The 54787-nt window shown below is 58.3% G+C and carries 60 protein-coding genes (2 of these 60 only partly in view); 26 read left to right on the top strand and 34 right to left on the bottom strand.

Translation table 11 applies throughout. The features are described from left to right. The 3 genes from ACR3EG_RS07930 to ACR3EG_RS07920 all read right to left on the bottom strand — a co-directional run. On the bottom strand, positions 1-1993 hold the 5' portion of the coding sequence (locus ACR3EG_RS07930; RefSeq protein ID WP_480494728.1) for a sarcosine oxidase subunit alpha family protein. 1037 nt of this gene lie to the left of the window's left edge; the window shows 1993 of its 3030 coding nt (coding positions 1-1993); its start codon is at positions 1991-1993; the stop codon falls past the left edge of the window. 43 nt (positions 1994-2036) lie between these two features. Further along, on the bottom strand, positions 2037-2366 hold the full coding sequence (locus ACR3EG_RS07925) for a sarcosine oxidase subunit delta (RefSeq protein ID WP_480494726.1): 330 nt from the start codon (positions 2364-2366) through the stop codon (positions 2037-2039). A 280-nt stretch (positions 2367-2646) separates the two neighbouring features. Beyond that, positions 2647-3891, bottom strand: coding sequence for a sarcosine oxidase subunit beta family protein (locus tag ACR3EG_RS07920; protein ID WP_480494724.1), 1245 nt, complete (start codon positions 3889-3891; stop codon positions 2647-2649). Between the two features lie 196 nt (positions 3892-4087). On the opposite strand from ACR3EG_RS07920, the gene ccmI reads away from it, so the two are divergent. Genes ccmI through ACR3EG_RS07905 form a run of 3 tightly spaced genes read left to right on the top strand, consistent with a single transcriptional unit; the run spans position 4088 to position 6019 of the window. Next, complete coding sequence (gene ccmI / locus ACR3EG_RS07915; RefSeq protein WP_480494722.1) at positions 4088-5308, top strand: c-type cytochrome biogenesis protein CcmI; 1221 nt, start codon at positions 4088-4090, stop codon at positions 5306-5308. Beyond that, entirely contained in the window at positions 5305-5769 is a 465-nt protein-coding gene (gene ruvX, locus ACR3EG_RS07910; RefSeq protein ID WP_170354583.1) for a Holliday junction resolvase RuvX, read from the top strand. The genes ccmI and ruvX overlap by 4 nt, the downstream gene beginning before the upstream one ends. A 16-nt stretch (positions 5770-5785) precedes the next feature. Then, positions 5786-6019 (top strand): DUF1289 domain-containing protein, encoded by a 234-nt coding sequence (locus ACR3EG_RS07905; protein ID WP_170354584.1) that lies wholly within the window; start codon positions 5786-5788, stop codon positions 6017-6019. 243 nt (positions 6020-6262) lie between these two features. Here the strand turns inward: ACR3EG_RS07905 and ACR3EG_RS07900 are convergent, their stop codons facing one another. The 5 genes from ACR3EG_RS07900 to ACR3EG_RS07880 all read right to left on the bottom strand — a co-directional run bounded on the left by ACR3EG_RS07900 (position 6263) and on the right by ACR3EG_RS07880 (position 10380). Then, a complete protein-coding gene (locus ACR3EG_RS07900; protein WP_480494720.1) occupies positions 6263-6991 on the bottom strand; it encodes a SpoIIAA family protein in 729 nt (242 codons plus the stop codon). A gap of 35 nt (positions 6992-7026) precedes the next feature. Next, positions 7027-7809: a hypothetical protein gene (locus ACR3EG_RS07895; RefSeq protein ID WP_480494718.1), complete on the bottom strand. Its 783-nt coding sequence runs from the start codon at positions 7807-7809 to the stop codon at positions 7027-7029. Next, positions 7806-8630: a sulfite exporter TauE/SafE family protein gene (locus ACR3EG_RS07890; protein ID WP_480494716.1), complete on the bottom strand. Its 825-nt coding sequence runs from the start codon at positions 8628-8630 to the stop codon at positions 7806-7808. Before ACR3EG_RS07890 ends, ACR3EG_RS07895 begins: the two co-directional genes overlap by 4 nt. A 31-nt stretch (positions 8631-8661) precedes the next feature. Then, positions 8662-9693 (bottom strand): tRNA dihydrouridine(20/20a) synthase DusA, encoded by a 1032-nt coding sequence (dusA, locus tag ACR3EG_RS07885; protein ID WP_480494714.1) that lies wholly within the window; start codon positions 9691-9693, stop codon positions 8662-8664. Positions 9694-9777: 84 nt separating this feature from the next. After that, positions 9778-10380 (bottom strand): TetR/AcrR family transcriptional regulator, encoded by a 603-nt coding sequence (locus tag ACR3EG_RS07880; protein WP_480494712.1) that lies wholly within the window; start codon positions 10378-10380, stop codon positions 9778-9780. A gap of 142 nt (positions 10381-10522) precedes the next feature. Here ACR3EG_RS07880 and ACR3EG_RS07875 point away from each other — a divergent pair, with 142 nt between their 5' ends. From ACR3EG_RS07875 to ACR3EG_RS07850, 6 genes are all read left to right on the top strand, one after another. Then, a complete protein-coding gene (locus ACR3EG_RS07875; protein ID WP_170752479.1) occupies positions 10523-10987 on the top strand; it encodes a (2Fe-2S)-binding protein in 465 nt (154 codons plus the stop codon). A 3-nt stretch (positions 10988-10990) separates the two neighbouring features. Continuing rightward, complete coding sequence (locus ACR3EG_RS07870) at positions 10991-13177, top strand: xanthine dehydrogenase family protein molybdopterin-binding subunit (RefSeq protein WP_480494710.1); 2187 nt, start codon at positions 10991-10993, stop codon at positions 13175-13177. A 111-nt stretch (positions 13178-13288) separates the two neighbouring features. Then, on the top strand, positions 13289-14608 hold the full coding sequence (locus tag ACR3EG_RS07865) for a glutamine synthetase family protein (RefSeq protein WP_480495917.1): 1320 nt from the start codon (positions 13289-13291) through the stop codon (positions 14606-14608). A 57-nt stretch (positions 14609-14665) separates the two neighbouring features. Continuing rightward, positions 14666-15346, top strand: a complete 681-nt coding sequence (locus ACR3EG_RS07860; RefSeq protein ID WP_480494708.1) for a type 1 glutamine amidotransferase — start codon at positions 14666-14668, stop codon at positions 15344-15346. Beyond that, on the top strand, positions 15346-16704 hold the full coding sequence (locus ACR3EG_RS07855) for a glutamine synthetase family protein (protein WP_480494706.1): 1359 nt from the start codon (positions 15346-15348) through the stop codon (positions 16702-16704). The genes ACR3EG_RS07860 and ACR3EG_RS07855 overlap by 1 nt, the downstream gene beginning before the upstream one ends. A gap of 6 nt (positions 16705-16710) precedes the next feature. Continuing rightward, positions 16711-18015 (top strand): NAD(P)/FAD-dependent oxidoreductase, encoded by a 1305-nt coding sequence (locus ACR3EG_RS07850; protein WP_480494704.1) that lies wholly within the window; start codon positions 16711-16713, stop codon positions 18013-18015. Positions 18016-18045: 30 nt separating this feature from the next. Here the strand turns inward: ACR3EG_RS07850 and ACR3EG_RS07845 are convergent, their stop codons facing one another. After that, positions 18046-18996, bottom strand: coding sequence for a formylglycine-generating enzyme family protein (locus tag ACR3EG_RS07845; RefSeq protein WP_480494702.1), 951 nt, complete (start codon positions 18994-18996; stop codon positions 18046-18048). Positions 18997-19210: 214 nt separating this feature from the next. Here ACR3EG_RS07845 and ACR3EG_RS07840 point away from each other — a divergent pair, with 214 nt between their 5' ends. After that, positions 19211-20425: a DegT/DnrJ/EryC1/StrS family aminotransferase gene (locus ACR3EG_RS07840; protein ID WP_480494700.1), complete on the top strand. Its 1215-nt coding sequence runs from the start codon at positions 19211-19213 to the stop codon at positions 20423-20425. Positions 20426-20428: 3 nt separating this feature from the next. Here ACR3EG_RS07840 and ACR3EG_RS07835 read toward each other — a convergent pair whose 3' ends face one another. The 4 genes from ACR3EG_RS07835 to ACR3EG_RS07820 all read right to left on the bottom strand — a co-directional run bounded on the left by ACR3EG_RS07835 (position 20429) and on the right by ACR3EG_RS07820 (position 24268). Continuing rightward, the gene (locus ACR3EG_RS07835; protein ID WP_480494699.1) at positions 20429-21187 is read right to left on the bottom strand and encodes a trypsin-like serine peptidase; all 759 of its coding nucleotides are present in this window, start codon (positions 21185-21187) and stop codon (positions 20429-20431) included. An 11-nt stretch (positions 21188-21198) separates the two neighbouring features. Next, positions 21199-21753, bottom strand: a complete 555-nt coding sequence (gene phaR, locus ACR3EG_RS07830; RefSeq protein ID WP_480494697.1) for a polyhydroxyalkanoate synthesis repressor PhaR — start codon at positions 21751-21753, stop codon at positions 21199-21201. 133 nt (positions 21754-21886) lie between these two features. Continuing rightward, positions 21887-22333: a phasin family protein gene (locus ACR3EG_RS07825; protein WP_170354599.1), complete on the bottom strand. Its 447-nt coding sequence runs from the start codon at positions 22331-22333 to the stop codon at positions 21887-21889. A gap of 132 nt (positions 22334-22465) precedes the next feature. Continuing rightward, a complete protein-coding gene (locus ACR3EG_RS07820) occupies positions 22466-24268 on the bottom strand; it encodes a PHA/PHB synthase family protein (protein ID WP_480494695.1) in 1803 nt (600 codons plus the stop codon). 114 nt (positions 24269-24382) lie between these two features. Here ACR3EG_RS07820 and phaZ point away from each other — a divergent pair, with 114 nt between their 5' ends. Together phaZ and ACR3EG_RS07810 are read left to right on the top strand one after the other, a co-directional pair. Then, positions 24383-25654 carry a polyhydroxyalkanoate depolymerase gene (phaZ, locus tag ACR3EG_RS07815; protein WP_480494693.1) on the top strand — a complete coding sequence of 424 codons (1272 nt, stop codon included), beginning with the start codon at positions 24383-24385 and terminating at the stop codon, positions 25652-25654. A 5-nt stretch (positions 25655-25659) separates the two neighbouring features. Then, a complete protein-coding gene (locus tag ACR3EG_RS07810) occupies positions 25660-26244 on the top strand; it encodes a DUF6151 family protein (RefSeq protein ID WP_480494691.1) in 585 nt (194 codons plus the stop codon). Here ACR3EG_RS07810 and ACR3EG_RS07805 read toward each other — a convergent pair. The 4 genes from ACR3EG_RS07805 to ACR3EG_RS07790 all read right to left on the bottom strand — a co-directional run bounded on the left by ACR3EG_RS07805 (position 26235) and on the right by ACR3EG_RS07790 (position 29397). Beyond that, positions 26235-26951, bottom strand: coding sequence for an alpha/beta fold hydrolase (locus tag ACR3EG_RS07805; RefSeq protein WP_480494689.1), 717 nt, complete (start codon positions 26949-26951; stop codon positions 26235-26237). The genes ACR3EG_RS07810 and ACR3EG_RS07805 overlap by 10 nt on opposite strands. Before the next feature lie 81 nt (positions 26952-27032). Then, positions 27033-27647, bottom strand: a complete 615-nt coding sequence (locus tag ACR3EG_RS07800) for a hypothetical protein (protein ID WP_480495915.1) — start codon at positions 27645-27647, stop codon at positions 27033-27035. Positions 27648-27667: 20 nt separating this feature from the next. Beyond that, positions 27668-28651, bottom strand: a complete 984-nt coding sequence (locus ACR3EG_RS07795) for an alpha/beta hydrolase (protein ID WP_480494687.1) — start codon at positions 28649-28651, stop codon at positions 27668-27670. Beyond that, the gene (locus tag ACR3EG_RS07790; RefSeq protein ID WP_480494685.1) at positions 28648-29397 is read right to left on the bottom strand and encodes an alpha/beta hydrolase; all 750 of its coding nucleotides are present in this window, start codon (positions 29395-29397) and stop codon (positions 28648-28650) included. The genes ACR3EG_RS07795 and ACR3EG_RS07790 overlap by 4 nt, the downstream gene beginning before the upstream one ends. Before the next feature lie 216 nt (positions 29398-29613). Here ACR3EG_RS07790 and thrS point away from each other — a divergent pair, with 216 nt between their 5' ends. The 5 genes from thrS (at position 29614) to ACR3EG_RS07765 (ending at position 34299) form a co-directional block, all read left to right on the top strand. Further along, positions 29614-31572 (top strand): threonine--tRNA ligase, encoded by a 1959-nt coding sequence (gene thrS / locus ACR3EG_RS07785; protein ID WP_480494683.1) that lies wholly within the window; start codon positions 29614-29616, stop codon positions 31570-31572. A 221-nt stretch (positions 31573-31793) separates the two neighbouring features. After that, entirely contained in the window at positions 31794-32096 is a 303-nt protein-coding gene (locus ACR3EG_RS07780; protein WP_170354607.1) for a BufA1 family periplasmic bufferin-type metallophore, read from the top strand. 72 nt (positions 32097-32168) lie between these two features. Continuing rightward, positions 32169-33026, top strand: a complete 858-nt coding sequence (bufB, locus tag ACR3EG_RS07775) for an MNIO family bufferin maturase (RefSeq protein WP_480494681.1) — start codon at positions 32169-32171, stop codon at positions 33024-33026. Then, a complete protein-coding gene (locus ACR3EG_RS07770; RefSeq protein WP_480494679.1) occupies positions 33023-33784 on the top strand; it encodes an HvfC/BufC family peptide modification chaperone in 762 nt (253 codons plus the stop codon). Before bufB ends, ACR3EG_RS07770 begins: the two co-directional genes overlap by 4 nt. Further along, a complete protein-coding gene (locus tag ACR3EG_RS07765) occupies positions 33781-34299 on the top strand; it encodes a DoxX family membrane protein (protein WP_170354610.1) in 519 nt (172 codons plus the stop codon). Before ACR3EG_RS07770 ends, ACR3EG_RS07765 begins: the two co-directional genes overlap by 4 nt. Position 34300: 1 nt before the next feature. On the opposite strand, the gene ACR3EG_RS07760 is transcribed toward ACR3EG_RS07765, so the two are convergent. Genes ACR3EG_RS07760 through ACR3EG_RS07750 form a run of 3 tightly spaced genes read right to left on the bottom strand, consistent with a single transcriptional unit; the run spans position 34301 to position 35193 of the window. Further along, positions 34301-34669, bottom strand: a complete 369-nt coding sequence (locus ACR3EG_RS07760) for a hypothetical protein (protein WP_480494676.1) — start codon at positions 34667-34669, stop codon at positions 34301-34303. Positions 34670-34710: 41 nt separating this feature from the next. Next, entirely contained in the window at positions 34711-35028 is a 318-nt protein-coding gene (locus ACR3EG_RS07755; protein ID WP_480494674.1) for an ArsC/Spx/MgsR family protein, read from the bottom strand. A gap of 30 nt (positions 35029-35058) precedes the next feature. After that, a complete protein-coding gene (locus ACR3EG_RS07750) occupies positions 35059-35193 on the bottom strand; it encodes a hypothetical protein (protein ID WP_480494672.1) in 135 nt (44 codons plus the stop codon). 50 nt (positions 35194-35243) lie between these two features. Here ACR3EG_RS07750 and ACR3EG_RS07745 point away from each other — a divergent pair, with 50 nt between their 5' ends. Beyond that, positions 35244-35450: a cold-shock protein gene (locus ACR3EG_RS07745; protein ID WP_008758035.1), complete on the top strand. Its 207-nt coding sequence runs from the start codon at positions 35244-35246 to the stop codon at positions 35448-35450. A 76-nt stretch (positions 35451-35526) separates the two neighbouring features. On the opposite strand, the gene ACR3EG_RS07740 is transcribed toward ACR3EG_RS07745, so the two are convergent. Further along, on the bottom strand, positions 35527-35727 hold the full coding sequence (locus tag ACR3EG_RS07740) for a hypothetical protein (RefSeq protein ID WP_480494670.1): 201 nt from the start codon (positions 35725-35727) through the stop codon (positions 35527-35529). Positions 35728-35886: 159 nt separating this feature from the next. Next, the gene (gene thyX, locus ACR3EG_RS07735) at positions 35887-36798 is read right to left on the bottom strand and encodes an FAD-dependent thymidylate synthase (RefSeq protein WP_480494668.1); all 912 of its coding nucleotides are present in this window, start codon (positions 36796-36798) and stop codon (positions 35887-35889) included. 177 nt (positions 36799-36975) lie between these two features. Between thyX and ACR3EG_RS07730 the strand changes: the two genes are divergently transcribed. Genes ACR3EG_RS07730 through ACR3EG_RS07720 form a run of 3 tightly spaced genes read left to right on the top strand, consistent with a single transcriptional unit; the run spans position 36976 to position 38824 of the window. Then, entirely contained in the window at positions 36976-37404 is a 429-nt protein-coding gene (locus ACR3EG_RS07730) for a VOC family protein (protein ID WP_480494666.1), read from the top strand. After that, entirely contained in the window at positions 37401-38105 is a 705-nt protein-coding gene (locus tag ACR3EG_RS07725; RefSeq protein ID WP_353390400.1) for a DUF1194 domain-containing protein, read from the top strand. Before ACR3EG_RS07730 ends, ACR3EG_RS07725 begins: the two co-directional genes overlap by 4 nt. Then, positions 38102-38824, top strand: coding sequence for a DUF1194 domain-containing protein (locus ACR3EG_RS07720; RefSeq protein WP_480494664.1), 723 nt, complete (start codon positions 38102-38104; stop codon positions 38822-38824). The genes ACR3EG_RS07725 and ACR3EG_RS07720 overlap by 4 nt, the downstream gene beginning before the upstream one ends. Here ACR3EG_RS07720 and ACR3EG_RS07715 read toward each other — a convergent pair whose 3' ends face one another. The 3 genes from ACR3EG_RS07715 to ACR3EG_RS07705 form a co-directional block, all read right to left on the bottom strand. After that, on the bottom strand, positions 38825-39322 hold the full coding sequence (locus ACR3EG_RS07715; RefSeq protein WP_170354630.1) for a MarR family winged helix-turn-helix transcriptional regulator: 498 nt from the start codon (positions 39320-39322) through the stop codon (positions 38825-38827). A gap of 77 nt (positions 39323-39399) precedes the next feature. After that, a complete protein-coding gene (locus tag ACR3EG_RS07710) occupies positions 39400-39657 on the bottom strand; it encodes a succinate dehydrogenase assembly factor 2 (protein WP_170354631.1) in 258 nt (85 codons plus the stop codon). Continuing rightward, positions 39654-40046, bottom strand: a complete 393-nt coding sequence (locus ACR3EG_RS07705; protein ID WP_170752430.1) for a helix-turn-helix domain-containing protein — start codon at positions 40044-40046, stop codon at positions 39654-39656. The genes ACR3EG_RS07710 and ACR3EG_RS07705 overlap by 4 nt, the downstream gene beginning before the upstream one ends. Positions 40047-40137: 91 nt before the next feature. On the opposite strand from ACR3EG_RS07705, the gene ACR3EG_RS07700 reads away from it, so the two are divergent. Both ACR3EG_RS07700 and ACR3EG_RS07695 read left to right on the top strand, forming a co-directional pair. Next, positions 40138-41340, top strand: a complete 1203-nt coding sequence (locus ACR3EG_RS07700; RefSeq protein WP_480494661.1) for a pyridoxal phosphate-dependent aminotransferase — start codon at positions 40138-40140, stop codon at positions 41338-41340. Between the two features lie 13 nt (positions 41341-41353). Next, entirely contained in the window at positions 41354-41755 is a 402-nt protein-coding gene (locus tag ACR3EG_RS07695; protein WP_480494659.1) for a hypothetical protein, read from the top strand. Here the strand turns inward: ACR3EG_RS07695 and ACR3EG_RS07690 are convergent. Together ACR3EG_RS07690 and ppk2 are read right to left on the bottom strand one after the other, a co-directional pair. Further along, positions 41752-43113: an MATE family efflux transporter gene (locus ACR3EG_RS07690; RefSeq protein ID WP_480494657.1), complete on the bottom strand. Its 1362-nt coding sequence runs from the start codon at positions 43111-43113 to the stop codon at positions 41752-41754. The two genes, ACR3EG_RS07695 and ACR3EG_RS07690, sit on opposite strands and share 4 nt — an antisense overlap. Positions 43114-43218: 105 nt before the next feature. Continuing rightward, positions 43219-44127, bottom strand: a complete 909-nt coding sequence (gene ppk2, locus ACR3EG_RS07685) for a polyphosphate kinase 2 (protein WP_170354636.1) — start codon at positions 44125-44127, stop codon at positions 43219-43221. A 128-nt stretch (positions 44128-44255) separates the two neighbouring features. On the opposite strand from ppk2, the gene ACR3EG_RS07680 reads away from it, so the two are divergent. Then, entirely contained in the window at positions 44256-45131 is an 876-nt protein-coding gene (locus ACR3EG_RS07680; protein ID WP_480494655.1) for an alpha/beta fold hydrolase, read from the top strand. 4 nt (positions 45132-45135) lie between these two features. On the opposite strand, the gene ACR3EG_RS07675 is transcribed toward ACR3EG_RS07680, so the two are convergent. After that, entirely contained in the window at positions 45136-45744 is a 609-nt protein-coding gene (locus tag ACR3EG_RS07675) for a carboxymuconolactone decarboxylase family protein (RefSeq protein ID WP_480494653.1), read from the bottom strand. Positions 45745-45835: 91 nt separating this feature from the next. Continuing rightward, positions 45836-46648 (bottom strand): class I SAM-dependent methyltransferase, encoded by an 813-nt coding sequence (locus ACR3EG_RS07670; protein ID WP_480494651.1) that lies wholly within the window; start codon positions 46646-46648, stop codon positions 45836-45838. Positions 46649-46820: 172 nt separating this feature from the next. Between ACR3EG_RS07670 and parE the strand changes: the two genes are divergently transcribed. Further along, positions 46821-48779, top strand: a complete 1959-nt coding sequence (gene parE, locus ACR3EG_RS07665; protein ID WP_480494649.1) for a DNA topoisomerase IV subunit B — start codon at positions 46821-46823, stop codon at positions 48777-48779. A gap of 7 nt (positions 48780-48786) precedes the next feature. Here the strand turns inward: parE and ACR3EG_RS07660 are convergent, their stop codons facing one another. Next, positions 48787-49659 carry a BRCT domain-containing protein gene (locus ACR3EG_RS07660; protein ID WP_480494647.1) on the bottom strand — a complete coding sequence of 291 codons (873 nt, stop codon included), beginning with the start codon at positions 49657-49659 and terminating at the stop codon, positions 48787-48789. A 342-nt stretch (positions 49660-50001) separates the two neighbouring features. Between ACR3EG_RS07660 and ACR3EG_RS07655 the strand changes: the two genes are divergently transcribed. Then, positions 50002-50283 (top strand): hypothetical protein, encoded by a 282-nt coding sequence (locus ACR3EG_RS07655; protein ID WP_480494646.1) that lies wholly within the window; start codon positions 50002-50004, stop codon positions 50281-50283. Here ACR3EG_RS07655 and ACR3EG_RS07650 read toward each other — a convergent pair. The 4 genes from ACR3EG_RS07650 to ACR3EG_RS07635 all read right to left on the bottom strand — a co-directional run. Beyond that, complete coding sequence (locus tag ACR3EG_RS07650) at positions 50273-51052, bottom strand: alpha/beta hydrolase (RefSeq protein ID WP_480494644.1); 780 nt, start codon at positions 51050-51052, stop codon at positions 50273-50275. The genes ACR3EG_RS07655 and ACR3EG_RS07650 overlap by 11 nt on opposite strands. A 58-nt stretch (positions 51053-51110) precedes the next feature. After that, complete coding sequence (locus ACR3EG_RS07645; RefSeq protein WP_480494642.1) at positions 51111-52256, bottom strand: iron-containing alcohol dehydrogenase; 1146 nt, start codon at positions 52254-52256, stop codon at positions 51111-51113. Further along, entirely contained in the window at positions 52253-53635 is a 1383-nt protein-coding gene (locus ACR3EG_RS07640) for an aldehyde dehydrogenase family protein (protein ID WP_480494640.1), read from the bottom strand. Before ACR3EG_RS07640 ends, ACR3EG_RS07645 begins: the two co-directional genes overlap by 4 nt. A gap of 92 nt (positions 53636-53727) precedes the next feature. Further along, positions 53728-54787: the 3' portion of a glutamine synthetase family protein gene (locus tag ACR3EG_RS07635; RefSeq protein WP_480494638.1), read on the bottom strand. Its footprint extends 302 nt past the window's final position; only the last 1060 of its 1362 coding nucleotides appear in the window; its start codon lies off the right edge, out of view; it ends in the stop codon at positions 53728-53730.

Below are 54787 nucleotides of genomic sequence, written 5' to 3'. Positions count from 1 at the left end.
GGTTTTCGCGGGTGTTCTTCACCTCGCGGTTCACCGCGTCATGCACGGACTCACCGGGACGGACATAGGCATAGGTCCGACGCCAATGGCCCACGGGCTCCCAATCGGCACCGTTCTTGTCGTGCCAGTTGTGCATCGGAGTTTGACGGATCGGCTGGAACACCTCACCGCGTGCTTCACCGCCGATCGACGCCAGCGAGATGGGCGTATAGGGCGGGCGGAAGGTGGTGGTGCCGACCTTCGGAATCTCCGAATCCAGCGCATCAGCAAGGATCGCCAAGCCGTTGATGTTGCTCAACTTACCTTGGTCGGTCGCCATGCCCAGCGTGGTGTAACGCTTGGTGTGTTCGACGCTTTCGTAACCCTCGCGCGCCGCCAGCTGTACGTCGGATACTTTGACGTCGTTTTGGAAATCCAGCCACGATTTCATCCGCAAACCGATCTCGGCATTCGCCGGCATCAGCCAGACCGCCGCCATCGGAGCCTCAGCCGTGGTCTCACCGACCGGAGCCTTGGTGCGCTTCGCCGTGAACCCAGCCGCCTTGGCCGCTGCTTTACCCGCCGCATCCGCGTCGGCCAGAACGTCGCCCAGCGCCAGCGGGCCATTCGACGAACCCGCGGCCAGCACGAACCCTTCGCCATCAGCACCAAGCGGAGGCCGCGACGGATCAGGACGGAAATGCGCCTGCGCCTCGTCCCAGATCAGCTTGCCGCCGCAATGCGACCACATGTGAACGACCGGAGACCAGCCGCCCGACATGGCAACCGCGTCGCATTCGACCTCTTCACGCGCGCCACCGATGCCTTCCTGATTGCACAGTTCGATCTTTTTGACGCGTTTGCCGCCCTTGACCTTGGCAATCGCTTTGCCGGGGTCAACGCGGATACCGAGTTCACGCGCCTCATTCGCCAGCGGACCAGCCGTGTCGCGTGCATCGACCACGCGCAGCACATCCACACCGGCTTTCTTGAGGGTGATCGCGGTGCGATAGGCGTCGTCGTTATTGGTGGCCACAATCACACGCTCGCCGGGGGTCACGCCCCAGTTCACCACGTAGTCGCGCATGGCCGAGGCCAGCATCACGCCCGGCACATCGTTGCCCGCAAAGGACAACGGACGCTCGATCGCGCCGGTGGCAGTTACCACCTGTTTCGCGCGGATGCGCCACAGCCGGTGACGTGGGCCTTGGGTGCCCGGTTTGTGGTCGGTCAAGCGCTCATATCCCAGCACGTAGCCATGGTCATAGACCCCGGCCCCCATGCAGCGATTGCGCATCGTGACGTTGTCCATTGTTTCGAGTTCGGAAACCAATTGTTCCACGAACTTATCCACAGGCTCGTCATTGATCGTACCTCCGTCAACCGGAGCGCGCCCGCCCCAATAGGCGGTCTGCTCGATCAGCATGACTTTGGCACCGGACGCGGCAGCCACTTTCGCAGCCTGTAGACCCGCAACACCGCCGCCGATCACCAGAACATCGGTGAAGTGGTAGAAGTGTTCATAGGTGTCTGCATCGCGGCTGTCCTTGTCGGGCGCTTTGCCCAGACCGGCGGACTGACGGATGAACGGCTCGTAGACGTGTTTCCAGAACGGTTTCGGATGGATGAACGTCTTGTAGTAGAAGCCAGCCGGCAGGAACCGCGCCAGCGCTGTGTTCACCGCGCCGATGTCGAATTCCAGATTGGGCCAGTGATTCTGAGAGATCGAGGTTAGGCCATTGAACAGCTCGGTCGTGGTGGCGCGCTGGTTCGGCTCGAACCGGTTGCCCTGCCCCAGACCGACCAGAGCGTTCGGCTCTTCCGCGCCGCTGGCGACAACGCCGCGCGGACGATGGTATTTGAACGACCGGCCCATCATCATCTGATCATTGGCCAGCAAGGCTGAGGCAAGCGTGTCGCCCTCGTAGCCCTGCATCGAGGTGCCGTTAAAGGTGAATGTGACCTGTTTCGACCGGTCGATCAGCCGGCCTTGATTTGCGAGACGGGTGCTCATGTTGCGGACCTTTCGCAGGCGGAATTACGGGTGGCTGGGCGGATCATTCGAACTCTCTCCAGGTCCAGCCGGGGCGCTTGGCGGTGATCGCCTCGCGGATTTCTTTGGGCGGCTCGGAGGTCTGGGCCGGATATGTGCCAAACACCTCAAGCGTTTGCGTGCAACGCGCCGCATGGAACCACTTGCCGCAGCCATTCACGTGACGCCAGCGTTCGAAATGAACGCCTTTCGGGTTTTCGCGCATGAACAGATAGTCGTGGAACTCGTCATCGGACGAGCCTGGACCAAAACGCTTCAGATGCGCCTCGCCACCTGCGGCCAGTTCGGTTTCTTCGGCATCGACGCCACAATAAGGGCAGTTCAGGATCAGCATGGGGCTACTCCTCGCTTGAAATCGTTCGACCACACGCCCAAGTTGAGAGCATGCAAATTGGACCGCTGATAACTTTGATCGTCGGAATTTTTGTTTTGGCTGCGGGGCTTTGGCTTGTTGTCAAAAGTCGAACAGGACCAAAACAGTCTGAACAGGTACATCGCCCACACTCGCCTGACGTCGGGTATGACAAAGCTGAAGCGATTAGAAAAGGCGCCATGGGAGACAACGGGCATGACGTCTGACATGCGGATGTCGTTGTTTGCGGTTCGGGATGTCATCAATGCGCCACCCCAGCGGCGACGCTTTCGTCGATGAAGCGGCCCTCTTTGAAGCGGTCCAGCGTGAAGGCCTCGGTCAGCGGTGAGTGGCCGGTGGCCATCAATTGCGCCATGCCCCAGCCCGAGCCCGGAATGGCCTTGAACCCGCCGGTGCCCCAGCCTGCGTTAATAAAGCACCCGCCCAGCGGCGTTTTCGACAGGATCGGAGACCGGTCACCTGTCATATCCACAATACCGCCCCACTGGCGCAGCATCTTCAGACGCGAAATCATCGGGAATGTCTCGACCAGCGCCCGCACAGTTTCCTCAATATGATGGAACGAACCGCGCTGAGTGAAGTTGTTATAGGCGTCGGTGCCGCCGCCGATCACCATCTCGCCCTTGTCGGATTGCGACATGTAGCCATGCACGGTGTTAGCCATTACGACCACGTCCATACAGGGTTTGATCGGCTCGGACACCAGCGCCTGCAGCGCGACGGCCTCAAGCGGCAGACGGAAGCCCGCCATCTCAGCGAGTTGACCGGAATGGCCCGCGACCACGATGCCCAGTTTTTCGCAATCAATCGCACCCTTAGTGGTATCGACGCCGACAACACGACCATTGTCGGACCGGACGCCCGTGACTTCGCATTGTTGGATGATGTCCATCCCCATGGCAGAGCACGCACGGGCATAGCCCCACGCCACCGCGTCATGGCGCGCCGTACCGCCGCGTTCCTGCCACAGACCGCCCAGAACCGGATAGCGCGGCCCGTCCAGATTGATGATCGGCACCAGCTCTTTGACGCGCTCAGGCGTGATCCATTCGGTCTTCACGCCTTGCAGCGCGTTGGCATGGGCCGTGCGCTGATAGCCACGGATCTCGTGCTGGGTCTGCGCCAGCATGATCACCCCACGCGGGCTGAACATGATGTTGTAGTTCAAATCCTGACTCAGGTCCTCGTACAGGCTGCGCGCCTTTTCATACAGCGCCGCGGACGGATCCTGCAGATAGTTCGACCGGATGATGGTCGTGTTCCGGCCGGTATTGCCACCGCCCAGCCAACCCTTTTCGATCACCGCGACATTCTGGATGCCGTAGTTCTTTCCAAGGTAATACGCCGTGGCCAGTCCATGGCCGCCAGCACCGACGATGATCACATCATATTTCTTCTTTGGCTCGGGCGAGCGCCAAGCGCGCTCCCATCCTGTGTGATAGCGCAGCGCTTCGCGCGCCACAGCAAAGGCTGAATAGTGTTTCATAAGCGAATCCATCCGGTTCGGTGATTGTGCGCAGATATGCCGTGTAACGGCAGTATACCCCTGCCATCCAACGCCGTAATAGCGCACTATTGCGACATAGCCCTCAATATTGCGACATGAAGTCGTCTCGCGGCCATTTGCCCCTTTTTTCCGACTGCTCGCGGGTCTAAGTCAAGGCAGCCATTTAGGAGCTAACATGACTTTCTGGGCCCTCTTGATCCTGACCGCACTGCTGATCGCAGTGTTCCTTGGATATTCCATGCTGAAGGGACGCAAAAACCGCGAACCCGCAGCCGCTTTTGACCTTCGCGTTTATCGCGAGCAGTTGGCTGGTGTGGACCGTGATCTTGCACGTGGTGTGATCAGTGAGGCCGATGCGGAACGGGTGCGGACCGAAATCTCGCGCCGGATTCTGTCAGCTGACGCGCAGATGCCGGCGCAGGGGACACAGGATGGCCCTCCAGCCTGGGCCAATACGGTGGCGATTGTCGTGGTTGCCGCTGTCCTGATCGGCGGCGGTTTTTGGATGTACCGCCAGATGGGCGCCGCCGGATTGCCGGACCAGCCCTTGTCGCTGCGTAAAGAGTTGGCCGAAACAATGCGGGCCGAACGCCCCAGCCAGGCCGAAGCCGAAGCCGAAGTTCTACCTGACTTGCCCGAGCAGCTGGACGAAGGATACGCCAACCTGTTGCAACAGCTGCGCAATACGGTTGCCGAACGTCCCGACGATTTGCAGGGGCACGTACTGCTTGCCCAGCACGAGGCGAATGCTGGCAATTTTGCAGCCGCATACAAAGCGCAGCAGCGGGTGATTGAACTCTCGGGTGGAGCGGTCCCTGCAGATGCTTACGCACATCTGGCCGAAATGATGATCCTGGCCGCTGACGGATATATATCACCCGAAGCCGAAGACGCACTTCGGCGGTCCTTGCAACGCGATCCCAGAAACGGCCCCGCGCAATACTATCTTGGACGGATGATGACACAGGTTGGCCGTCCCGACATCGGATATCGCATCTGGGTCGAGGCGCTGCGCACATCGCCCGCAGACTCGCCCTGGGCACAGGCCATGCGCGCCCAGTTGGAGGAGTTGGCGTTCCGCGCCGGTGTCTTCAACCCACCGAACATCCCGGCCCCGTCCGGACCGTCTCAGGAAGATGTGGAAGCCGCCGCAGACCTGACACCTGAAGAACGCCAACAGATGATCATGGGCATGGTCAACCAGCTTTCGAATCGACTGGCGACCGAAGGCGGACCGCCCGAGGATTGGGCGCGGCTGATCAGTGCACTGGGCGTTTTGGGTGAAGGTCAGCGCGCGATCGACATCATGCAAGAGGCAAACGCGGTCTTTGCCGGGGATGCCGAGGCGTTGGAGATCATTGACGCCGCCGCATTGCAGGCCGGGATCGCGCAATGATCCATGACGCGTTCGAGGATTTCGCCGCTTCGCTCACACCGATGACCGCATTGATGGGATTGGATCTGGGCGAAAAAACCATCGGTGTGGCCGTCTCGGACCGGATGCGCGGTGTGGCCAGCCCTTTGGAAACCGTTCGGCGCAAAAAGTTCACTCTGGACTCTGCGCGCCTGCTGGAATTGATCGCCGAGCGCGAGATCGGAGGGGTCATTCTTGGCCTGCCGAAAAACATGGACGGGTCAGAAGGTCCGAGGTGCCAATCCACGCGCGCGTTTGCCCGCAACATGATGCGTTTGACCGAAATTCCCATCGGGTTCTGGGACGAGCGTCTCAGCACGGTTGCGGCAGAAAAGGCACTGCTCGAGGCGGATACGACACGAAAACGTCGCGGACAGGTTATCGACCACGTTGCAGCAGGCTATATTCTGCAAGGAGCGCTGGACAGATTGCGCTTTCTCTAAGGATCGGATGACACCAATGACAAACATGGTCTGGAAACGGAACGAGGTCGAAAGCCCCTGCGTCCAGATTTGTGTCGTTCACCCGACCGAGCGGATCTGCACTGGTTGCTATCGGACCATCGACGAGATCACACGTTGGTCCAAGATGGACAGTTCCGAACGCGCCGAGATCATGGAAGCCCTGCCCGCACGAAAGCCGCAGCTTGCGAAACGGCGTGGCGGTCGTTCAGCCCGCCTGAACAAATCCTGAGCCACAGGCTGAGCCTGCGCCGTTGCAGGTTGGTCTGAACTCCGAGGGGGTCAAGTTCGAAGACAAGTGGTGAGTGAGTGGCAACCCACAACGGCGCGCTTCAGCATTGGTGTTTTCCAGACGTGGTAAGACCGGGAAACCCTTGAAGCCTATTTCTTTTTTGACTGACTGATCAAGAAATAATCAGAGGCGAGCACACTTACCTTACGTCAACTCAAGGGCGAGCCAACTTGATGGCGCCTGTTATCCTGCAGCCAGCCAAGTTTTCGCGTGTTCAATATCTTCCGACGGGAAATATTGGGATCGGGTGCCCAGCACATGACCGGCCACGCGTTGCGCCATATGCTGCCAAGCCTTGTCGCCAACAATCGCCGCACGATCCAGCAACCCGACATGACCCCGTGCCAGTCGGAAATGCGCAGCCAGAGCAGACAATCCCTGCCATCCGTCAAACTCCCGCAGGTCGATCAGCAGGCGAAAACCGGTTTTGCCCGCAAGCATCTGGTCCAGATGCGCCTCGGCCTTTTGATACTCTTCGGGGTCAACCTTACCCAACAGGCTGATCTGAACGCATGGCCCACCAAGATCGGTTACATGAATCGAACCGAGGGATTCGCGGATCCAACGGCGCGCTGTTTCGACCTCGGACAGCTCAAAAACCTGGACCGGACAAGGCAAGATCGGAGCGGCCAATCGCACACTGGTCTGCACCCAACCATGATCGGCCACCACGGCAATCCGGTCGAACCCGCGCCAATGGCTCAGGCCCAGCTTGGTGTCCGCCCAGGCAGCACCCAGGTCGTACCCTTTGAATTCGGGCTGAACGATTGCCATCAATCGAACGGTTTCATGTTCGATCAGCGCGGCCTCAATGGCGGGAATAAAAGTATCGCTGTAATCTGCGCTGGTGACTTCGCCGGACAGCTCGACCTCAATCTGTGCTCCGTCGGCGAGTGTGTGGACCGTAATCATGACCCCATACCTCCTAACCAATACATGGCTGTAGGTTACGGGGATTCGATCCACTCGGCCACACCGCCTTGGAATTCCGGGCGGAAATAGGCGATCATCCGACCATCTGGCCCAGCCGAAGCACTGTCCGACCAAGGGGCCACCCCATGCAGGCAGTGACGGTGCAAAAGATACGTTTCACCAGGACTGGCGGGCAATTCCAGGCGAGTGCAGGTCTCGAACACCTCGCGTCGGGCAGACTGATAGATGTCTGTAACATCCACCTCGTGCAACGTATCACGCGGTCTACCATGCAGAGCCTTTTCGAAAGCTGCCCGCAAGACCTTGTGGCTGCCTTCCCATAAAACCATCGGCGAAGCATCAGCGCTCACTTCGGTCAGCGGAAGGCCAAGTATCCAGGCGTGCGGCTCGTCCACCCTGCGGCGGCGGTCAGGACCCATAGGGCGCAACCCATCCACATGCGCCGCATCACGGTTGCGTCGGTAACGCCCTGCGGCCTCGCTTTCACCGCGGCGTGGCTTGGGGTAGCCGGGATACATCACAGACACCTGCCCCTTGTGCAGCGGCAGAGTTCCATAATGCTCGGTCACGAATTCCAGCGCCTGGCCCTGCAGCGGCCCTGATCGCCCCACCCTGCCCTCTGCATCGTTGTCCAGCGCATCCACACCGATGAACCACGTGCCTTGGCAGTCCAACCACCCGGCATGGGTCGGATCAACAACTGCAGCCCGAGCGGCTGGCAGAGCGTGTGCGACCCATTCAGCGATGGCGGGGTCATAGGGAAACTTTACCCAGCCTTTCTGCCAAAACGTCGTCAAAGGCCCATCGCTTTGCGCAGCATGTTAAGGGCCACCAGCGTCAGGAAAACGGCAAAAACACGTTTGAGCGGTTTGGGGTCCATTGAATGCGCCAGCTTAACCCCCCAAGGGGCGGTGATCGTCGTCATCGCCACAACAATCGCAAATGCCACCAAATTCACCGCGCCAACGGTCATTGGCGGGCGGTGTTCAGGTGCGATACTCAAAAACAGAAACCCGATGACGGACGGAACCGCGATGATCACCCCAAAGCCAGCTGCCGTCGCAACGGCCCGGTGAATGGGCGTGTTGAACAGGCTCATCAAGGGCACACCAAAGCTGCCGCCTCCGATCCCCATCAATACCGACAGAAACCCCACACCCGGTGACAAAGCGGCCCGGCGGAGCCCCTTGGGCATCGTGTCCCCAAGCCGCCATTCAGATTTTCCGAAACCCAGATAAGCACCAATCACCATCCCCAGAATGCCAAACAGCGCCTGCAGTGCCTCGGTGCGTAGGGCCGAAGCCACGGTAACTCCGATCACTGCCCCAATTGCGATACCCGCCCCCCAGCCGCGCAAAATTTCCCAGTCTACGGCCCCTTTTTTGTTGTGGGCCATCACGGACCGGACCGAGGTCACGATGATGGTCGCCAGAGACGTCGCCAGACACAATTGCATCAATTGCGGGCCGCCATAACCAAGGGTTTGAAACGCATAGAAAAATGCAGGCACCAATACGATGCCGCCGCCAACCCCTAGCAAGCCCGCCAGAACTCCGGCCAATGCGCCGATCACCAGCAATAGGCCCAGCATCTGGGCCAGCAAAAACGTCTCGGGCATTCCCCCCCCATATCGGCCGGTTGGCCGCTTTTTAACTCACTTCGACCTGCGCGTCGGGCGCGACCCGATCCAGCGCCTGCAACAGAACCTCTGGGCCTGCCCCCTCGTGAACGGCGCCTTCGGACAAGACGCGCCGCCAGGCACGCGCCCCTGGCCGCCCTGCAAACAGTCCAAGCATATGGCGGGTGATCTGATGCAAACGCCCGCCGCTGGCAAGGTGTTGTTCGATGTAAGGCACCATCTCGTGAACCACCTCGAACGGGTCCGCAGGTTGCCCAGCCTCAAAGATCAACGGATCTGCACCTGCCAGGACGTCCGCAGGCTGGTGATAGGCAGCGCGCCCGATCATTACCCCATCCAGACCGGCATCCAAATGCGTGCGCGCCTCCTGCAAGGAGTTTATTCCACCGTTGATCGAGATATGCATGTCGGGAAACAACGCCTTCATGCGGTGCACCAAGTGATAGTCCAGCGGAGGGATATCGCGGTTCTCCTTTGGACTCAGCCCTTGAAGCCACGCTTTGCGTGCGTGGATTGTAACCCTCTGGCAACCCGCAGCGTGGATCGCACCCAGAAACGCGGGCAACACGAGGTCAGGGTCCTGATCATCTACTCCGATCCGGCACTTCACGGTGACCTCGACGCCTACAGTCTCGCGCATCGCCGCAACGCATTCGGCTACACGCGCGGGATCTTTCATCAGCACTGCACCAAACGTGCCAGATTGCACCCGGTCGGACGGGCAGCCGCAATTCAGGTTGATTTCATCATAACCCGCCTCGGCCCCCAACCGCGCGGCTTGCGCCAGCTCTTGCGGGTCCGAGCCGCCCAGTTGCAACGCCACAGGGTGTTCCTGCGGGCTGTAGTCCAGCAGATGCATCGCCCCACCTCGGACCAACGCCGGGGCCGTTACCATTTCCGTATAGAGCAAAGCCTGACCGCTCAGCAGCCGATGCAGATACCGGCAATGGCGGTCCGTCCAATCCATCATCGGCGCAACCGAGAGCCGCGCCGCCCGCCGAGTTTTGGCGTGGTTTGAATGTGCGATCTGAACCTCTGGCATTTTCCTGGCTTTTACCTCGAAACACATCTTACGAGGGGGGCGTCTAGCATTGTTTAGACCACAAACGCCACAGGCAAAGGCGGGTCAAATGCCATAACGGCTAAGTATCATCTCAACACTGCTGTCAATCGTGGCCGTCATTTCGGCCTCACTCAGGACGCTGCCAGTGAAGACCATCGGCCAGAATGCCTTTGCCTTGATCAACCCGATGAACTCCTGCCCGGCACTTTGAGGGTCGTCTATCCGCAACTGCCCGTCTTCTGCCGCGTCCTTCAGCATCGACACAAATATCGCAGTCTTATCCAGTTTGCCCTGCGCCGCTGCCGCCAGATCGGGGTTGCGCAAAGTTTCGCTGATCACCATACGCGACATCGCCATCACCTCGGGCAACATCAAGATGCGCCCTTCGGCCCATGCCAGTTCGATCAGTTGATCGCGGATATCACGGCCTTTTTCATAGCGGATATCCAGCACACCGGCAAAGCGGTTTGATAGCTCGACCACAATAGAGCGAAACAGGTTTTCCTTGCTTTCGAAATACTTATACAGCGTCCGCTTGGACACTTCGGCGCGGGCGGAAACACGGTCCATGCTGGCGGCGGCGAACCCCTTTTCCTGGAACTCGGCCACCGCAGCCTCGATGATCTGAGCGTGTTTTGCCGCATTCGGCGCGCTGCATTCGTTCATGTCTGAAAGCTATAGTCCCATTGACATGACAAGGTCAAACACTAGGTAAACCCACGGGTTTACACGATTGAAAACGTCACCTATGGTAAACCCGCAAGTTTACCGATTCAGGTAGCCAGCCCAACATGGAGTATCCCCCCTCATGTCACTGACCTTGAAACTGAACGGCCAGACCCACACGGTCGACGCCGAACCCGGCACCCCCCTGCTTTGGGTGATCCGGGATGAGCTTAAGCTGACCGGAACAAAATTCGGCTGCGGTGTCGCGTCCTGCGGGGCCTGCACCGTGCACCTGAACGGCGAGCCCGTGCGTTCGTGCCAAACCTACATCGAAGACGTCGAAGATGCCGAGATCACCACGATCGAGGCCGTGGGCGACGACAAAATCGGCGCCGCAGTCCAGCAAGCCTGGGTCGAACTGGACGTGGTCCAGTGCGGCTATTGCCAGTCGGGTCAGGTGATGTCGGCTGTCGGGTTGCTGTCCGAAAACCCCAAGCCCTCGGCCGAGGAAATCGACGAGTACATGTATGGCAACGCCTGTCGCTGCGCCACCTATCAACGCATCCGCGCCGGCGTCCAGCGCGCGTCCGAGATTCTGGAGGCCTGATCCATGACCATCAACACCTCTCGCCGTGGGTTTCTGAAAGGTGCCGCTGCTGCCGGTGCCGTGCTGCTGGTCGGCGCCCGCCCCGATGGCGCGCTGGCGGCGGCTTCGTCCGAGACCGCTCAATTCAACCCCTTCGTGAAAATCGACGCGGATGGCACCGTAACCGCCATCGTAAAGCATTTTGAAAAGGGTCAGGGCCCGGCCACCGGCCTGCCGACGCTGATCGCCGAGGAAATCGGCCTGACCATGGATCAGATCGAATATGAATTTGCGCCGTCGGACCCGAATGTCTATAACAACCTGCTGTTCGGCCCGTTCCAGGGTACAGGCGGATCGACCGCGATGGCGAATTCCTGGCTGCAATATCGTCAGGCCGGTGCTGCCGCACGCGAGATGCTGATCAAGGCCGCCGCCCAAAGCTGGGGCGTGGACGCATCGGGCATCACTATCGAGGAAGGCATCGTCAAGGCCGGCGACAAGTCCGCTCCGATTGCGGAGTTCGTGGCGGCCGCTGCGCAGCTAGAAGCGCCGGCCGAGCCGCGCCTGAAAGACCCGTCCGAATTCCGCCTGATCGGCAATGAAGCCGTGCGCCGCAAGGACTCGGCCATCAAGGGCAACGGTCAGGCGATGTATGCGATGGATGTGCATCTGCCGAACCAGATGGTCGCGATGATCAAGCGCCCGGAATCCAAGGGCGGAATTGCACTTGGCTTTGATGACAGCGCATCAAAAGAGGTCAAAGGCTATATCAGTGCCGCTGTTCTGCCCAATCAGGCGGGTGTTGCGGTCTATGCCGAAAACACTTGGGCCGCGATCCAGGCCCGCGACGCGCTTGAGGTCGAATGGGACATGTCGGGGGCCGAGACCCGCGATTCAGATCAGATCAGGTCCGAGATCATGGCCGCGCTGGATGCGGAACCCACCTACAACGTGAACAAGGCGGATGTGACAGCGGTTTCTGCGGCTATCGACGGTGCGGATAAGGTGGTTGAAAAGACCTTTTACTTCCCACTGCTGGCCCACGCGCCGATGGAGCCGCTGAACTGCACCATCGAGCAAACCGCCGAGGGTGACATCGTCCTGCATGATGGCGCGCAGATGCCGACCGGGCCGCATATGGCCTATCAGCAGATCTTCCAGCTGCCGCCCGAGAAGATCCACATCAAGACCATGCTGGCCGGAGGCTCGTTCGGTCGCCGCGCCACGCCCGATGCGGATTATCAGGTCGAAGCCGCGCTGGCCTTTGTGGTCACCGATCGCTCGCGCCCAGTGAAACTGGTCTGGACGCGCGAGGATGACATTCGCAGCGGTTACTACCGTCCTGCCTTCGGCCATAAGGTGCGTGTGGGTCTGGATACGGATGGCAATATCGTAGGCTGGCAACATCAGATCGCCGGGCAATCGGTGATCAAAGGCACCGCGTTCGAGGCCGTTCTGGTCCATGATGGCGTCGATCACAGCTCGGTCGAAGGTGTGGCCGACAGCCCCTATGCCATCCCCGGCATGGCGGTTGGCCTGACCGACACGCCCAAGGCGACCACGGTTCTGTGGTGGCGCTCAGTGGGTCATACCCATACGGCCTATGCGATGGAAACCATGATGGACTTGGTGGCCGAAGCTGCAGGTCGTGACCCGGTCGAGTTTCGTCTGGCCCACCTGTCCGACAGCGCCAACCCCGATCAGCAGCGCAAGGCTGCCGTTCTGAAGCTGGCGGTGGAAAAAGCGGGTTGGGGCAACGCGCCTGCTGGCCGTTCGCAAGGAATCGCCGTGCATAAATCCTTTGGGTCTTACGCGGCTGAAGTCGTTGAAATCTCGGGCGATCCGGAAGATGGCATCAAGATCGAAAAGGTCACCTGTGCCGTGGATTGCGGCATTGCGGTGAACCCCGATGTGGTCAAGGCGCAGATGGAAGGCGGCATCGGCTATGGCATCGGCCATGTGATGCGCGACCAGATCACCCTGACCAGCGGGGCGGTCGATCAGTCCAACTTCCCGGACTATGAGCCGCTGCGCATCAGTGATATCGCCGCCATCGACGTGCATATCGTACCCTCTGCCGAAGCGCCAACTGGTGTGGGCGAACCCGGAACCCCGCCTTCGGCACCGGCGCTGGCCAATGCGATCCACGCGATGTCGGGCATTCTGGTGGCCGAACATCCGATGGCCGAAAACGGCGTCAGCTTCGCCTGACCCTCTGCCCCGCGCCGCCTGAACTCGGCGCGGGGTTAATTTGATCAAATTCCGTGACAAGGCGCGTTGCGTCGACTACACCTCGGGGAAACCACAATGATGGAGCCCCCGATGGACCTGAGCGCCTTGCACAGTTTTCGCGTTGCAGCCTGTGACCTAAACGGTCAGTTGCGGGGCAAACGCGTGCCGCCCTCGTATTCCGACAAATTGGACAAAGGCTCCGTGCGGATGCCATTTTCGGCGCTGAATGTGGACCTGTGGGGCGCGGATATCGACGGCAGTCCACTGGTTTTTGAATCCGGTGACGCCGATGGTGTTTTGTTGCCGACCGAGCGCGGCCCGGTCCCGATGCCCTGGCTGGACATGGAAACCGCGCTGGTTCCTATGTGCCTCTATGATGACCACGGCACCCCCTTCGCCGGGGACCCCCGCCACGCGCTGAGCGCTGTACTGGACCGCTATGCCCAGCGCGGCTGGTCGGTGATCGCGGCGACCGAGCTGGAGTTCACGCTGCTGGATTCGTCTGGCGCGCAGCCACAACCGCCGATGAACCCCATTACCGGGCGCCGGCTGGTGGATGAGGCTGTTCTGTCCATGGCCGAGATGGACGCGTTCGATGCGTTTTTCACCGAGCTTTATGATGGCTGCGCCGCGATGGGCATTCCCGCCCAGACCGCCATCTCCGAAAGCGGCATTGGCCAGTTCGAGATCAACCTGAACCATCAGGACGCCATGCGCTGCGCCGATGATACATGGCTTTTCAAAGTATTGACGCGTGGTCTCGCCCGCAAACACGGGTTCACCGCGACGTTCATGTCCAAACCCTATGCCAATGACGCAGGAAACGGAATGCATGTGCATTTCTCGGTTGTGGACGATCAGGGCCGCAATGTGTTTGACAATGGAGGCCCCGAGGGGACGGACATCCTGCGCTACGCAATTGCGGGGTGTCTGGCGGCGATGCCCGGCAGCACGCTGATCTTTGCGCCGCACGGCAATTCCTACACGCGGCTGGTCCCCGGTGCCCACGCGCCCACCGGCGCCAGCTGGGCCTATGAGAACCGCACCGCCGCCCTGCGCATTCCCGGCGGTGCCCCTGCCGCACGCCGGATTGAACATCGTGTGGCCGGAGGCGACATCAACCCTTACCTCATGCTGGCCGCCGTTCTGGGTGCTGCGATGAACGGGATCGAGGACGCAACCGACCCGCCCGCCCCAATCACCGGCAACGCCTATGATATCGACGGCCTGCCGCAACTGGCGGGCGATTGGGAGGCTGCTGTTGTGGCCTTTGAATCCGACCCCCACGTGGCGCGCGTCTTCCCTGCCGATCTGATCCGCTACATGGCGATGACCAAACGGCAGGAAATCCGCCGCTTTGCCGAGCGTCCACCCGACGAACACTGGCTCAGCTATGTCGAGGCAGTGTAGCCTCTTGCCCGACCCTGTGCGGTCGGCTAGGATAAATTTGATCAAATTTGGTGACCTATGAAAATCGGCATCCTTGTAACCGGCCACCCTCCGGATGAGCTGCGTTCAGACTTCGGCACGTATGACGGCATGTTCCGTACTCTGCTGGGCGGCAACGGCTTTACGTTTCAGACCTACAACGTGGTGGACGGCCAGTTCCCTGACGACACAGACTCCGCCGACGGCTGGGTCATCACCGGCTCGCGCCATGGGGCGTATGAGGATCACGCGTGGATCCCCCCGCTGGAAAATCTGATCCGCGCGATCCGCGACAAAGGCCAGCCGCTGATTGGCGTCTGCTTTGGCCACCAGATCATCGCACAGGCGCTGGGCGGAAAGGTTGAAAAGTTCACCGGAGGCTGGGCCGTTGGGCGCACCGACTATGATCTTGATGGCCAGAAAGTTACGCTGAATGCTTGGCATCAGGATCAGGTAGTCGCCCTACCCGACAGCGCGCGCGTCACCGGTACCAACGATTTCTGTCGCAACGCCATGGTGGCTTATGGCGACACGATCTGGACGGTACAGGCCCACCCCGAATATGGTGACAGCTTTATCCAGGGCCTGATCGAGACACGCGGCAAAGGCGTGGTCCCCGATGAATTGATGCAAGCGGCCACTGACCGCCTGCCCGCCAATGACGACAACCCCAAGATCGGGCAATTCATGGCGGAGTTTTTGAAGAAAGAGAGGGCCTGATGGCCGACTGGACCGAACAACTGCCGCAGGCAGCCCGCAGCTATTTCGAAGGCCACCGACTGGATGAGGTCGAGTGCATCATCTCGGACCTGCCCGGCATCGCGCGCGGCAAGGCGGTACCTGCCTCGAAATTCGCCAAGCAATCCTACTTCCACCTGCCAGACAGCATCTTTTACCAGACCATCACTGGCGACTGGGGAGAGGCCGCGGGTGAGGACGGATTCATCGAACGGGACATGATCCTGAAGCCCGACTTCACGACCGCATCCGCCGCGCCGTGGACGGGTGACTGGACGTTGCAAGTGATCCACGATGCCTACGACCGCGATGACAACCCGATCCCGTTCAGCCCGCGCAACGTGCTGAAACGCGTGGTGCAGCTGTATCACGATAAGGGCTGGAAACCCGTCGTCGCCCCCGAGATGGAGTTCTTTCTGGTCGCGCCCAATGTGGATCCTGCGCAAAGTATCAAGCCGATGATGGGCCGCTCGGGCCGTCCGGCGGCCGCGCGGCAGGCCTACTCGATGACGGCCGTGGACGAATTCGGCCCGGTGATCGACGACATCTATGATTTCGCCGAACATCAGGGATTTGAGATTGACGGCATCACGCAGGAAGGCGGCGCGGGCCAGTTGGAGATCAACCTGCGCCACGGCAATCCGGTCAAGCTGGCGGATGAGGTCTTTTATTTCAAACGCCTGATCCGCGAGGCCGCGCTGCGCCACAATTGTTTTGCCACCTTCATGGCGAAACCGATCGTGGATGAGCCGGGCTCGGCCATGCATATCCACCACTCGATCATCGACATTGAGACCGGGCAGAACATCTTTTCCGGCCCGCAAGGGGGCGAGACGGACGCGTTTTACCACTTCATCGCCGGGTTGCAGAACCACCTGCCCTCGGGTCTGGCTGTGATGGCACCCTATGTGAATTCGTATCGCCGCTATGTGAAAGATCACGCTGCTCCGATCAATCTGGAATGGGCGCGCGACAACCGCACCACCGGCATCCGCGTGCCTCTGTCGGGGTCCGAGGCGCGCCGGGTCGAAAACCGCATCGCCGGGATGGACTGCAACCCCTATCTGGGCATAGCGCTGTCACTGGCCTGCGGCTATCTGGGCTTGGTCCAACAGGAACGCCCGCGCCGTCAGTTCTATGGCGACGCTTACGAAGGCGAAGGCGATATCCCTCAGGTCATGGGCAACGCGCTGGACCTGTTCGATGAAGCGACTGCCTTGCATGAGGTTCTGGGCCCTGAGTTTGCCCGCGTCTATGGCATCGTCAAACGCGCCGAGTATGAAGAGTTCCTGCAAGTGATCTCTCCGTGGGAGCGTGAGCATCTCCTGCTGAACGTCTGATCCGCGATGAACCTGCTTTATTCCAACGACCGCAAGGCCGAATACCCGGCCAGCTGGTACGCGGCCACGGCCAACCCGATCGACCGCTTTCCTGTTCTGAAGGGCGATGAAAAGGCCGATGTCTGTGTGGTCGGCGGCGGCTATACCGGCCTGTCCGCCGCGCTGCATCTGGCCGAGGCAGGGTTCAGCGTTGTGCTGCTTGAGGCGCATCGCGTGGGCTTTGGAGCATCAGGCCGCAATGGCGGGCAATTGGGCAGCGCCCAACGGATGGATCAGGAAGATCTTGAGCGGCTGGTTGGCGATGACGACGCCTCCAAGCTGTGGGATCTGGCCGAGGATGCAAAGGCGCTGGTCAAATCGCTGATCTCCAAGCATCAAATCAATTGCGACCTGAAACCGGGCGTCGCGGCTCTGGGCCTGTCCGCTGGCGAGCAACAGGAATTGCACGATCACGCGGCGCACCTGTCCGAGCGCTATGGTTATGACCAGATGGAGCTGCTGGACGAAGGCGCGGGCCATAGCCTGTGCCCCTCGCCCGCCTATCGCGGAGGCTATCTGGACATGGGAGCCGCGCATCTGCATCCGCTGAACTATGCGCTGGGTCTGGCGCAGGCGGCGGCCAAGGCAGGTGTGCGGATTTATGAAAGCACCGAGGTGACGGGGGTCGAGGAAACCTGGCCCGCCGTCGTTCACACCGCGCAGGGCAAGGTCACTGCCGATCACGTCATTCTGGCCTGCAACGGATACTTGGGCGATCTGAACGGCAAGGTCGCCGCGCGGGTCATGCCGATCAACAATTTTATCGCCGCGACCGAGCCTTTGGGCACCGATACCGCCCGTGTTCTGACCCGAGACGTGGCGGTGGCTGATACCAAGTTTGTGGTGAACTACTTTCGCCTGAGCGCCGACAACCGGCTGCTATTTGGCGGCGGCGAAAGCTATGGCTATCGCTTCCCGGCAGACATTGCCGCCAAGGTCCGCAAGCCGATGGCCGAGATTTTCCCGCATCTGCGCGACGTCAAAATCGACTATGCTTGGGGCGGTACGCTGGCGATCACCATGCGGCGGATGCCCTATCTGACGCGGGTTGCGCCCAACATCCTGTCCGCCTCGGGCTATTCCGGCCACGGGGTCGGCACCGCAACCCATGCGGGGCAGTTGATGGCACTGGCCATTCAGGGACAGGCCGAGGGCTTCGACACCATGGCGCGCGTCCCGGCCCTTCCCTTCCCCGGAGGCCCCGCCCTGCGCAGCCCCCTGCTGGTACTGGCGATGACGTGGTTTGCGTTACGGGATCGGCTGGGTGTCTGATAGCGGGTCGGTTAACTGAGATTTTGCAGACTACCTAAAATCGCGTAGCACTCGAAATCCAGCGGTCATTAACCTTGCATCTTCATCTGTTCGCCCGCGTGAAGCGACCCGTGAGAAGTCCATTGCGGTCCAATACGCGCCCCCTCTCCCGACACGCTCAGGGCAACTAGATCGCATAGCGTGATGAAGATATTCACTCGCAGTCGCCAATTCTATGTGAGTTAGAGACCAGCAAGACACTGTACGCTCGACGACATTTCCGGACATGTGCCGCAATCCCCACGCATTGGCGGCGTCAAGTTCATCGACCGGAACCGGATGGCCGCGCCGCGCCAGATCAGGGCGCTTGAGCCCCAGCATCTCTTCGGTCGGCTTGCCGTGGAAATTGACCTGATCGGTGTTTACTTCCTCGCCCTGAGCAAAAGGGGTCTGCGTCCCAGCGCGGGCCGCGTATTCCCACTCTGCCTCGGTTGGCAAACGGTACACATCTGCTTCGACTTTGTGATTCAGCCAATTCGTATAAGAAACAGCGTCTAAATAAGAAACATCAACGACTGGGTATTTCCCACGGACGTCTACGCAGGGAGCATCGCGCTGTAAAACGCAATCGCGTGGTACATGTCCTCTACATCCTCCGTCGTTTACACAGGCCATCCACAGGTCATGCGTCACCTCGTTGCGCCCCATGGCGATGGGCATATCGATCGTTACCGGGTGAACCGGCCCTTCGTGATGGGCAATATAGGGCTCTTCCGGTGTCGCAAGACGAAATCCCTTTTTGTCCCAATGGAAGTTACGCTTGGATTCTCCCGGTGGCGCACCCATCAGGAACTCTCCCAACGGCAACACGATCATCTCGGGGCAGACGTCGCATTCCTGAAACATCTCAAGCGGCGCGACTTCGGTTCCGTCAGACAGGACGTATTGCGCCTGAGCTGGTAGAGCGAGAATGGACAGTGAAAAAGTTAGTCTAGCAAGCATGATGGGAACAATCCGAACCGTGAAATGCAACGTGTAGGCTGTTCCATTGCCACCCGGATTCCCCGACAGATGCAAGACGCAATCCGGCGGTCGGGATGCAATTGCCCTCAAATACAACAGTTCGGTGAAATTTTGCTGCATGGTAACGTAGGGGCTTGGATTGACGTCCTTTTAGCTTTATCTTTTCCAAAGATAGAATTTGGGAAAATCAAATATGACGCTTCCTCCTAACGTTCATGACGCCGAACCCATCCCCACCGCCGCACGTGAGGCCATCGACGCCCTGATGCAGTCGGGCGACCTGTTTCGCTATACCGCGCCACAAGACGCGCCGGTCGCGCTTCTGGAAAATGAATTCGCGGCCCTTTTGGGCGCGAAATACGCGCTGGCCGTATCGTCCTGCTCGGCCGCTTTGTTCCTGTCGCTCAAGGCATTGGGTCTGCCGCGGGATGCGCGGGTGCTGATCCCCGGATTTACCTTTGCGGCCGTACCGTCCTCGGTCGTTCATGCGGATTGCATTCCGGTTCTGTGCGAAGTGGGCGAGAACTATCGCATCGACATGGCCGATTTCGAGGCCAAGCTGGACAGTGTTCAGGCCGTCATCATCAGCCATATGCGCGGCCATACCTCCGACATGGATGCGATCATGGCACTGTGCAACGCGCGCAACATCCCGGTTGTCGAGGATGCGGCGCATTCGCTGGGTACTACATGGCACGGCAAGAATATCGGCACGATTGGCAAGGTCGGCTGTTTCTCGTTTCAGTCCTACAAGATGATCAACGCGGGCGAAGGTGGCATTCTGATCACCGACGACGCCGATCTGGTGGCGCAGGCCGTGATCATGTCGGGCGCGTATGAGCATAACTGGAAGAAGCACAAAACCCCGCATGGCGACAACTCTCCCGAGTTGGAACAGGCCTTTGCCCGCTGGCAGAACAAACTACCACTGTATAACCTGCGGATGAGCAACCTCAGCGCCGCCGTGATCCGGCCCCAGATTCCCGAACTGGCGCGGCGCGTCAAGGATGGCTTGGCCAATCATGACTATGTGGCCGAGCGTCTGAATGGCTCGGATTTCATCGACGTCCCTGCCCCCCTGTCGCCCGAGCGCCGCGCACCGGATTCGATCCAGTTCAATCTAGTGGGCCTCAGCGATGACGAGATCCGCGCCTTTGCCGAAGCGTCCGAGGCGCGTGGGGTCAAGGTTCAGGTCTTTGGTCAAAGCGAGGATAACGCTCGCGCCTTCTGGAACTGGCAGTTCCTGCCGGAACAGTTTGAACTGCCGCAGACACGTGACATGCTGATGAAGGCGTGTGACGTGCGCCTGCCCGTGCGTCTGACGCGTGAGGAACTAGACGTAATCGCCGACATCCTACTGGCTTCGGTTGGTGAAGTAACCGGGCCGGTTCCGGTCTATGGCACCTAACTGCTAGTTCTCTTGAGGACCAACAAGGTCCGACGAGACAAACAGCGCCGTGACCCCTTGCGCGGTCGCGGCCACACGCGACAGAACGGCTGCCACCTGTGGCCCTTCCGGGCCATCTACCAAAAGCGGCGCGCCCGAATCCCCCATCATCACGGGGCAAATAGCCACTAAAATTCCTTGCTCTGCGCGGGTTGGCGGGCATGACGGGGTGCGGCTCAGGACATGCGGCCGCACGCCGGGATAGCCCACCAGATAGGATGAGGGCGCAGTGGCTTTCGTTAAAGGCACCGGTGTGATCTGTTGTCCAAGAGGCTCGGTCAGTTCCAGCAGCGCCCAGTCCAGATCTGCGCGCCGGTTGAACGTTGTTGGTCCCTGCCCCGGCGGCAGCCGATAGCCCGAAACGCCCGAGACCGCGACCGCTTCTCCTCGCTGATAACCGGCTGCGAACCGTATGCTGGCGGGTGGGATCCAACGGTTGCGTGCCGTGTTGAAAAGGCAATGCGCCGCAGTCAGAACCAAACGCTCTGCCACCAGAGTGCCAGTGCAATGTGATCTTTGGTCCCGGCCTGCAAAATTGACCCGACCGACTGCGCGCCAGGGCACTTGCGTCGCGTCCTGGATCTGTCGTTCACGCACAGCGTCACAGCCGAGTGAGGCCGCGCTGCCCAACCTGCAAACCTCGGACCAATCGTCCGAATAAACACCTTGAGACAGCGCAGGGCCTGACCACGCCAATGCGACACCCAAAAAAAGCCAGAGCATGACCGGTCGCGTCAATTCAGCTTGGATAGCTTTTGCTGCAACTCAGCCAGTTGTTTCTTGATTTCGTCCAGATCCTCTTTGGGTTCTGTCGCGGGCTGTTCTTCTTTGTCAGGGCCGGACCAGTTGCCCGAAAGTCCACCGGTCATCGCCTTCAAAAACGCCTGTTGCTGCGCCTGCAAAGCTTCGAACCCCGGCATCTGCGACATCGGGTTCATGGCGCTCATGTTTTCCATCATCTTCGACTGGCTTTCGCGCAGCATCTCGAACGAGCTTTGCAGGAACTGAGGCATCATACCCCCGCCCGGCAGCATGTAGCTGCGGACCAGATCGTTTAGCACGTTCACCGGCAGAACGTTTTCGCCCCGGCTTTCGTGTTCCGCAATGATTTGCAACAGATATTGGCGTGTCAGGTCATCCCCTGTCTTCAGGTCGATAATCTGCACTTCGCGCCCATCGCGGATGAAGACGGCGATATCCTCTAGCGTGACGTAGTCGCTGGTCTCGGTGTTATACAGCCGACGGCTGGCATAGCGTTTGATCAACAACGGTTTTTCTTGTTCTGACACCGTTAACCCTCCCCAAGGATGATGCGTTGCAGCAGAGATTATGCGACTGCAGAACAAAAAGAAAGGGCAGGTCTTTCGACCTGCCCGACGCGATTGCACCAGATGGGAGGATGGGTGCGCCTCGCGGCCTTACTTACTTGGCAGCTGTTGCTTTCTTGGCAGCAGCAGTCACCTCGTTGGTGGCTTTCTTGACAGCAGCAGTTGCGTCTTCTGCAGCGTCTTTACCGGCAGCCATCAGCAGCTCGACGGTTTCGCTCTGAACTTTTTTCGCGATTTCAGCGAAAGCAGCCATGTTTTCAGCGGCAACTTCAGCCGACGCGCTTGCGAAGTCGGTTGCGGCTTTTGCGTAGTCAGCAGGCTCTGCTTTTGCTTTCGACATCTCGGTCAGTTTGGCCAGAGTGTCTTTGGTCCATTTGTTCGAGATTTCTGCCGATTTCTCTGCAGCTTCCAGAGCAACGCCCGACAGTTTTTCGTTCAGGGTTGCGGTCGACTTGAAGGCACCTTCCAGTGCGGTGGTGTCAACGGGAAACGCGCCCATGATGTCTTTCAGAGCAGCGGTGAAGTCTTGTGTCTTAGCCATTGTCCAAATCCTTTTTGCCGAACCGGGCCTGCCCCGGTTTTCATCAGCTTGAGGACAATATGATTGCTGCACCGCAGCATTGCAAGAATTTTCTCGCTGCGGTGCAGAAAAAACTTTGGGTTCCCTGATAAATCAATCGGTTGCCTTGACCAAAACATAGGCTCCGGGAGCCGGACACAAAGACGGATGGTCCGAATCGCCCGGTTCACGCGCCGGGATTTGCTTGCCAGAACGCTTTTTCAACCAAGCTTCCCAAAGAGGCCACCACGATCCCTCATGGAAATCCGCCTCTTTCATCCAACCATCGGCATCTGCCTTTAAATCTGGATTTGTATAGTGTCCGTATTTCTTCTTGCTGGGCGGATTGACGATCCCCGCGATGTGGCCGGATTGCGAGACAACAAACGATTTTGACCGCGAGCCCATCTGCTGCACGCCACGGTAGCAGGCTTTCCATGCCGCGATATGATCGGTTTCGCATGTTATGGCCATTAACGGCACATCCACATCGCGGATATGCAGATTGTGCCCCAATAGCTCGAACCCATCATTGACGAAATCATTGCTTTGGCAAAGACCCCGAAGGTATTCGATTGCCATTCGACCGGGCAGGTTTGCGCCATCCCCGTTCCAGAACAACAGATCAAAGGCCGGGGGGGTTTCGCCCATCATATAACTACGGATTGCAGGACCATAGATCAGGTCATTGGACCGAAGGAAAGACATCGTTCGCCCAACCACCCAGGCTTTGAGAACCCCGTCTTTGCCGACCTGATCCTCGATCCCGTCGACAAAGTCATTCTGGAGGAACGGGGTAAACTCGCCCTGATCTCCGAAGTCGGTCAAGGTGGTGAAGAATGTGGCCGACTTGATCGACTTGTCCCCGCGCTGTTTGAGCAGCGACAACGTCAGGCTAAGCGTCGTTCCCGCAATACAATAGCCGACAGCGTTGACCTGCTTGACCTTGCAGATCTGTTTCACCTGCTCAATCGCGGTCAGATAGCCTTGCTCGATATAGTCGCCCATCCCGATATCCGCGTGGGAGGCATTCGCGTTCGCCCAACTGACAACGAATAGGGTATAGCCTTGTTCGGTCACCCACTTGATCAGGCTGTTCTGCGCCTTGAGGTCCAGAATGTAGAACTTGTTAATCCAAGGCGGAAAGAGAATGATCGGTGTTTCGAAAACGGTCTCGGTCGCGGGTTTGTACTGGATCAGCTCCATCAACTCGTTGCGGTAGACCACCTCACCCGGTGTCGTGGCAATATTGCCTCCAATCTCGAACGCGCTTTCATCGGCCAGACGTACGACCATCTCGCCATTGTTGGCTTCGAGATCAGAGACGAGATTCTCCAGACCCTTAATCAAGGATTGACCTTCGGTCTCAACCGCCTTTTCCAAGGCATCCGGATTTGTGGCCAGAAAATTCGTGGGGGACATCATGTCGATGATCTGCTGCGAGAAAAACTGAAGGCGTTGCTTGTCTTTTTCGGGCATATCGTCAACTGACGCGACCGCCTGAGCGATCGCTTCGGCGTTTGTCTGATATTGCTGGCGTACAAAGCGGAAATAGGGGTTTGTGTCCCACATCGGGTTGGAAAACCGCTTGTCCTTCGGGCCGGGTTCCTCAGCATCGGTGTTTCCGGACGCAAGGGCCTGCTGCGCTTCGGCAAAGTTCAGAACTGACTTTCCCCAAAACTCGATCTGATGCTCCAACAGCTTGGCAGGATTTTGCCATGCCTCGGTCATATAGGCCGTTGCTGCTTTTGCAAAAAGATCTTGATTCGGGCCATCTAAAGCGGGGGAATGCGCAGTTTTTCCGGCCATGACTTCAACCAGCCGCTTCGACAAAGCTTCGACTTTATTCATATTTTCTTTAAGCCGTTCAAGGTGTTCCTCGTTTAGCTCTGGCGATCGGTCTTCGGTTGTTGTCATTTTAACAATTCCCCCCTACTATTTTCTGCTATGCAGAATAACGTCGCGGAAACTATAAGGCAAAGCGACGAAAAGTCCTTACGTACAGGCTGACACTCATAGGGGGCCCAATCCATGCGCTACATGATGACCTACGATCTGATGGAAACCATGCGCAATACCAACCAATGGATGGGCGCGACGGCCAGTGCGATGGCTTCGTACCCGCTGTTTGCAATGGTGCCCAATCCCGCGTTCAGCATGATGGCTGCCTGGGGCGAAGTGACCGAACGGACATTTCAGCGTATGGTGGCAAAGCCAGACTGGGGCATTCGCACCTTCACCTGCGAAGATGGTAAAGATCATCTGGTTGACATCGTGCCAGTGTTGGAGCGCCCTTTCGGCGACCTGATCCACATCCGCGTCAACGGACGAGAAGAACAACCTCGCAAGGTTCTGTTGGTTGCGCCCATGTCCGGGCACTACGCCACCCTGTTGCGGTCCACAGTCAAAAGCCTGCTGGTCAATTGCGAAGTGTATGTCACCGATTGGCACAATGCGCGCGACATCCCCGTGTCCGAAGGCAAGTTCGATGTCGAGGACTATACGCTCTACCTTGTCGACTTCATGAAGGAACTCGGCCCTGAAACGCATGTAGTTGCCGTCTGCCAACCTGCTCCTTTGACCTTGGCCGCGACAGCCTATTTGGCCGAGGTCGAGCCAAAGGCACAGCCCTGCACCCTGACTTTGATCGGCGGGCCGGTGGACCCGGATGCAACGCCAACTGACGTCACCGATTTTGGCCGGCGCGTGACTATGGGACAGTTGGAAGAAACGATGATCCAACGCGTGGGCTTCAAGTACAAAGGCGTCGGGCGCATGGTCTATCCAGGCCTGCTGCAGCTTGCCTCATTCATGTCGATGAATGCCGATCGCCACTCCAAGGCGTTCTCGGATCAAATTCAGCGCGTCATGCGCGGTGAGGCGTCGGATCATGACGCACATAACCGCTTTTACGATGAGTACCTTGCAGTGATGGATATGACAGCCGAGTTCTACCTGTCCACCGTGGAGCGCATCTTTAAGAACCGTGAAATTGCGAAGAACGAATTCATTGTAGCGGGACACAAAGTAGATATCGGCAAGATCACCGACGTGGCAGTGAAAACGGTTGAAGGCGCGAATGACGATATCTCTGCGCCTGGCCAGTGTATCGCAGCGCTTGAACTTTGCACCGGCCTGCCGGATTCGAAAAAAGCCAGCCACGTCGAGCCCGGCGCTGGCCACTATGGCATCTTCGCAGGGCGAAGCTGGCGCGACAATATTCGTCCGTTGGTCATCGATTTCATGAACGCCAACACGCGCAAGCCTCAACGTCGCCCGGCAAATAAAAACAAAGTCGCCTGACCAAGATGCGTAAGGTAAAGGCAGTGGATACAGCCTTTGCCTGTTCCTGTGGTTGCCTGCGCGGTCATATTACCGCGGCAGGTATAACGTCTTCGACACATGTCGTTTGCTATTGCAACGACTGCCGCGCGGCCCAGCTGTATTTCAACCAACCCGATCCCGCGCCCGGGCCGGTCGAAGTTCTGCAGATGTTGCCCGAAGAAGTTCGTATCGAAACCGGTGCCGAACATTTGGCATTGATGCAACTCAGCCCAAAAGGAATGCTACGCTGGTACGCCAGTTGTTGCGATGCCCCATTGGCCACCACGTCACGCACAGCGAAATTCCCGTTCGCTGGTTTCATCGTCGCGCGCATATTGGATACATCCGCCCTCGGCCCTGTCACCACACGTGGCTTTGTTCCAAAACCCGGCGGCAGGCAAGAGCATGAAAAGCTGGGATACGCGGCTTTCGGGCTTGTCTCACGGGTACTCAAGTCTCTTTTGACAGGAAGCTGGAAGCACACTCCGTTTTTTGACATCGGCACGGGTGATCCGATCAAAACCGCTGTTTTACTAACCAAGGCTGAACGTTCAGCACTTTATAAGTAAGGCAACCCGACTCTAATATTCAGCCATTCTTCCAGCGCTTGCGTGACTTCTGCGGGCGTCTCTAACGGCGGCAAGTGCCCTGCGTCTTCCATAACCTTCAGTTCGGCGCTAGGGATCATCTCGGCCATGAACCGGTGCCGCTTAACTGGCGTAAGCTGATCATGTGCCCCGCAAATGATCAGTGTCGGCACGTTTATGTGCCTAAGCGCAGGTTGCTGATCCGCGCGCCTCTGCAGCGCCCGCATCTGCCGTTCAAACAGCTCTGGCCCCTGATCCTTTGCCATGGCCATAACCTCGTTCAGAATCGGCACGCGTCCCGGCCCCGGAGCAAGCGTCTCTGTTCCAATCAAGCGCTGCATGACTTCTTCGAACCGGCCTGATTTGGCCCCTACGATCAACTCCTCTCGGTCAGCAGCTATCTGGGGTGTATCGGCCTGGGCGTCGGTAGACATCAGACACAAGCGCGTCACCCGGTCAGGGGCCCTGCGGACAAGTTCCAAAGCGACGACTCCGCCCATACTGAACCCGCAGAGCGCAAAGCGATGAGGCAACTGGTCCAACAAACCCGAGGCTATTTCCTCGATCCGCTCGCCGCCCGATACCGGGGCAACCGTCACAGCACGAGCACCAGAAATCCGCAAAATCTGGGCTCCGAACAGCCGTGCATCACACATAAACCCGGGCAGAAATACCAACGATTCAATCACACAGGGCCTCCTTGAAATCGACCACTTTGTGTTACGTTTTCCGCAAGATGCGTAGTTTTGTTGAACTGGGCAAGCAAAAGTTCAGGGGTAAGCGATCCCTTTGAACAGCGGAAAATCTGCATAGCGTGCGCGCCGTCGATGCTGATTTTCTGCAGGCTCGGCGCCGGGTCGCAACAGGCATCCGCGCGGCGCAATATAACTGTCGATCCGCTTGTGAGGGATCGGCCTCCAGACCAAATTAAACGCGCAGAGTTTGGGAAAAAACCATATCTCGGAATAGTCCAGATGATCGTGCATCCACCACGCCAGATCCCGCCAGTCACGGCCTGCGTCATACTGATCAGCAAACCAAGGAATCACGATCGAAGTCCCCGCAATGCGCGCGTCCCCTTCACCCCGATCCCAGATGTGGCACTCCAATGGATTGTCGTTGCGCGCGCAATTCAGCCGGTTTTCATTGCCGAACCTGTTCAGCGACGGCGACCGATAGCCCGAGCGTATGGCGACACGCCCAAAGGTTTCCTCTAAAGGATCCAGTAAGGTTTTGCACAGGGCTTGACCTGTTTCGATGGCAAGGTCGGGATTGACCGGAAGATTTTGTTTTTCAAAGAAATTCCCGATCTCGGAATACAGGAAATCGCGCATGTAGAAATGCTTGGACAGTCGCACGCGGCCCAGCGTCTCAAGGCTCCACATGCTGCCCGGTGTGCGCATGGTTATTCGACCCCCAGAGTTTTAAGCCATGCCAGAATGCCCGATACGGTCGCATCGGTTTGCCCCGGCGACATCAGGCGTCCGGCTATGACATGCGATGCGGGATCATCCTCGGGGCCCATAGTCACCAGTTCGACCACAGCCGGTCCGCCCCAGGCTTGCGCAACTTTGTGGGTTAGATCAGGGCGCACCACCTGATCGTCATCCGAGAACCAGAATAATGCCGGCACCTGCGCATCCGAAAAATCAAGCGCATAGACCACATCCACCAATACAGTCATGGGAACCACTGCTTCCCAAGGATAGGACGCTGACCAATAGGTGTTCTTTTCTTCGTCTGGCCCCGAGACATCACGGGTTTCACCCATCAACAGAGGCAACCAGCTTCGCGCCCATGGCAAACCAGGAATCCAAGCCCCGGGCGCATTCACACCGAAATTCGGTGACACGAATACCATCCCCGCTACATCCTGGCTTAACTCAGGGTTTACCGCTGCTGCTGCTGCAAGTGTCCCGCCGGTTGAGGTTGAGATCACTACAACCTTATCCCCAACGGCGCGGGCTGCGGCCAATCCTTCGGCGACATCCTGCATCCAACCCGAGGCCGTGCCCTCAGCCATTGCCTCGCCACTGCGGCCATGACCTTGAAGCCGTGTGTAGACCAGATTGGCCCCAAGCGCATCGGCCACCAAGTCGGGGACCGGGCGGATTTCCTCGGATGAAGCTGAAAACCCATGAAGATACAAAATGGAAACAGGTGTGCGCTGCTCTTTGAACCCGTCCTGCCAGATCACGCGCTTTTCGACACCGGGTACGATATCGTCATATGCCGATTCTGTGCTTTCGAAATAGACCTGAACACCTTCCCCGAATTTGCGCGACTCGAATGTGGGGTTGAGTTCCACCGGTTCGCGTGGACCAAACCAATAGGTCCCGACACCTACTGCGACAAATAGCAGACCAGTCCAAACCAATGCGCGCTTCATTGTGATGGCATCACGTCAAGTACCGCCTGTTCGATCAGCTCAAGACAAGGGCCATCCGAAAACCGATGGTCGGCGTCTTTGACCAGCAATAGCCTCATATCCGGCCCGTCGGCGTGCTCCAGCAGACGAACGGCAGTTTCAGTGGACACGGCGGTATCCGCAGTGCCTTGCAATAACCGAACTGGGAAGGGCAAATTCAGCGCTGCGCGCAAGACCAGCCTTTGCCGTCCGTCCTCAATCATCCGCTTGGTAATGACGTAAGGCTCCATGTAGTCCGAGGGCAACTCCACATGCCCGACCGTCTCCAGCGCCGCCTTCTGCTCATCACTGAACGAGGCCCAATACCCGTCCTCGGTAAAATCCGGCGCAGCAGCGATTGTGACCACCCCGGCGATCCGTTGCGGCATCGCTTTTGCCAACAGCAACGCCTGCCATCCGCCCATCGACGATCCCACAACGACCAAGGGCCCTTCGGTTAGCGCCTCAATCGCCGCAACTGTATCCTCATGCCAGTCCCCAATGCATCCCTCTTCAAACGTGCCGGAACTTTCCCCGTGCCCCGAATAGTCGAACCTTAAAAACGCCTGCCCGCGCGCCTGCGCCCACGCCTCAAGATGCACCGCTTTGGTGCCCTCCATATCTGACTTGAGCCCACCCAGAAAAACGATCGTGGGCCCCGCCCCTTCGCTTTTGTGATACGCCAACCGCCGCCCCTGCGCGGTGCCCAGAAATTCAGCCACTGCCATAAAACCCTCTTTGCTTTAGGCACATCATGCACGTCTCAAACCCAACCGCAATTCCCCGATCCGTCCTTCATCTGGCTAAAAATACCTCGGGGAGCGCGAGGGGCTGGCCCCTCGCCCCAACACTTGACACACGCGCACCCACCTGCCAAAGCACCCAAACGCAAATAACCCGCAACCGGGCGTTCAGTGGGCGCCAAACCGACGAGGAGAGCCACCATGGCCCTGGATTCAAAATCCGTCTCACTCACCTTCCCCGATGGCAATGCGCGCAGCTATGACGCAGGCATCACACCTGCGCAGGTGGCAGCCGATATCTCGACCTCGCTGGCCAAAAAGGCGATCTCGGCCACGGTTGACGGCAAGCATTGGGACTTGCAATGGCCTATTGAGGCCGACGCACAAATCGCCATCCACACATTGAAGGATGAGGAACAGGCCAATGAGCTGATCCGTCACGATCTGGCGCATGTCATGGCCCGCGCCGTGCAGGAAATCTGGCCCGCCACCAAAGTCACTATCGGCCCCGTCATCGAAAACGGCTGGTACTATGACTTTGACCGTGAAGAACCGTTCACGCCCGAAGATCTCGGCCTCATCGAGAAAAAGATGAAAGAGATCATCAACAAGCGCGACCCCGTCACCACCGAGGTCTGGGACCGCGACCGCGCGATCGAGTTCTACAAGGCCAATAATGAGCCCTATAAGGTCGAACTGATCGAAGCCATTCCGGGCGATGAGCCACTGCGCATGTATTGGCACGGCCACTGGCAGGACCTGTGCCGCGGCCCGCACCTGCAGCACACCGGCCAACTGCCCGGCGACGCGTTCAAACTGATGTCCATCGCTGGTGCCTATTGGCGCGGCGACAGCGACCGCGCCATGCTGCAGCGTATCTATGGCGTGGCTTTCACCGGCAAGGAAAAGCTGAAAGCGCACCTGCATATGCTGGAAGAGGCCGCCAAGCGCGACCACCGCAAGCTGGGTCGCGAGATGAACCTGTTCCACATGCAGGAAGAGGCCCCCGGCCAGATCTTCTGGCACCCCAACGGCTGGAAAATCTACACCACCCTGCAAGACTATATGCGCCGGATGCAGGAGCGTGACGGATATGTCGAGGTGAACACCCCGCAGGTTGTTGACCGCAAACTGTGGGAGGCCTCGGGCCACTGGGACAAATACCAGGAAAACATGTTCATCGTCGAGGTTGACGAAGATCACGCCCGCGAAAAGGCGATCAACGCGCTGAAGCCGATGAACTGCCCCTGCCACGTGCAGGTGTTCAATCAGGGCCTGAAGTCCTATCGCGATCTGCCGCTGCGCATGGCCGAGTTTGGCTCCTGCGCGCGCTATGAGCCTTCGGGCGCGCTGCATGGGATCATGCGGGTGCGTGGCTTCACGCAGGATGATGGCCATATCTTCTGCGCCGAGGATCAGATCGAATCCGAGACCGCCAAATTCATCGCCTTCCTGTCCAAGGTCTATGCCGATCTGGGCTTCCACGACTGGACGATCAAACTGTCCACCCGCCCGGAAAAGCGGATCGGGTCGGATGAAAGCTGGGATCTGGTCGAAAAGGCCCTTGGTGATGCCTGCAAGGCGGCCGGGTACGACTATGAGATCCTCGAAGGCGAAGGTGCGTTCTACGGACCCAAACTGGAGTTCACTCTGACCGATGCGATCGGGCGCAACTGGCAATGCGGCACGCTGCAGGTTGACCCCAACCTGCCCGAGCGTCTGGATGCCAGCTTTGTCGGCGCAGACGGCGCGAAACACCGTCCCTTTATGCTACACCGCGCGACTCTGGGCTCGTTCGAACGTTTCATCGGCATCCTGATCGAGGAACACGCGGGCAAGCTGCCCTTCTGGCTTGCCCCGCGTCAGGTGGTTGTCGCCTCGATCACCTCTGAGGCGGATGACTACGTCAATGAAGTGGTCGAAACCCTGCGCGCCGCTGGTGTCCGGGCCGAGGCCGACATTCGCAACGAGAAAATCAACTACAAGGTTCGCGAGCATTCAGTCGGCAAAGTGCCTGTCATTCTGGCCGTCGGACACCGTGAAGTTGAAGAACGCACCGTCAGCGTTCGCCGTCTGGGTGAGAAACAAACACAGGTTCAATCACTTGAGGCTGTAACAATTGAACTTTCCAAGTCGGCGACTCCGCCCGATCTGCTGTAACATTCGGTGAAAATTCACCGCTGATCCGGCCTCAAAATCGGGGCCGGATTGAAATATTTTCCTTTTTCGAATTCAAAAACAATGTGTTAACCTGCAATAGGGCATGACAGTGCCTGACGGGGTTGTGAGACACGGGCTCGTGAATTCAACTCTGCCACTCAAGCTACTACCTTTGTTAGTGTCAAACACGGACATACGCAGTCATCAAAAGGATTACCGAGATGTCGAACACCGCTAAATCCCTGGTTATCGCAACCGCAGTCGCAGCCGCCGTATCCGGTGCCGCCACCACCGCAACCGCCCAAGCCAAAGAAAAGTGCTATGGCGTTTCGCTGGCAGGTGAAAACGATTGCGCAGCAGGCCCCGGCACCACCTGCGCCGGCACTTCGACCGTTGATTATCAGGGTAACGCATGGACGCTGGTCGACGCAGGCACCTGCGCCGATATCGAGCTGCCCCAGACCGCAGACGGTTCGGACCGCAAAGGCTCGCTCGAGCCGCTGGACCGCGACCTGCCGGCATAAGCCCGCGCTTAGGAAAACCGAAGGGGCGGGCCTTGTCGCCCGCCTCTTTGTCGCGAACCGGAGACTATTGTTATGCTGGACAACGCTATTCGATCAAACAGACTGCCCGCAGCGCCGGGTGTCGGATACAAACCTCAGCATTTTCAGCAGATTCTGGATCACGCGCATCCGGTGGCATGGCTGGAAATCCATGCCGAGAATTACATGGGCGATGGCGGGCGTCCGCTGGCGCAGCTGCGCCACTTGTCGGAACAGTTTCCTGTTTCTGTGCACGGTGTCGGCCTGTCCATTGGCGGCGAAGGCCCATTGGACCCCGATCATCTGGCCCGTCTGAAACATTTGGTCGGCTGGCTGAACCCGGCCAGTTTCTCGGAGCATCTGGCGTGGTCTACCCATGACAGCCACTTCCTGAACGACCTGTTGCCTCTGCCCTATACTGACGCAACACTTGCCCGTATTTGCGAACACATCGATCAGGTACAAGAGGTTGTCGGGCGGCAGATGCTACTGGAAAACCCTTCCAGCTATCTGGCGTTTGAGGAAAGTACGTGGTCCGAGCCTGACTTCCTGCGCGAAATCTCGCGCCGCACTGGCTGCGGCCTTTTGCTAGACGTGAACAACGTTTTCGTCTCGGCCACTAATCTGGATTTCTCACCGCAAGGCTATATCGACGCCTATCCACTGGAAAAAGTTGGCGAAATTCATCTAGGCGGCCACGATGAAGACGAAGATGACCACGGTCGCCCCCTGCTGATCGACAGCCACGGGCGCGAGGTCGTGGACCCCGTCTGGGCCTTGCTGGACTACGTGCTGGAAAGATCGGGTCCGAAACCAGTCCTGATCGAATGGGATACAGACGTTCCCGAATGGCCTGTTCTTCGAGCCGAGGCTGACCGGGCACAAGCGGCATTGGACCGCATCCCGGCATGAGCGTGTCTCAATCCACCTTTCACACTGCCCTTTTGAACCCGTCTGAGGCGGTTCCAGAGGGGTTGGTGGATGCCCGCGCCCAACCGGCAGGCCGACGGTTCAGCGTTTATCGCAACAATGTTGCGGTGTCCCTGACCGAAGCAATGCATCAGGCCTTCCCGGTAATCGCGAAGCTGTTAGGCGCTCAAAACATGGATGGTCTGTCGGGAATTTTCCTACGCCAGTATCCCCCGACGACGCCGATGATGATGTTCTACGGCGAAGCGTTCCCTGAATTTCTGGCGGGAATGGAGCAACTTTCGCACCTGGGATATTTGCCCGACGTTGCCCGGTTGGAGCTGGCCCTGCGTCGCTCCTACCACGCGGCGGACAGCACGCCTGCACCGGGTGACGCACTGGCCGTGGACCCAGAACAGGTCATGCGGGCCAAGCTGGAATTCGCACCATCAATGCAGGTGGTCTGCTCTGAGTGGCCAATATTCTCTTTGTGGCGGTTCAACACCTTGGACGACGCCCCCAAACCCCAGCCCGGTGCTGAAGACGTGCTGGTTACCCGCCCCGAATTTGATCCCGCGCCGCATCTGCTGCCTGCAGGCGGCGCAGATTGGATATCTAAGATGCAGACTGGTCATACGATCGGTCGAGCATTCGAAAGCGTATCCGCTACCACCCCCGAGTTTGATCTTGGGGCCACTCTGGCGCCTCTGCTTCAAGGTGGCGCCATTACTTCTGTGACTATCGAAAGGCTGGCACAATGACTGCCCTGATCTCTCTTCACAACAATGTCCTGGGACGGCTGGACAGCTCGGCCAACTGGCTGACACCGACCCTGGCACGGCTTGTTTTTGTTGCTGTATTGCTTGTTTACTACTGGAATTCGGCCACTCTGAAGATTGACGGGTCGATCTTCTCGGCGTCAGCCGGTGCCTTTGGCCAGATCTTCCCCAAAGCGGCTGAAGCCGTTTTGTATGACGTCACCCAGATGACCTTCTTCCAGCGTATCGTGATCTTTCTAGGCACCGTGGCCGAGTTTGTTCTGCCAGCATTGCTGCTGGTGGGTCTACTCACCCGCGTCGCGGCCCTGGCCATGATCGGCTTCGTATGGGTTCAAACCATCGTTGATGTCGCCGGTCACGGTGTGAAACTGGGTGGGCTGTTCGACAATGCCATCACCTTGATGGACCAGCGTGTGATGTGGACCTTCCTGTTCCTGGTCATCGTGATCAACGGTGCAGGCCCGATTTCCATCGACCGCATCCTGCGCCTGAAGTGATCTAGAAATGCGCCTTGGGCTCGTCCGGTTTACCCGCGGCCAGCCCAAGGACCCCTGCGACCCCGGCAAATGCAACGGGGAACATGGTAAAGGCATTGAAGCCAAACGCGTAATACATGCCGCCTGCTGAGACCAGCAACAATAGCCCCCCAACCAATGCCCGCGCCTTGGCCATGGCCCCACCGGCAATCGCCAGCAGAGGCGCAAGGATCGACATAGTCTGGATAAACTGCGCGTTGTCGACCTGCTCGGCAAGTCCGTCGATCTCTCCGAACCGGTCGATCAGTTCGACATAGCCATAGCCGACAAAGCCGACCAACATGCCGATTAGCCCGGCAATCACACCCAAAATCATCGCTGCGTTACGCATCTTTCGCCCTCTTGCTTGCGCCTTTGCAGATAAGCATCCGCTCAGTCGACGCCAAGAGCCGCCTTCGTCGCCGCCGTCCAGCCAAGGAAAAGCTGCCCGTCACGCTCGATCAAAGGACGTTTCATCAAGGTCGGATGATCGTGCAACAACTCCAATGGTGCCCGGGCGCGTTCGTCATCGCTTAAGCCTCGCCATGTCGTGGACCGGGTGTTGAGCAAAGCCTCGCCGAAATGTGTAAGAGCCTTAGAAAGCACTGTTTCAGGCACGCCATCGGTGCGGACGTCGATGAATTCAACATCCTGCAATGACTTCAATGCCTTACGGCAGGTGTCACAGTTCTTTAGTCCATATAGACGCATTTTCGGGGGCTTCCTGTGCTTGTGCGAATTTTAGGCAATTTCGCCAACGTGTTCCGGTAATTCTTGATTTTTTACTTCACCGTGCAATGTTGAAAAAGACGAAATACGCAATTCGGGCCGAAGCGTTTGGGCGCGGCGGTGATGAAAGGCGGTGGCGTCAATCACTTCCCCCACCAATTTGTGGGACAACGTGTAAGTAGAAGGAGACACGGGAAATGCCAACTGGCACCGTGAAATGGTTTAATACCACTAAAGGCTATGGGTTTATTGCCCCCGATGAAGGTGGCAAGGACGTATTTGTACATATCTCGGCTGTTGAACGGTCAGGTCTGACCGGGCTCGCAGACAATCAGAAAGTCTCATACGAATTGCAGGACGGACGCGACGGTCGCCAGATGGCCGCCGATTTGAAACCGTTGTAAGGCCCCCTCCCGACGGGAAGACAAAGCAGGGCAACGGCCAATTTCCGGCCGTTGACCAATGATGGTTCGACCAATGTTAACCGCGCGCCGGATCTGCGTCGGCGTGCGTTAACCAGTCTTGACCCATCGCAACGATGCAGGACGTACCGGTCGAGTAAGTGACAACCATCGTCCAATCACCTTTTTCGCTAGTCCAGACTTCCATGATCTGTTCGGGACTGCGCACCCCGGTGGCCGCGCGCTGCGAGCCGAATTGACGTTCAAGCTTGTCGTGCATTCGGGATGTCGGTTCACACAATACCTCGGCAATCGGAGACTTGGCGAAAACCGGACTGCCAAGCAAGCAAACAAAGCATGCAAATCGGATGTAAGAAAGACATGTCATGAAGCCAATGTAACAGCTTCACAACAATACGTATAGACAAACGATATGCGCTTAGCTTTCGCGGATGACAGCCTCAAACTCGCGCCACTCGCGGGCGGTCATGCCCGAGGTTTCCTGCGTCACGGCCTCTCCGGCCAGCATCCGCCGCAGGCTGTCGACCATCTGCGCGGATAAATTCACCGCGCCAAGACGGTAATCTTCAAACGCCTTGTAAGCGAAAGGAACCCAGTCGGCGACGATTTTGCACATCGTGTCCGCATATACCCGGATTTCATATTGCGCGTGGGGGTCCGCTCGCAGCCGCAGGAAGTGGAACAGATTGTGCAGGTCCACCTTCCAATACCACTGGGTGTAGATATTCGCCGGCAGGTTCATCCGCGCCAGTTCACGTGCCAGACCCTGCTGACCATCCTGACTGATCATAGCCTCATAATTATCGTAGCAACGGGCACTGTCTGCCTTGAGCATCTCAAGAACGCGCGCGGCTTCTTCGCCCTGCAGCGCGTCACCGCGGCCCTGGTTGTTCACCTCGGATTGTGCCGCGACATGGTCGGGCGCGGGGATATAGAACTCGCGGTCCAGAATCGAGTAGCGCGCCGAGTATTCGTTCACATTCGCCGTACGATGCCGGATCCATTGCCGCGCCACAAAGACGGGCAGTTTCACATGCAGCTTGATCTCGCACATTTCAAAAGGGGTCGAGTGCCAGTGACGCATCAGGTAACGGATCAGGCCCTCATCATTCTGTACGGATTTGGTACCCTTGCCATAGGACACACGGGCAGCCTGACAAATCGCCGCGTCATCGCCCATATAGTCGATCACACGCACAAAACCGTGGTCCAGAACCTGATGCGCGGTGTACAGGTGATCCTCCATCCCCGGAGCAACAACACGACGCGTTTGATACGATTGCGCCCGTTGCGCTTCGATCTCGGTCAGTTGGTCAGAGGACAGCGGCATGAAATTTCCTTTCCAGCGAATGAGTCGCAGACCACTATATATCGGCAAAACCACGACAGGAACCGCGATATGTGCGCTAACTTGCGCAAACTCTAAATTGTGTCCGCCGCGCCCCTCGACAGACTATGTTAGCGCGCTAAGGTGCATGGCATCACCTGAACAAAAAAGGAAACCGCAATGGGGCTGACATACCTCCACACCATGGTCCGTGTGAAAGATCTTGAGAAATCCATGGCGTTTTATGAACTGCTGGGGCTGAAAGAAACCCGTCGGTATGACAGTGAACAGGGGCGGTTTTCGCTGATCTTCATGGCACCTCCGGGGCAAGAAGATCGTCCGATAGAGTTGACTTACAACTGGGATGGTGACGACGAATTGCCAAGCGACAGTCGGCATTTTGGGCATTTGGCCTACGGGGTCGATAATATCTACGAAATGTGCCAGCTGCTTCAGGATAATGGCGTGGTGATCAACCGGCCGCCGCGCGACGGGCGTATGGCGTTTGTGCGCTCGCCAGACAACATTTCGGTCGAGCTTCTGCAAAACGGCGACGCGCTGGACCCCGCCGAACCCTGGGCCAGCATGGAAAGCACCGGCCACTGGTGATCCGCTGGCTGGCAACCTTGGGACTGGCCGCACTGGCCAGCCCTCTGCGGGCCGAGACGTGCCGGCTGGCGCTTGCCTTGGCGATGGACATATCGACCTCGGTGGACGCCACTGAAGACACATTGCAAAGGCAGGGTCTGGCCGCAGCTCTTGTCGCGCCTGAAGTGACCGAGGCGTTTTTCTCATCGCCAATGCCCGTCGCGCTTGCGGTCTATGAATGGAGCGGGCGCAGCACGCAGCGCGTCATTCTGAACTGGTCGATGATCCGTACACGGGCGGATTTGCTGGCTGCAGCCACGACGGTGCAGCAATCAGTTCGATCCGACAGCGGTTCGGCCACGGCGATGGGATATGCGTTGGCCTTTGGTGCGACACTGATGCAGCAAGCCCCGCCCTGCCTTTTCCAGACCATTGATCTATCTGGTGATGGGTCGAACAATGACGGGTACGGGCCGGATTCGGCCTACCGCCACTTTCCGTTTCAGGACGTCGTGGTAAACGGGCTGGTCATCAACGCTGCTGATTTCGAAGGTGAGCTGTTCCTTATCCCGTTTTTCGAGAACAATGTCCTGCATGGCCCGGGCGCGTTTCTTGAAGTGGCGCAAGGGTTTGAGGACTTCGAACGCGCCATGCGCCGGAAGCTTGAGAGGGAATTGCAGGGCCTGCAAATCGGCGCTCTGTCCGGTGAAGCGCCAAAATGATCCGGTACCTTGCCGCTGTCGCAGCCTTTTTGGGAACACCCGCCCTGTCTGAGTGCAGACAGGCTCTGGCATTGGGTCTGGATGTCTCTGGCTCGGTCGATAGTACCGAATACAGGTTGCAACTCGGTGGTCTGGCCGCTGCCCTGCAACAACCCAAGGTCAAGCAACTGCTTCTTTCGGGCCTTGGCCCTGCGGTGCGGCTCGCCGTATTCGAATGGAGTGAGGCCAGTCATCAGCGCATGCTGCTGGACTGGACAGAAATCCGATCCGACGAACAACTAGCTGGCATTTCAAACCTGTTAAACTCGGTAACGCGCAGCTCGGCGCCTCAGGGGACAGCAGTTGGATCGGCAATGCTGTTTGGGGCTGAATTACTGTCCCAACAGCCCGAGTGCTGGAAGCAAACGCTGGACCTTTCTGGCGACGGAAAGCACAACATTGGCCCTCACCCCCGCGAGGTGAAACAAGCACTGCAAGCCAGCGGGATCACCGTCAACGGTCTGGTTATCGGCCCCGATGACGCCAATGTCGGGGACAAGCGCGACGTACAGATCAGTGAGTTATCCGCTTACTACAATGCCTGGGTCATTCTGGGCCCCGACGCCTTTGTCGAGGTTGCCGTCGGGTTCGAAGCTTATGAGGATGCGATGACCCGCAAGCTAATCCGCGAGCTTGAGGGCTTGGTCCTGTCCGACGCCGGGTCACACATCCGACCCTAATCAGTAAATATAACGGATCTGGTCCGTCCAATAGCGTTCAACCCGACGGAGAGAGGTGGTGATGTCCTCAATCCCTTCCAGACCCAACACCCCGCGTGATTGCAACCCATCGGCGTGACGAGCGAACAGTTCGGACACTGTGTCACGAATTTCGCGCCCACGCGGCGTCAGACGCACACGGACCGACCGGCGGTCAATCTCGCAACGCTGGTGGTGCATATAGCCCATCTCAACCAGCTTTTTCAGGTTATAGCTGACATTACTGCCCTGGTAGTATCCCCGGCTTTTCAGCTCACCTGCCGTGACTTCATGATCGCCGATGTTGAAAAGCAGCAACGCCTGAACCGCGTTGATTTCAAGTACGCCGACACGTTCGAACTCGTCCTTGATGACGTCCAAAAGCAAACGGTGCAGCCGTTCGACAAGGGCAAGCGCCTCAAGATAACTGGTCATGAAGCCCTTGGCCCCGTGCGCGGAGACCTGCATTTCCATACTCATCCGATCCTCCGATTCAATCGCGCTGTTTCAGGCAGAATGAATCGAAAAACCGAAAATTCGGTTAAACCGTCTTTTCTTTATTTTTGAAATGTTTGCGCGATATCAGTTATCAGATCCCCGAACCGCTCTGGGGCGGCGACCTGCCCGGTCACCCATTGATACAGGTCCTGATCATTTTCGTGCAGCAGTGCGTCATAGGTTTCCAACCCCGCACTGTCCATCGCCGCCAAATTGCGTTCGGCATACGCCTGCAGGATCAGGTCCATTTCCTTAATCCCCCGGCGCATGGAGCGCATTTTCAATCGCTTGATCTGAACGTCACGCGGCTCGGTCATTGATTTCGCTCCAACATCAGGCGCACGCGTTTCTCCAACTTTGCGGCCCGTTCGGCGCTGGCCCGCATCTCGCCACGGATGGCGCGCAACTCGGTCACGACTTCAACAAGCTCAGGCGCGTTTTCCACCACTTCAACCGGGGCATCCATACCGTCACCCTCTCCAGTCAAAAGCCACATGATCGAGACGTTGATCATTCCAGCCATCATCGACAAACGGTTGGCGCGCGGCTCAGACAGGTCGTTTTCCCAAGCGACGATCGTGGCCTTCTTGACGCCAAGCCGCCGCGCAAGCTGCGATTGCGTCATACCTGCCGCTTCACGCGCGCCTGCCAGCCGGTCGCCAAAAGTTGCTGATTCCGGGCCGTACCAGTCGCTTTCGTCGTTCATTCGCGTCTCCAATTCCACTGTGCATATCGCTTGATCGTCATTCGGGCGCACCCTATGACAGACAGGTTGAACATACAAACCGAGGCCGATCATGAGTTTCCTGTCTGCGACACTGTCACGCGTAAAACCATCACCGACCATCGCAATGACAGCGAAAGCCGCCGAATTGAAGGCCGCAGGGCGCGACGTCATCGGACTGAGCGCGGGCGAACCCGATTTCGACACGCCGCAGAACATCAAGGACGCGGCTGTCGCCGCCATTGCCGCGGGGAAAACGAAATACACCGCGCCCGATGGCATCCCCGAGTTGAAACAGGCGGCTTGTGCCAAAATGAAACGTGATCACGGGTTGGACTATTCGCCCGCCCAGATCTCGGTAGGTACCGGCGGAAAGCAGACGCTGTATAACGCCTTGATGGCCACCATGAACGACGGAGATGAAGTGATCATCCCCGCCCCCTACTGGGTCAGCTACCCCGATATGGTTCTGCTGGCAGGCGGTACGCCGGTCGTGGTGGAAACAACGTTGGAAAACCAGTTCAAGCTGACGGCCGAACAGCTTGAGGCCGCGATCACGCCGAACACCAAGTGGTTCATCTTCAACTCTCCGTCCAACCCTACTGGTGCGGGTTACAGCCGGGCCGAGCTAAAGGCGTTAACCGATGTCCTGATGCGCCATCCGCATGTTTGGATCATGTCTGATGATATGTATGAACATCTCGCCTATGACGGGTTCGAATTTTGCACTCCGGCTAAGGTCGAACCCGGCCTGTATGAGCGCACACTAACCTGTAACGGTGTGTCCAAAGCCTATGCCATGACCGGCTGGCGGATCGGGTATGCCGCAGGCCCGGCCGAGTTGATCGCAGCGATGCGCAAGATCCAATCGCAATCGACCTCGAACCCATGTTCGGTCAGCCAATGGGCTGCGGTCGAGGCGCTGAACGGCACGCAGGATTTTCTGGCCCCCAATGCCGAGACATTCAAACGACGCCGCGATCTTGTGGTGAAGATGCTAAACCAGATCGACGGCATCACCTGCCCCACGCCCGAAGGTGCTTTTTACGTCTATCCTTCGATCGCGGGGCTGATCGGAAAAACAACCCCGGCGGGTACCGTGATCGCATCGGATGAGGCATTTGCCACAGCGTTGCTGGAAGAGGCTAACGTTGCCGTTGTTTTTGGTGCCGCGTTTGGCTTGTCTCCGAATTTCCGTGTCAGCTATGCTACATCGGATGAGGCGCTGACCGAGGCTTGCACCCGCATCCAAAATTTCTGCGCTGCACTGACCTGAGCCCGGAGGCCGTATGGCGACTGAACTGCCTGAATACTATTTCCGTATCCGCGAGAATGGCGCGGCGGTATTCCGGATCGACACGGAAAACCGCCAGCAGCGGATCGAGATGGACCAGATCGCTGTCATCAACATCCGAAATGGCGAGGTCAAACCGCAAGGCCAGCGCACCCTGACCGAAGCCGACCAAGCCGAAATCGCGCGCTGGATGGAGGCGCGCAAGGCCCTGCTGGCCCAGCGCGACATGGATGATATCCACCGGGCCGTGGATTACCTGAACCTGACGGCCCAATGGGCACAGTCAAAAGCGACCGATGATCAGCTTGAGGATGTGACCGACAGATTGTTGATGGCCATGCATGACCTGCGCAGCGTCCTCGTGCGCAAAAAGGCGGATCGACTCAGCAAGGATTAAGCCGCCACCGGTACAGACCGAACCGATCGCATCCAGAACCGTGCCATCAGTAGTACCGCTGCACAAGCCAGCCCCAGCACAAGACCCAGCCAGACTCCAATTCCGTCCATCCCCCGGACAAAGCCAAAGTAATACGACGCTGGAATGCCCACGACCCAATAGCTGAGCCCCGCCATTACCATCGGCACTTTGGCGTCCTGCAAACCACGCAACAGGCCCAGCGCAATCACCTGCGCGCCATCGACCAGTTGGAACAGGGCCGCCATGGCCAGCAACCCGGTGCCAATCAACAGGATTTCCCCCCGCTGCGGATCGTCTGTTTCCATAAACAACGAGATCAACGGCTCGGCGCAGGTCAGGAACAGGATGACGGTCAGCACCGACATCACCAAAGACATGCCCGTTACGGCAATCGCGCCTTTTTCCAGATGCGCCCGGTCCTTGCGGCCCAGCGCATTACCCGCCCGGATCGTGGCCGCGTTCGACAGGCCCAGATGCACCATGAAAGTGGCCGAGGCCAAATTCAGCGCGATCCCGTGCGCCGCCAACGGCACCTGACCCAGCCACCCCATCATGATCGCGGACATCGCAAACAAGCTAACCTCGGCCAGAGTAGTCAATCCGATGGGCACGCCCAGACGCAGGACGCTGAAGAAGAACTCCCAATCCGGGCGCCAGAAACGCTGGAACAGGCTGTGTTCGGGCAAGGCACGCACCGCATAGATCACCACAAAGACCAACGAAACGATCTGTGTAACCACCGATGCAACGGCGGCGCCGATCACGCCCATCTCGGGCGCGCCCCAGTTCCCGAAGATCAGCGCATAGTTAGTTAAGCCGTTGACCACGGCGGCTGTGACCGTAATCCAAAGAACGATCTGGGTCCGTTCCAACGCGGCCAGATAAGACTTCAAGACCATCACGATAAGCGCCGGGAACAGGCCCCACCCTGCAACCCGCAGGTACTGGGAAGCCGTTCGCGCAACATCAGGGTCCTGATCCAAAGCAATCAGGATCGGGTAGGACCACCATAGCAACGGCATCATAAGAGCCGCATAGATCAGTGACAGCCACAACCCCATGCGGGTGGAGCGGCGAATACTCGTCTCGTCCTCTTCCGCAGCGGCCGTGGCGACGATAGGCATAACGGCCCAGCCGAACCCGGCCCCGAACAGAAACAGCACGAAATAGTAACTGCTGGCCAAGGTTACAGCAGCCAAAGCCTCGACCCCGTACCAGCCCAGCATGATTGTATCGGTCAAGCCGATCGCGAACTGCGCCAGATGCCCGCCCACCAACGGCAGGCCGAGCACTGCGATGGCCCGGAAGTGGCCGCGATATGTCATCACCTTATTCATTGCCCCAGCCTTATGCCCGGCTAGAAGCCGGGACAAGACCAGATCAACGAAATTTCAAGGTGAGACTCTCAATCAAGAGCCGGTAATCAGCTTCGAATGGCCCTTTCAAGCGTCCGGATGCAGAGACGTACCCAGTATGTGCTCGGACCGATGGATCACGTGATGCGCCTGCCCGACGATCAGCGGATCCGGGTCGCTTACGATGTCATGGTTCTTACCGGGATAGTCCAGCGTCGACAGGAAGTGGCGCATCGTGTTCAGACGGGCACGTTTCTTGTCGTTGGACTTGATGATCGTCCAGGGCGCATCGGCCGTGTCGGTGTAGAAGAACATCGCCTCTTTTGCCTCGGTGTAATCGTCCCACTTGCTAAGGCTCGCCTTGTCGATCGGTGACAATTTCCACTGTTTCAGAGGGTCGGTTTCACGGCTTTTGAACCGGCGCTGTTGCTCTTCCTGCGTGACTGAGAACCAGTATTTGTATAGCTGAATGCCCGAGCGCACCAGCATCCGCTCAAAATCCGGGGTCTGGCGCATGAACTCCAGATACTCATTGGGCGAACAAAAGCCCATCACCCGCTCAACGCCCGCGCGGTTGTACCAGGAGCGGTCATAAAACACCATTTCGCCTACGGTCGGCAGTTCCTGAATATAGCGCTGGTAATACCACTGACCCTTTTCTTCCCAGGTGGGTTTGTTCAACGCGACCACACGGGCCTGACGCGGGTTCAGGTGCTCCATGAACCGTTTGATCGTGCCACCCTTTCCAGCAGCGTCGCGGCCTTCAAACAACAACACAAACCGCTGACCCGTCTCTTGCGCCCACAGCTGAACCTTCAGCAACTCGGCCTGCAACTCGGCCTTTTGCGCCTCATACGTCCTGCGCGCCATTTTGCGACCATAGGGGTATTTGCCGCTTTCAAAGGCCAGACGGATTTTCTCGGGACTGGGCGCTGCAGAGGCGGGCACCACAGTAACGGGCGTTTCTGTCTTTTCTATCTGTGCCGCTGTTTCCATTCAGTTTCTCCTTGCTAAGCTTGTTAGATAAAAGGCTAACAGGGACTGGCACATCGCGCTTTGATTGGTGTCAAACTGCTGTATCTTTGGTGTTCAGTTTTTCGGCCTCAGAGCTTAGGGTTAATCTCATGGACAGCAGGTTTGTCACGCTCAACGGTCAGCCGTTTTTTCTACGCAGTTGGGGCGAGCCCAACTTGCCCACGCTGCTGATGCTGCACGGCTTTCCAGAATATGGCGGCGCATGGGCCGATCTGGCACCGTACCTCGCCCCGCACTACCATTGTGTTGCGCCCGATCAGCGCGGTTACGGGCAAAGCTGGGTGCCGGAAAGCGTTGGCCACTACACACTGTCCAACCTTGTGACGGACATGGCCGCACTGATCGAAACGCAGGGCGGGCCCGTAACGGTTCTGGGTCACGATTGGGGGGCTTCGGTGGCCTATGGTCTGGCTATGTTTCGGCCCGAACTGGTCGACCGCCTGATCATCGCGAACGGAGTTCATCCGGTTCCGTTTCAGCGCGCCATGGCGGCAGGAGGCGCGCAGTCCGCAGCCTCGCAATATATCAATGACCTGCGCGCCGAGGACGCAGCCGATCGATTTTCAGCCAATAACTTCGCCCTGCTTGAACGTTTCTTCAGATACGGCATGGGGTCGGATTGGTTGTCTGATCATCAGATGCAAGACTATCGCACCGAATGGGCTCGGCCCGGTCGGTTGAACGCTATGTTGAACTGGTATCGCGCTTCTCCTTTGGTGGTGGCCAAACCGGGCGAGCCTTTGACGGACCTGCCCGAGTTGCCGGTAGAGCGCCTGATGGTCCGATGCCCGCATCTGCTTCTTTGGGGACCGGAGGACAAAGCGCTGCTGCCAGAGGCGACCTCTGGGCTTGAAGCCTTCGCGCCCGACCTGAAGCGTGTCGATATTCCCGGTGCCGATCACTGGCTGCATCACCAGCGACCTGACGCAATGGCGCAGGCAATTCTGGATTGGAGTGGTGCCTGACGGCCTAGCGATGCCCCCAATCCGCCGGGTCCTCGGAGTTGTTGGGCGATAGTCCCAAAACATCCCCATCGGTGTCACACCCCAGCCCCAGAACAGTGCGGTTGGCATACGAGAAATAGGCGCAGACCTGATTAATCTCGAGTATCTGGCCGTCATCCCACCCCGCCGCGCGTAACGCGTCGATATCTGCTTCTGTCATATCCGCCGGTGCCTGAGTCAACATGCGCGCATAGTGCATGGCCGCGACCTGCGCGGCATCCAAAGGGGCAGTATCTGGCGCTTTGGCCTCAATCGCTGCACAAATAGCTTCTGCGCGTACAGGATCGTCCAGCAAACGCTGTAGACCACTGAAGTGATGCTCGACACAGTATCCACAACGATTCAACGAACTGACCCAGACGCCCAGAACCTCGAGAAACCATTTCGGAATGGTGTTGGCCGAATGGTGCAACACGTTTTTGTACAACGCCATGTGGCCTTCCATCGAATGCGGGCGCAGGGAATGCACCATCATGATGTTGTCAACGTTGTTCCCCGGCCCGGTGACCCGTTCATACAGTTTCTTCAGTCGACCTGTTGCCTGCTCGAAGGGCACCGTCTTGATCCAACTCATTCCACTTCCTTACGATTTTGGTCGCGTCAATCCCAGATTGAGTTGTTACCGGCGATGCCCCAGGAGGCAAGCTTCGATTTCAAAGGTGGGGTTAATCCATTTGTCCGACAAAAGTCGTGGCCGACAAGGGCATCACCATGTCCTCTGACCCAAAACGCTGATCCAATGCCTTTGCCATTTCCACCGCGACCTCCTCGGGATCGGCACCGCCGCGCTCTTTTATTTCGTCCACCAAAGGGTTTCCGAACACCAAAGCGCGTGAGAATGCCGCGGGATCCAGTATCTTTTTACTCAACCGTATCGTCTGGAATGTCACATTGTGCCAACCGGCGGCGGACAAGTCAGCCAATACGGCCTGCGGGTCTCCGTAGTGAAACGGAACTTGGTAAAAGCCCGGAGGGTCGTCCGGGAAGGCCTGCGCAACAACGTCCTGAGCCATCTGCGAAACCGGGTTTTCAGCCATAGAACTCCAGACATTAAAAACGTAACGCCCTCCGGGTTTCAACACGCGCGCGGCCTCACGGAACGAGGCGACTTTGTCGGGAAAAAACATCACGCCAAACTGACACACCATCAAATCGAACTTTGGTGTTTCGAATGGCAGTTCCATCGCGTTGACAACGTCAAAACGAACGTTTTCCGAGCTAGAAAACTTAGTCTTGGCAACATCCAACATCGGCGCGTTCAAATCAGTGACCAGCAGGTTTGCTGCTGCAGGCAACTGATCTCGGAGCATTCTGCTGACTATGCCGGTTCCGGCTGCAAGTTCGACCACTTCGCTAGCGGGTTCGCTGCAACATGTCTCGACCAAGTGTTGCGCGTAATCGACGAAAATATTTGGTCCAAGACCAGTGTCATAATATGTCGGAATGTCACCAATAAACTCTGCGGAATTTGCGGTCATCCAATTGCCCCTAGTTGATAAAAAATACAAACTGTCTCCATCTTAGTCGAAAACAGGCCATATGCGAAAACCTGCGTGATCCTCGCATTTTTCTACAACACTTCGCGCCCCTCTTCCCCCGGACCACATCACCTGCCATAATGGATAAAACTCAAAAACAAGAGCAGCACCGATGCCCGACGATCTGTTGACGCCTGAAGCGACTTCCACCTATGACGCCTCCTCGATCGAGGTGCTTGAAGGGCTGGAACCCGTTCGCAAACGCCCCGGCATGTATATCGGCGGCACGGATGAGCGCGCGCTGCACCACATGGTGGCCGAAATCCTCGACAACTCGATGGACGAGGCGGTCGCCGGTCACGCCAACCGGATCGAGGTGGAACTGCACGCAGATTACGCCCTGACCGTGCGCGACAACGGGCGCGGCATCCCGATTGATCCGCACCCCAAATTCCCGGACAAGTCCGCGCTTGAGGTCATTCTGTGTACCCTGCACGCGGGTGGTAAATTCTCGGGCAAGGCCTATCAGACCTCAGGCGGTCTGCATGGGGTTGGGGCATCGGTCGTGAACGCCCTGTCGGATTCGATGGTCGTGCAGGTGGCCCGGGACAAGACGCTGTTCGAACAACGGTTCTCGCGCGGTATACCGCTGGGCCCGGTCGAAAAAGTCGGCGCGGCCCCCAACCGGCGCGGCACCACCGTGACGTTCCACGCCGACGCGGAAATCTTTGGCCAGCACAAATTCAAACCCGCGCGTCTGTTCAAATCCATCCGGTCCAAAGCCTATCTGTTCTCGGGCGTCGAAATCCGCTGGAAATCCGCCATCGACGATGGCGAAACCCCGACCGAAGCCACGTTCCACTTCCCCGGCGGCCTGTCTGATTACCTCAAGGAGACGATGAACGGCTCATCCACCTATGCCGAGCAGCCTTTCGCGGGCACCGTGGATTTCACCGAGAAATTTGGAACACCGGGCAAGGTCGAATGGGCGATCAACTGGACGCCCTCGCGCGATGGGTTCATCCAATCCTACTGTAACACCGTCCCCACCCCCGAAGGCGGAACCCATGTAGCCGGGTTCTGGGCCGCGATCCTCAAGGGGATCAAGGCGTATGGCGAGTTGATCAACAACAAGAAAGCTGCGCAGATCACCCGCGAAGACCTGATCACCGGCGGCTGCGCGCTGGTGTCGTGCTTTATCCGCGAGCCGGAATTCGTGGGCCAAACCAAAGATCGTCTGGCCACGGTCGAGGCGCAGCGGCTGGTTGAGAATTCGGTCCGCGACCATTTCGATAACTGGCTGGCCGCGGACACGAAATCTGCCGGCGCGATCCTCGACTTTGTGATACTCCGAGCCGAGGAGCGTCTGCGCCGACGAGCCGAGAAAGAGACACAACGTAAATCCGCCACTAAAAAACTTCGTCTTCCCGGCAAGCTGGTGGACTGTAGTAGTTCAACACGCGACGGCACCGAATTATTCATCGTCGAGGGCGACTCGGCCGGTGGCTCGGCCAAAATGGGGCGGGACCGCAAAACGCAAGCCCTGCTGCCCCTGCGCGGCAAAATCCTGAACGTGCTGGGCGCGGCCAGTTCCAAGTTGGGCACCAATGCCGAGATCAACGACCTGACGCAGGCGCTGGGTGTGGGTCTTGGCACCAAGTTCAACGTCGACGACCTGCGCTATGACAAGATCATCATCATGACCGACGCGGATGTGGACGGCGCGCATATCGCGTCCTTGCTGATGACGTTCTTCTTCACCCAGATGCGGCCGATGATCGACGCGGGCCACCTGTATCTGGCCTGCCCGCCTCTGTATCGCCTGACCCAAGGGGCCAAACGTGTCTATTGTCTGGACCAGGCCGAGCGTGACGAATGGCTGGAAAAAGGTTTGGGCGGCAAGGGCAAGATCGACGTGTCGCGCTTCAAGGGTCTGGGCGAAATGGACGCCAAGGACCTGAAAGAGACCACGATGGACCCGGCCTCGCGCAAGCTGATCCGCGTCACGATTGATGAGGACGAACCCGGCGAAACCGGCGATCTGGTAGAGCGCTTGATGGGTAAGAAGCCCGAACTGCGGTTCCAGTATATTCAGGAGAACGCGCGGTTTGTGGAGGAATTGGATGTTTGAGATAGGGTTATTGTGCCATTAACCGCAGCAACTGGCTTTCAGAAATAAACAACGGGCGCTCCGATTTTAGACGCAATTCTTGTGCTTTACGAATCTTGGTGCCTCGGTTTAGCTCTATCCAATCTCTGGAAGCCTCACCTCCGATTATCAAGAAATCAACTTTACCCGAAACACTTCGAGCCATTCGGGCGCCGTAAGCCTCAAGTTGCTTCTCGAAGATTGATCTGGGATTCGCTTTGAAATTTCCCGTCAAAACGAGAACTGCCCCGTCCAAATCTGCTTCGATGCTTTCAAGGCGCGTTTCCTGATAATTCGCAACTCCGGTAGTTTGTGCGATTCCCGTATCGCCGTAGCAATCACCCACTACATGCCCGATGACTTCGCAAAGTTCGTCAGACTCTTCTTCTGAAACAATGCCGTCGGCAATTGCATCTACGGATGAAACAAGGATCTGCTTAACCCCAACCGTATCTAGTAATGATGGGTTTCGATCGATAAACGATACTATTGCTTCCGCTTCGGTCAAAGTGATTTTCCCATCGCACACAATGCCACGGCAAAATCCTAGAAAACGGTTGAGTTGGCTCTTTTCGCAGGATTCTTCGATTTCCTTCATACGTATTTCGACAACCGTGTCGATGGACGAATGATCCAAAAGATCGACTCCAAAATCTTCGATAATATCATTTGCATCGCCATCCGTTACGTGCCGAACGAACTCTTCGCATTCTGCAATCAACGGCTCAATTTCGCCAACCTCTAGGTATCCACTTGCCGCTACGCCCTCAAGAAAACCAGTAAAGTGGCAGAAAAACTTTTTGTCGTTGTTACGTTTGTGAATTCGGCCCAACTCTGGGCCGCCATGTGAATATTTACTCATTGTCAACCTTCGGTACATCTTGAAAAAATATTTTCTACCTATGTTTGCAGTCCTCCTTATGAAAAACAACGCCAAAATAGCAATACTCAACCGTCAAGTGGTCAGTCCTTTCTCGGCATCTGATAGCCGTCTGCCTTCACGCTAGAGCGCATTCGCTAATTTGAAAATTTTATCAGCGATTGAAGGTAGACCAACAACCTCCTTGAACAATGGTCACCCCCCCTTGCCTAACCCGTTGATCCCGTTCACACTTACCCTCAACCCGTCATTCAAGAACGATATTTGAGGTTCCCGAGCGTCCAAGACCCATTTGACCAACTGAATTATCAACGGGAGGACGACATGAAGACATTACCCCTCGGGCTGGCGCTGACCCTGCTGGCCAGCCAAGTGACCGCGCAGCAGAGCCTGACCACCGCATCCCCAATCCCTGACGGGGCAGAGGCCAAGTTCTGCTATTACGCGGGCATGGCCTATTCGATGGATGCGTTTGTGGTGATCTTTGGCGACAACAACGTCACCGCCACCTCGACCACGCGCGAAGAACACCTGCTGCGCTGCGTCAAAAACGACGATGGCAGCATGAGTTGGAAACCCCAAAGCAGCTTTCAGATCAGCCGCTAGCCTCCAATCTCTGGCCCAGCCAGTCGGCGATCTGCCCGGCTGGGCCTTCCCACCCCGGCTCCATGAACAGGAAATGCGCGTGTCCTTCTGCGGGCAGGAAAGTTGCGCGGTCGCCGTAGAGTTTCGCCAGCGCGCGGCAGGTGTTGGGGTTCACGGCCCGGTCTTCGGTCCCTGAAACGATCAGGACGGGGCAGTTGACCTTGTCGATATCCACCTTCATCGCGTGGTGGTCGTCGAACATCCAAAAGAACATCTCGAACATCACCCGCCCGCTTTCCGGGCCAAGCTGATCGAACACCGCGTGCTGCTGCGCTTCGGGCAATTTGTTCAGCGCAAAGGGGGCCATCAGGTCGAAATCGACGCGCATGGGCTGTTTCCAGAACGCCCCGCCCTCCATCAGCGCGCGCGGCACGGCGCGTTCGTCGTCGGTTTCGGGCAACGTCCCCCAGGCCGCGTTCGGGTTGATCAGGACGATGGCACTGGCCAATCCGCGCGACGCCACCTGCTGCGCCACCACCCCGGCGATGGCGTGGCCGAGCAGCACGGGTTTGCTGTCCAGCCCCTGCACGAATGCGGCAATGTCATCGGCGTAGTCCATGACGCTGGTGTCCGTCAGGCCGGGATCGGGCTCGGCCTTGGGGTCCCCGCCATGATAGCGCAGCGCGGGGGTGTGCACCGTCCAGCCGCGCGCGCGGAAGAACCCGGCGTAGTCTTCCATACACCACGGCCCGGCAAAGGCGCCGTGGATCAGAACAATCTCTTTGGTCATGAAAATCTCCCTCACCTCAGCGCAGTATGCGAGGTGAGGGAGCGGGTCCGCAAGCCTGTTACAGCGCGGCTTTGAAGAGCGCGGTCAGGTTGTCTTCGGTCAGTTCAATCGGGTTGCCGCCGCAGGACGGGTCGATGATCGCGCCTTTGACCAGTTCCGGGATCGACGCTTCGGTCACGCCCAGATCGGACAGTTTGCGCGGGATGGCGAAGCTGTCGTTGAACTCCTGCACAAAGGCGCGGAAGCCGTCAAAGCCGCCTTCGATGCCCAGATAGGCCGCGGCCTGCTGGAACCGGTCCGCGATGACGGGCGCGTTGAAGTCCAGCACGGCGGGCATGCAGACCGCGTTGGTGGTGCCGTGATGGGTGTTGAACACCGCGCCAATCGGGTGGCTCATCGCGTGGATCGCGCCGAGGCCCTTTTGGAACGCTGTCGCCCCCATCGCCGCCGCGCTCATCATCTGAGCGCGGGCTTCGATGTCGGTACCGTCGGCATAAGCGCGCGGCAGGTAGTCCTTGACCAGCCGCATCCCCTCCAGCGCGATGCCCTGGGACATGGGATGGTAATGCGGGCTGCTGAACGCCTCGACGCAGTGCGCGAACGCGTCCAGACCGGTGCCTGCGGTGATGAATTTGGGCATCCCCACGGTCAATTCAGGGTCACAGATCACGACCGCAGGCAGAACCTTGGGGTGAAAGATGATCTTCTTGGCATGGGTTTCCGAGTTGGTGATGACGCTGGCGCGCCCCACCTCGGACCCCGTCCCGGCGGTGGTCGGCACGGCGATGATCGGCGCGATTGCATTGGCATCGGCGCGGGTCCACCAGTCGCCGATATCTTCGAAATCCCAAACGGGCCGCGTCTGGCCGCACATGAAGGCAACCATCTTGCCCAGATCCAGCCCCGAGCCACCGCCAAAGGCGATCACCCCGTCATGGCCGCCCGCATTATAGGCGGCAACCCCGGCTTCGAGGTTCTTTTCATTGGGGTTCGGGTCCACGTCGCTGAACAGCCCACGACCCAACCCTGCGGCCTCAAGAATATCCAGCGTGGCCGTGGTGATCGGCAGATCGGCCAACCCTTTGTCGGTCACCAGCAAGGGGCGCTTCATCCCGGCCGCCGCGCAGGCCTCGGGCAATTCCTTGATCCGGCCAGCGCCGAACTTGATCGCGGTCGGATAGGACCAGTTTCCAACAAGGTTCATGATGTCACCTTTTTCAGATGGTAGGATTTGGGACGTGTGAGGTTGTGATAGCCGATGACCGACAATCCGCCTCCGCGCCCGGTATTCTTGCAGCCGGTCCAGCACAGGCCCGGGTCCAGATAATCCGCCCGGTTCATGAACACGGTGCCGGTTTCGATCTGATCGCCCACCCGCGCGGCGCGATCCACATCGCGGGTCCAGAGGCTGGCGGTCAGGCCAAATTCGCTGTCATTCATCAGCGCGATGGCTTCTTCGTCGGACGAGACCTTCATGATGCCCACCACAGGGCCAAAGCTCTCATCCCGCATCACACGCATGTCGTGGGTGACATTGGTCAGAATTTGCGGAGTCAGATAAGCCCCGCCATCATCCTCGGCGAAGGTCTCGATATGGGCGACGGCACCTGCAGCGATCGCCTCAGAAATCTGCGCGCGCACCTCGTCGGCAAAGCGAATATTGGCCATCGGGCCCATCGTCGTCTTGGCGTCCAGCGGGTTGCCCAGCTTATAACCTTTCACGACCTCAACGGCCTTGGCGACGAAGCCATCGTAAAGCCTCTCATGCACATAAATCCGTTCAATCCCGCAGCAGCACTGGCCCGAGTTGAACATAGCCCCATCGATCAGCGTATCGACCGCCGCATCCAGATCGGCATCTTCCATCACATAGCCCGGATCCTTGCCGCCCAGCTCGGTACCAACGCCAGTAAAGGTGCCCGCCGCCGCACGCTCCATCGCCTGCCCGCCCCCGACCGAGCCGGTGAAGTTCACAAAGTCAAACGCCTTGCCCGCGATCAGATCATTGGTCACGTCATGGCTGAGGAACACGTTCTGGAACACGTCCGCAGGCACTCCCGCCGCATGGAAGGCCTGCGCCATACGCTCACCAACCAGCAAGGTCTGCGTGGCGTGTTTCAACACCACTGCGTTGCCCGCTATCAGCGCAGGCGCTACCGTGTTGATCGCCGTCATATAAGGATAGTTCCACGGCGCCACCACAAACACGACCCCATGCGGGATACGCTTGATATAGCGTTTAAAGGTCTCATCCTCACCCACGGCGATATCGGCCAGCGAGTCTGCGGCAATCTCAGCCATATGGCTGGCGCGCTCATTGAACCCGCCAAACTCACCGCCATAGCGCACCGGTCGGCCCATCATATGCGCAAGCTCTGGCACGATCTCATCATTCATCGCGCCCACAGCAGCCACACCTGCCATCACAAGATCAACTCGCTCCTGCAATGGGCGCGCCGCCCATTCCGCCTGCGCCGCACGCGCCCGCGCGGCGGACTCGAAAGCCGCTTCTGCCGACAGCACTCCACGCTCTGCATAAACCGATCCATCAATCGGCGAGACACATTTCAACATCTGCCCCATCTTCACTCCATATCCGAAAGAAACAGGATCACTGCTTCATCTGGCCAAAAATACCTCGGGGAGCGCGAGGGGCTGGCCCCTCGCTTCCACCTCTAAGCCCGCTCAAACCCGCGCGCAATTTCCCAATCGGTCACCACGCGCTCGAACTCTTCAATCTCGACCTCTGCCGCGCGGGCGTAGTGATCGACCACCTCATCCCCCAGGGCCGCGCGCAACATGGCCGACCCATGCAACGCATCCCGCGCCGCACCCAGATTGCCGGGGATCATGCCCGTTTCCCCCTGGTAGACGTCGCCCTGTGTCGGAGGCTGCAATTCCAGCGCTTCCTCGATCCCGGCAATCCCAGCAGCCAGCATCCCCGCCATCGCCAGATAGGGGTTCATATCGGACCCAGGTATACGGCACTCCACCCGCACCGCCTTGGTTCCATCGCCGCAAAGACGGAACCCCGCCGTGCGATTGTCCACCGACCAGATGATCCGCGTCGGCGCAAAAGTACCCTTCATGAACCGCTTATAGCTGTTGATATAGGGGGCCATGAAATAGGTGTAATCAGCGGCGTATTTCAGCAAACCCGCCATATAGCTTTTCATGATACCCGACATGCCCAGTGGATCTTTTTCATCGAAAAAGGCTGGCACTCCATCCGCCCAAAGCGACTGATGCACGTGGGACGAGCTACCGACTTTCTCATGATGCCATTTCGGCAGGAATGTCGCGGCATGGCCATGCTGCCACGCGATCTCTTTCACCGCGTTCTTGGCAATCGAGTGATACTCGGCCGTATCCATCGCGGGGGCGTATTTGATGTTCAGCTCTTCCTGCCCGGTCTCAGCCTCACCTTTCGAGTTCTCGACCGGTATTCCCGCGTTCCACAGATGGTTACGGATCGGGCGCATCACATGTTCTTCCTTGGTGGTCTGCAGGATGTGATAGTCTTCGTTATATCCCGAGATCGGCTCCAGATCGCGAAACCCTTCCTTGCGGATCTGGTCAAAGCTCTTCTCGAACAGGAAAAACTCCAGCTCGGTGGCGCACATGGCGTCATAGCCCATGGCCTTAAGCCGGTTCACCTGCTTTTTCAGAATGGACCGAGGCGCGTGGGGCACTTCCTCATGCGTATGGTGATCCAGCACGTCACACATCACCATG

The organism is Ruegeria sp. AM7 (genome assembly GCF_056535965.1).
Note: the sequence above shows the minus strand (reverse complement) of the source record. Positions and strands in the feature narration are given on the sequence as shown.

What these genes read in the sequence shown, in the direction of transcription:
- thyX (WP_480494668.1), bottom strand. Translation starts at nt 36,798, where the DNA reads ATGCCGCTGTCCTCTGACCAACTGACCGAGATCGAAGCGCAACGGGCG.
- ACR3EG_RS07670 (WP_480494651.1), bottom strand. Translation starts at nt 46,648, where the DNA reads ATGACCGCAAATTCCGCAGAGTTTATTGGTGACATTCCGACATATTAT.
- ACR3EG_RS07920 (WP_480494724.1), bottom strand. Translation starts at nt 3,891, where the DNA reads ATGAAACACTATTCAGCCTTTGCTGTGGCGCGCGAAGCGCTGCGCTAT.
- ACR3EG_RS07760 (WP_480494676.1), bottom strand. Translation starts at nt 34,669, where the DNA reads ATGCGTAACGCAGCGATGATTTTGGGTGTGATTGCCGGGCTAATCGGC.
- ACR3EG_RS07740 (WP_480494670.1), bottom strand. Translation starts at nt 35,727, where the DNA reads ATGCACGACAAGCTTGAACGTCAATTCGGCTCGCAGCGCGCGGCCACC.
- ACR3EG_RS07850 (WP_480494704.1), top strand. Translation starts at nt 16,711, where the DNA reads ATGAACCTGCTTTATTCCAACGACCGCAAGGCCGAATACCCGGCCAGC.
- ACR3EG_RS07880 (WP_480494712.1), bottom strand. Translation starts at nt 10,380, where the DNA reads ATGAACGAATGCAGCGCGCCGAATGCGGCAAAACACGCTCAGATCATC.
- ACR3EG_RS07890 (WP_480494716.1), bottom strand. Translation starts at nt 8,630, where the DNA reads ATGCCCGAGACGTTTTTGCTGGCCCAGATGCTGGGCCTATTGCTGGTG.
- ACR3EG_RS07660 (WP_480494647.1), bottom strand. Translation starts at nt 49,659, where the DNA reads ATGAGTAAATATTCACATGGCGGCCCAGAGTTGGGCCGAATTCACAAA.
- ACR3EG_RS07650 (WP_480494644.1), bottom strand. Translation starts at nt 51,052, where the DNA reads ATGACCAAAGAGATTGTTCTGATCCACGGCGCCTTTGCCGGGCCGTGG.
- ACR3EG_RS07705 (WP_170752430.1), bottom strand. Translation starts at nt 40,046, where the DNA reads ATGAACGACGAAAGCGACTGGTACGGCCCGGAATCAGCAACTTTTGGC.
- ACR3EG_RS07925 (WP_480494726.1), bottom strand. Translation starts at nt 2,366, where the DNA reads ATGCTGATCCTGAACTGCCCTTATTGTGGCGTCGATGCCGAAGAAACC.
- ACR3EG_RS07715 (WP_170354630.1), bottom strand. Translation starts at nt 39,322, where the DNA reads ATGAGTATGGAAATGCAGGTCTCCGCGCACGGGGCCAAGGGCTTCATG.
- ACR3EG_RS07835 (WP_480494699.1), bottom strand. Translation starts at nt 21,187, where the DNA reads ATGCTCTGGCTTTTTTTGGGTGTCGCATTGGCGTGGTCAGGCCCTGCG.
- ACR3EG_RS07710 (WP_170354631.1), bottom strand. Translation starts at nt 39,657, where the DNA reads ATGACCGAGCCGCGTGACGTTCAGATCAAGCGATTGAAAATGCGCTCC.
- ACR3EG_RS07865 (WP_480495917.1), top strand. Translation starts at nt 13,289, where the DNA reads ATGGACCTGAGCGCCTTGCACAGTTTTCGCGTTGCAGCCTGTGACCTA.
- ACR3EG_RS07675 (WP_480494653.1), bottom strand. Translation starts at nt 45,744, where the DNA reads ATGAGTTGGATCAAGACGGTGCCCTTCGAGCAGGCAACAGGTCGACTG.
- ACR3EG_RS07755 (WP_480494674.1), bottom strand. Translation starts at nt 35,028, where the DNA reads ATGCGTCTATATGGACTAAAGAACTGTGACACCTGCCGTAAGGCATTG.
- ACR3EG_RS07730 (WP_480494666.1), top strand. Translation starts at nt 36,976, where the DNA reads ATGGGGCTGACATACCTCCACACCATGGTCCGTGTGAAAGATCTTGAG.
- ACR3EG_RS07800 (WP_480495915.1), bottom strand. Translation starts at nt 27,647, where the DNA reads ATGTGGAGCCTTGAGACGCTGGGCCGCGTGCGACTGTCCAAGCATTTC.
- dusA (WP_480494714.1), bottom strand. Translation starts at nt 9,693, where the DNA reads ATGCCAGAGGTTCAGATCGCACATTCAAACCACGCCAAAACTCGGCGG.
- ACR3EG_RS07745 (WP_008758035.1), top strand. Translation starts at nt 35,244, where the DNA reads ATGCCAACTGGCACCGTGAAATGGTTTAATACCACTAAAGGCTATGGG.
- ACR3EG_RS07825 (WP_170354599.1), bottom strand. Translation starts at nt 22,333, where the DNA reads ATGGCTAAGACACAAGACTTCACCGCTGCTCTGAAAGACATCATGGGC.
- ACR3EG_RS07780 (WP_170354607.1), top strand. Translation starts at nt 31,794, where the DNA reads ATGTCGAACACCGCTAAATCCCTGGTTATCGCAACCGCAGTCGCAGCC.
- parE (WP_480494649.1), top strand. Translation starts at nt 46,821, where the DNA reads ATGCCCGACGATCTGTTGACGCCTGAAGCGACTTCCACCTATGACGCC.
- ACR3EG_RS07700 (WP_480494661.1), top strand. Translation starts at nt 40,138, where the DNA reads ATGAGTTTCCTGTCTGCGACACTGTCACGCGTAAAACCATCACCGACC.
- ACR3EG_RS07655 (WP_480494646.1), top strand. Translation starts at nt 50,002, where the DNA reads ATGAAGACATTACCCCTCGGGCTGGCGCTGACCCTGCTGGCCAGCCAA.
- ACR3EG_RS07855 (WP_480494706.1), top strand. Translation starts at nt 15,346, where the DNA reads ATGGCCGACTGGACCGAACAACTGCCGCAGGCAGCCCGCAGCTATTTC.
- ACR3EG_RS07875 (WP_170752479.1), top strand. Translation starts at nt 10,523, where the DNA reads ATGTCACTGACCTTGAAACTGAACGGCCAGACCCACACGGTCGACGCC.
- ACR3EG_RS07870 (WP_480494710.1), top strand. Translation starts at nt 10,991, where the DNA reads ATGACCATCAACACCTCTCGCCGTGGGTTTCTGAAAGGTGCCGCTGCT.
- ACR3EG_RS07790 (WP_480494685.1), bottom strand. Translation starts at nt 29,397, where the DNA reads ATGGCAGTGGCTGAATTTCTGGGCACCGCGCAGGGGCGGCGGTTGGCG.
- ACR3EG_RS07860 (WP_480494708.1), top strand. Translation starts at nt 14,666, where the DNA reads ATGAAAATCGGCATCCTTGTAACCGGCCACCCTCCGGATGAGCTGCGT.
- ACR3EG_RS07900 (WP_480494720.1), bottom strand. Translation starts at nt 6,991, where the DNA reads ATGATTACGGTCCACACACTCGCCGACGGAGCACAGATTGAGGTCGAG.
- ppk2 (WP_170354636.1), bottom strand. Translation starts at nt 44,127, where the DNA reads ATGGAAACAGCGGCACAGATAGAAAAGACAGAAACGCCCGTTACTGTG.
- ACR3EG_RS07905 (WP_170354584.1), top strand. Translation starts at nt 5,786, where the DNA reads ATGACAAACATGGTCTGGAAACGGAACGAGGTCGAAAGCCCCTGCGTC.
- ruvX (WP_170354583.1), top strand. Translation starts at nt 5,305, where the DNA reads ATGATCCATGACGCGTTCGAGGATTTCGCCGCTTCGCTCACACCGATG.
- ACR3EG_RS07695 (WP_480494659.1), top strand. Translation starts at nt 41,354, where the DNA reads ATGGCGACTGAACTGCCTGAATACTATTTCCGTATCCGCGAGAATGGC.
- thrS (WP_480494683.1), top strand. Translation starts at nt 29,614, where the DNA reads ATGGCCCTGGATTCAAAATCCGTCTCACTCACCTTCCCCGATGGCAAT.
- ACR3EG_RS07795 (WP_480494687.1), bottom strand. Translation starts at nt 28,651, where the DNA reads ATGAAGCGCGCATTGGTTTGGACTGGTCTGCTATTTGTCGCAGTAGGT.
- ACR3EG_RS07845 (WP_480494702.1), bottom strand. Translation starts at nt 18,996, where the DNA reads ATGCTTGCTAGACTAACTTTTTCACTGTCCATTCTCGCTCTACCAGCT.
- ccmI (WP_480494722.1), top strand. Translation starts at nt 4,088, where the DNA reads ATGACTTTCTGGGCCCTCTTGATCCTGACCGCACTGCTGATCGCAGTG.
- bufB (WP_480494681.1), top strand. Translation starts at nt 32,169, where the DNA reads ATGCTGGACAACGCTATTCGATCAAACAGACTGCCCGCAGCGCCGGGT.
- ACR3EG_RS07840 (WP_480494700.1), top strand. Translation starts at nt 19,211, where the DNA reads ATGACGCTTCCTCCTAACGTTCATGACGCCGAACCCATCCCCACCGCC.
- ACR3EG_RS07810 (WP_480494691.1), top strand. Translation starts at nt 25,660, where the DNA reads ATGCGTAAGGTAAAGGCAGTGGATACAGCCTTTGCCTGTTCCTGTGGT.
- phaZ (WP_480494693.1), top strand. Translation starts at nt 24,383, where the DNA reads ATGCGCTACATGATGACCTACGATCTGATGGAAACCATGCGCAATACC.
- ACR3EG_RS07645 (WP_480494642.1), bottom strand. Translation starts at nt 52,256, where the DNA reads ATGAACCTTGTTGGAAACTGGTCCTATCCGACCGCGATCAAGTTCGGC.
- ACR3EG_RS07820 (WP_480494695.1), bottom strand. Translation starts at nt 24,268, where the DNA reads ATGACAACAACCGAAGACCGATCGCCAGAGCTAAACGAGGAACACCTT.
- ACR3EG_RS07690 (WP_480494657.1), bottom strand. Translation starts at nt 43,113, where the DNA reads ATGAATAAGGTGATGACATATCGCGGCCACTTCCGGGCCATCGCAGTG.
- ACR3EG_RS07680 (WP_480494655.1), top strand. Translation starts at nt 44,256, where the DNA reads ATGGACAGCAGGTTTGTCACGCTCAACGGTCAGCCGTTTTTTCTACGC.
- ACR3EG_RS07720 (WP_480494664.1), top strand. Translation starts at nt 38,102, where the DNA reads ATGATCCGGTACCTTGCCGCTGTCGCAGCCTTTTTGGGAACACCCGCC.
- ACR3EG_RS07770 (WP_480494679.1), top strand. Translation starts at nt 33,023, where the DNA reads ATGAGCGTGTCTCAATCCACCTTTCACACTGCCCTTTTGAACCCGTCT.
- ACR3EG_RS07640 (WP_480494640.1), bottom strand. Translation starts at nt 53,635, where the DNA reads ATGGGGCAGATGTTGAAATGTGTCTCGCCGATTGATGGATCGGTTTAT.
- ACR3EG_RS07765 (WP_170354610.1), top strand. Translation starts at nt 33,781, where the DNA reads ATGACTGCCCTGATCTCTCTTCACAACAATGTCCTGGGACGGCTGGAC.